This window comes from Vibrio sp. Y29_XK_CS5 (genome assembly GCF_024181835.1).
Taxonomy (GTDB): Bacteria; Pseudomonadota; Gammaproteobacteria; order Enterobacterales; family Vibrionaceae; genus Vibrio; species Vibrio harveyi.
This window is the reverse complement of sequence record NZ_JAMZAM010000008.1, coordinates 1-57,671: the sequence shown is the minus strand read 5'-3', so window position 1 is coordinate 57,671 and position 57,671 is coordinate 1. Positions and strand designations below refer to the sequence as shown.

Here is a 57,671-nt window from a genome sequence, read left to right as displayed (position 1 = left end):
CCGTCTAGGAAGCAGTGTAGGTAGATCTTTTCAGCGCCACGAGCTGCTGCCATTTCAACGGCTGCGTAGATGTGGTCTTCGTGAGAGTGAACACCACCTGGAGACATAAGACCCATGATGTGTACTGCTTTTTCAGCTTTTACTGCAGAATCGATAGCTTCTACTAGTGCCGCTGTCTCAGCAAATTCACCATCAGCGATAGACTTAGTGATGCGAGTTAGATCTTGGTATACAACTCGACCTGCACCGATGTTGGTGTGACCAACTTCTGAGTTACCCATTTGACCATCAGGTAGGCCAACGTCCATGCCTGAAGCAGAGATAAGAGTGTGTGGGTTATTCGCAATCAGTGCATCCATTACTGGTGTTTTAGCATTTGCAATTGCGTTACTTGCTGTGTCTTCACGGTAACCGTAACCGTCAAGGATAACTAGAGCCAATGGCTTCTTAGCAGACATAGTGATGACCTCATCAAATTTAAGTAACTTTCGGTGTAGAGCTTCGCTGCTCCATCTAACCTTGAAACAAAACTAGCGTAATTTTACTACACTTTTTAACCAAAACTGTAGGTTAAGATCAAATAATGTTTGCGATTTATTGTTGCTATCTTACAAGTTAGCAAGCAATCCGACCTAGTCAGCAAACGTGTTCCACAAGCATAGTCACTTTCAAGATGCTTTGTACGACCACCGAAATACTTTGTTGAAAAACTTTTTGTTGTAACCCATTGTGCGCTTTTTCGACCAGAAGTGAAGTCAATTACGCCGATTGAATTGATAGGAGGAAGTGATAATAAGATTGCATGAATGACTAGCTTCAACCAGTTTGCTGGGAGCGCTTAGATCTCAATTATTCGTTAGAAAATTTTAACCCTCTCGCCTAAGGCGGCTATCCCCGCTATACTCCTGCTTTATTTTTCCGCCAACAGTGTAAGAGCTCAGGACATGCAAGAGTACATTGATTTTTTCCAACAGAACATGATTCTATCTTTGGTTTGGGTAGGTCTTCTTGTCGCATTCATCATGAACATCGTGAAATCTGCGACGGCAGCATACAAAGAGATTAACGTGAACCAATTGACTCACCTTATGAACCGTGAAAACGGCGTTGTGGTGGATATCCGCTCTAAAGATGAGTTCAAACAAGGTCACATCACCGACGCACTTCACATTTTGCCGTCTGATATCAAAGCAGGTAACTTTGGTAGCCTTGAAAACCGTAAATCAGACCCAATCATTGTGGTATGCAAAACGGGTCAAACCGCTCAAGAAAGTGCAAACCTACTAGCGAAAGCAGGCTTCGAAAACGTAAGCCTACTGAAGAACGGTTTGATTGCATGGAACGAAGCGAACCTTCCACTAGTACGTGGTAAGAAATAAGGTCGCGGTAAAACAATTTTGCCAGCCTCGTTTATATAAACTGAGCAAATAGAAAGCAGTTGAAGCACTAAGTTGTGATGCTTTGCACGTAATACGCGCTTCATCTAGTCAAGGTAGATTTGCTCAGTTAGTCTCAGGACAAACCATATTTCTGGGTTTAGAAAACCCTAGACCCAACAAATGTTTATTAAGGATTTAAAAATGGCTGAAGCAGCACCACAAGACGCACAACAAAACTTTGCAATTCAACGCATCTTCCTAAAAGACGTTTCTTTCGAAGCGCCTAACTCTCCAGTAATCTTCCAAAAAGAGTGGAACCCAGACGTTAAACTAGACCTAGACACTCAAAGCCGTGAGCTTGGTGAAGGTGTTTACGAAGTTGTTCTACGTCTAACAGTTACTGTTAAGAACGAAGAAGAAACAGCGTTCCTATGTGAAGTTCAACAAGGTGGTATCTTCACAGCTGAGCAAATGGAAGCAGGTCAACTTGCACATTGCCTAGGCGCATTCTGCCCGAACATCCTATTCCCATACGCTCGTGAAACTATCTCTAGCCTAGTAGTTAAAGGTACGTTCCCTCAACTGAACCTAGCACCAGTTAACTTCGACGCGCTATTCATGAACTACCTACAACAGCAAGCTCAACAAGGCGAAGCTGAAGCGTAATTCACGTTTTGTAAGTGACGTGTTGCCCTTCCTAAGAACGAGCTCACGTCATATACCTGAAGAAAATGCACAAAGCGTCCTCTCTGCGATGCAATGTGCATTTTTTATTTCTGATAAAAGTTCCTAGTTCCTAACCCCTAGAGAGCGTAAACTCTGGCGATTATGAACTAGATTCTACTAGTAGAAAGGCAATTAGGCGGTAGCATGACACAAGCAAATACAAACAATGCTTACGGTAAAGACATCGCAATGACTGTGATTGGTGCAGGCTCATACGGCACTTCTTTGGCAATCTCCCTTGCTCGTAACGGCGCAAACGTCATCCTATGGGGTCACGAGCCAGAGCATATGGCACGCCTTGAAGCAGACCGTGCCAACCACGAATTCCTACCTGGTATTGATTTCCCAGAGAGCTTGATTATTGAATCGGATTTAGAAAAAGCCGTTCAAGCAAGCCGTGACTTGTTAGTTGTGGTTCCTAGCCACGTTTTTGGCATCGTACTGAACAGCTGTAAGCCTTTCTTACGTGAAGATTCTCGTATTTGTTGGGCAACCAAAGGTCTTGAGCCAGAAACGGGTCGTCTACTAAAAGAAGTAGCATTCGATATCATCGGTGACAGCTACTCGTTGGCAGTTTTATCCGGTCCTACATTTGCTAAAGAGCTTGCGATGGGAATGCCAACAGCAATTTCTGTAGCTTCTCCAGACGCGAACTTTGTTGCTGATCTGCAAGAGAAAATCCACTGCAGCAAAACCTTCCGTGTCTACGCAAACAACGACTTTATCGGCATGCAATTGGGCGGTGCGGTGAAAAACGTTATTGCCATTGGTGCAGGTATGTCTGATGGTATCGGTTTTGGTGCCAATGCCCGTACAGCACTGATTACACGTGGTTTGGCAGAAATGAGCCGTCTTGGTGCCGCACTAGGCGCACAACCAGAAACCTTTATGGGTATGGCTGGCTTGGGCGACCTCGTCTTAACTTGTACCGATAACCAATCACGTAACCGCCGTTTTGGTTTGGCACTAGGTCAAGGTAAAGACGTCGACACTGCGCAAGAAGAAATCGGTCAAGTCGTTGAAGGCTACCGCAACACCAAAGAAGTTTGGATGCTCTCTCAGCGCATGGGCGTAGAGATGCCAATTGTTGACCAAATTTATCAAGTATTGTATCAAGGAAAGGATGCACGCCTGGCAGCGCAAGATTTACTTGCTCGTGACAAAAAAGCCGAAGGAAAGTAGCAATCTACCGCCTTTTGCACCTCATCTGAGAAGAATAGAAGTTGTCGGGTCACGGAAGAACCACTCAGGATATTGAGAATGAAACACTGCGAAAAACAAAAAGTCTGGAACAAAATTGTTTCAGAAGCCCGTGAGATGTCAGAGCAAGAGCCTATGCTGGCGAGCTTTTATCATGCGACCATCATCAAGCATGAAAGTCTATGTGCCGCATTGAGCTACATTCTGGCCAACAAATTGAACACCGCTTCCATGCCAGCAATGGCAGTGCGTGAAGTGGTTGAAGAAGCCTTTGCCGCCGATCCAACCATCACCGACGGCGCGGCTTGTGACATTTGTGCCACGGTTAATCGCGACCCTGCTGTTTCAATGTACTCAATGCCATTGTTGTACCTGAAAGGCTACCATGCTCTGCAAGGGTACCGAGTGGCAAACTGGTTATGGAAGCAAGGTCGTCACGCTCTTGCGACTTACCTGCAAAATCAGATTTCTGTAGCATGTCAGGTCGATATTCACCCTGCAGCGCGTATTGGTAGTGGTATCATGCTAGACCATGCAACTGGCATCGTGATTGGTGAAACCGCCGTTGTCGAAAACGACGTATCTATTCTGCAAGATGTCACTCTAGGTGGTACCGGTAAAGAATGCGGTGACCGTCACCCGAAAATTCGCGAAGGTGTAATGATCGGAGCTGGTGCTAAAATTCTTGGCAATATCGAAGTGGGCGAAGGCGCAAAAATTGGCTCTTGCTCTGTGGTATTGCAAGCAGTGCCGCCACACACAACCGTGGCTGGTGTGCCTGCAAAAATTGTTGGTCGTCCGAAAACGGACAAACCTTCTCTCGATATGGATCAAGGCTTTAACGGTAAATCGCAAAGCTTTATCCATGGGGATGGTATTTAATCGTCATCTGATCCTTTGACAATAATGTGGTAGGTAACTCTCAAGTGCGAAAACAAAATCACCCAGTGCTACGCTCGGCTATTTTATTAACTTGTGCTTTATCTGCCACATATCCCCTCACCTCTTTCGCCGCAAGCCAACAAGAGCTCAAAGGCGTATCTAGCGAAATCAATCGCCAGAAAAAGTCGCTAACTTCTCAAGAAAAACAGCTCAACGATCTGCAAAAATCGCTGAAAAGCCAAGAACTCGGTATCTCCAAGTTAGAACGCGAGATCAAACAAACCAAAGCAGACTTGGCACAAGCGGATCAAAACATCAGTAAGTTGGAAGAGAAGATTGCGCTGCAAGAAGCTCAACGCCAAGCACAAGAAGAAGAGCTCAAACAACTGATTCAAACCTACTACGTCACGGAGCGTGCGAAAGCCAATGGGCATCTCCTTAACGAAGGCGTAGAAGAAGATCGCATCAGCCAATACTTTCAACATCTTGCCAAAGCACGCGCGGAAGTCATTGATGCGATCACCAAAACCACCCAAGAGTTGGCGCACAACAAAAACCAACTCGAACTGGAAAAAGACCAAATTGAAACCTTGCTTAAGCAGCAGTCGGAAAAGCGCTCGTCATTGGCAAGCACGCAGTCGAAACGTAAAGGTACGCTGAGCAAGATTCAAAAGAGCATCAAAGATGACAAACGTTACTTAGCAGAACTGCAACGTAACGAAACCCGTCTAAAGGCCGAGATAGCGAAAGCAGCAAAACGTAATGCAGTACCGATGGACGGTATTGCAAAACAACGTGGAAAACTACCGTGGCCGTTGAAAGGTCGCGTACTGCACAGCTTCGGTACCAAACAAACAGGACAGGTAAACTGGAAAGGCATGGTGTTGTCTGCCAGATACGGTCAGCAAGTCAAAGCCGTTTACCCAGGCACCGTGGTATTTGCTGAATACCTGCGAGGCTACGGCTTAGTCGTGCTGCTTGATCACGGGAAAGGCGACATGACGCTTTACGGTTACAACCAAGCTTTGACCAAGAAAGAAGGTGATAAGGTGACCGCAGGTGAAGTGATTGCACTTGCAGGTGATACCGGTGGTCAAGACAGACCTTCACTGTACTTCGAAATTCGCCGTAACAGTGAAGCGCAAAACCCGAAATCTTGGTTAAAGCGTTTATAACTGCCGTTTATCATCGCAGTTCTAAACAGCACTATCGCGACACAAAAACAAAGGAGCCACTCGGCTCCTTTGTCGTATTCGCATTCAGAAAAATGCTAGGCGTAGTAAGTCTCTACTGCGTCGATGAAAGCACTGACATCGTCTTTGCTTAGTGCATTGATGCCTGCTGCGGCTTCTCGCCCCCCACCTGTAGGGAACTGCCCACACACTGCCACCGCACCTTGCTTGTTATTCAGTGGCGCACGAAGAGAAACAGTGTAAGTGCCGTCAGCGTTTTCCGTTAACACCGCATGCGCAGAGTCTGGAGTTTGGTTTGCAAGCCAGTTGCCATAAACACCACTGATTCGGCGTGATGCCGCATTGTCTGGCAGTTCAAACAACTTGAGCTTAGTGCTTTCGTGAGTCGCAGGGACGGCGAGTGCTGCGTCCATATCTTGCTGATAAGCCGATTGTAATTGATAGTAAGGTGACGCTTTATCTGCTATCGCATCGAATGGTGAAGCGTATTGCTTTAATGCTTGATACAAGTCCGCAGGATGGAAATGAAGGTCGTCTACTTTCGAGCCATAACCGTTGTAATTAATCAACGTCCCGAGCTCTTTTAACTGCGCTTTTTGCGCTTCATTGAGTCCGGCTTTATCCGCCAACACATCCGCCTTAGCAATCAAGTTATCGCCATAAGCAGCAGTGATAGCCCAAGTATGGAAACGTCCTTCCAACAACTGATCGACAATCAAAGCAGTACACATATTAGCATCGAGGTCGATGTGCGCGTCCAAATTACCATGCTGAGGGATCTCACCCGCTTTGTGGTGATCGGCGTAGAAAACATGCGCGCCTTGAGCTAAAGCTTGCTCTAAACCTACCATGTTCTTTTCCATTGAAATGTCCAACACCGTCAGTTCATCACCCGCTTGCACATCCACTTTCTCCACCAGCTTGATGTCGCGCTTTACGCCCGTAACCAACTCAGCGTTGATAGGATCCGCTAAACGCAACTGCAGCAATGCGATGATGCCGTCGGCATCGCCATTAAAAATGTCGTAATTCATTGAACGATAGTTCCTTTATCGAGAGTCATACCCCAACGGATGCTTTTAGGGTGCATGAATCCTATTGTGCGAAATGAGCACAGCAAGTCAACTCAAGGAGGGAGTTGAAAATGAGAGCTGCGCTCTAAACTTTAAGCGTAGAACCATACTCTCATTTTCTAGATTTAATAAGGAGGGAAAATAGTATTAACTGTGCAGTCGGCTCACCGCTTCTTCAAGCAGTAGCAATTGCTCCATACCTTGCTCGGTTGCCACTGGTTTAACGACATTGAGCATTTGCAGCATACCTTGTTTTACCATTTGCTCGGTAATTTCGGTCTTTGGTGACATCGCTGACTGGTAAGCTAACCAACTACACGCGATAAGGTGCAGTGTACAAACCAATGATTTCAACTGCTCTTGATCAACATTCAATAGTTTCAAAGACACAAACTCTTGCATGATCGCGATCAGGTTGGCTTGCAGCTTCTCTTGAACATCAATGTATTCATCATGCAGTTGTTCGTCTCGAGAAAGGATTTCGGGAAGATTCGCGTAGAAAAAACGGTACTTCCACATCAAAGTGAAGATCGAGTCGAGGTAGCTTTTCAGCATGGTCAGGCTCTCTTGAGAACCTTGAATAGGGGTAAAGCGTTCTAGCAGTTCCGCAGAGTATAGCGCGAAGATCTCACGCACAATTTCCTGCTTATTACGGAAGTGGTAGTAAAGGTTGCCTGGGCTAATTTCAATATGGTCAGCAATGTGATTGGTTGTGATATTGCGCTCACCATGTTGGTTGAACAGCTCAAGTGCGGCATAGACGATTTTGTCGCGCGTTTTCATGGTTATCGTATTCCCTCTTCATTATCGAATCGAGTATAGCGACTTCACCAACCTAGGTCGATAGAGGCTCCAAATACGGTAACATAGCAGACCAGTTAGAATACCAATCGAGTTCGCAATCAAGTCGTGCCAAGACGTTTGGCGCCCCACATAACCTTGTAAAACTTCAATCACAGCACTGAATAACAGAATACTCAGTGCCACAATCCAACGCTGACGCCAATTTGCGACACAGAAGCCTCCCAAGAAACCAAAACCACTGTATGCCATCGCATGCTGCATTTTGTCCAAGTACGCGATGTCGCCCCAATCTTGCAGCTCTCCCGAGCTCAGAGACAAGTACGCAATCAAAGTCGCATAACTAAGCAGCACCAAACGTCCAGCAGTCAGGTTCATTATTTATCCTTAAGCAATAGGGAATGGAAAAGCGGTCACTTGGTCGATATGGTCACAACCCAGCGCCAACATGATCAGGCGATCAACGCCTAACGCCACACCTGCGCAATCCGGCAAACCTGCTTCTAATGCGCCAATCAAATGGTAATCAATCGGCTGTGGTTTCAAACCCATTTCCAGACGCTTAGCATTATCTTGTTCAAAACGCGCCAATTGCTCTTTCGGGTTATCCAGCTCGTGGAAACCGTTCGCCAGCTCAATGCCTTTGAAGTACACCTCGAAACGATCCGCCACTCGGTTGTCTTGCGGATTGATCTTTGCCAGCGCCGCTTGCGATGCAGGGAAGTCATACACAAATGCAGGCGCTTGTTGACCAATCTTAGCTTCGACACCAATACTGAAAAGTAGTTGCAGCAAGGTATCGCGATCCTCCTCTGGCTCAGCAATATCACTTAGCCCTAGCTTAGCCGCGACCACTTTTAGCTCTTGCATCGAGCCTTCTAAAGGGCACACGCCTAGCACATCAATAAAAGCTTGCTGGTAAGTCATACGTTCTGCCTCACCACACTTCAGCACCAGTTGAAGTAGGTCATCCATCTCATCCATCAACTTATGGTGATCAAAACCAATCCGGTACCACTCCAGCATGGTGAACTCGGGGTTGTGATGACGACCATTCTCTTCGTTACGAAACGCTTTGTTAATTTGGTAGATACAGCCGCTGCCCGCCGCCAACAAGCGCTTCATATGGAATTCAGGGCTGGTCATAAAGAACAGTTTGCTACCGTCGGCATAACCCGGTCCAACAAACTCTGTTTGGAAGGTATGCAAATGAATGTCCGTCACCGTGGCGTGACTCATGGCTGGCGTGTCAACTTCCATCACCTGTCGCTCGGCAAAGAATTGACGAATAGCGGTGATCAACGCAGCACGTTGACGAAGTTGTTCCATAGAAGCGGTAGGTTGCCAGGTCGTTTGCATAACAAGAGTCTCAATACATTGGTGAGCGAGGAAAATAGCAATTTTGGCACGCTTTGCCTAGTTCATCGATAGGGGATTCCTCTTAATTTCATCCGTCTAAATACGAATAAAACTCGATTAAAACTGAAGCAAGCATTTCACGTTCCACAGTACAAAAAACACTCACAATTAATCCTATTATCAATGAGGGTAATGTCGTGCAACACCTATGTAACATTGAGCGAGTTTACGTTTATCCCTCAACCGTTTCGTGCCGTGATAGCAGTCACATAACCTAGAATTTCTATGCTCTTGTGTGCATTACCGGAGAAAAAACCCAAATACATCAATTTTTCTGCCATAAGGCTCCCCTACACTAACCCTACTACTTTTGAGGGATTGCCTTAAAACCCTTCCCTCACACTCACAATAACAAGCGGATTTCCGCAATCACACACTGGAGGATAACTGTGCAAATTATCACCACAGATATCGCAGTCATCGGCGCAGGCGGCGCTGGTCTTCGTACTGCTATTGCAGCGGCTGAAGCAAACCCGGACTTAGAAGTAGCACTTATTTCTAAAGTTTACCCAATGCGCTCCCACACGGTTGCTGCAGAAGGTGGCTCAGCAGCAGTTATCAAGGATGAAGATAGCTTAGACAACCACTTCAACGACACTGTTGGCGGTGGTGACTGGCTATGTGAACAGGACGTTGTTGAATACTTTGTAGAGAACGCGACTCGCGAAATGATCCAAATGGAGCAATGGGGTTGCCCATGGAGTCGTAAAGAGAACGGTGAAGTCAACGTACGCCGCTTTGGTGGTATGAAGGTTGAACGTACTTGGTTCGCTGCAGATAAAACTGGCTTCCACATGCTTCACACGCTATTCCAGACGTCGATGAAGTACGACAACATCAAGCGCTTTGATGAGTACTTTGTTGTCGACTTGCTTGTTGATGAAGGTGAAGTACAAGGTCTGATTGCAATCCACATGTCTGAAGGTGAACTGGTTACGATTAAGGCGAAGTCTGTCGTACTAGCAACGGGTGGCGCAGGTCGCGTTTACCACTGTAACACCAACGGCGGTATCGTAACGGGCGACGGCATGGCGATGGCTTACCGTCACGGTGTTCCTCTACGTGATATGGAATTCGTTCAGTACCACCCAACAGGTCTTCCTGGCACTGGTATCCTGATGACTGAAGGTTGTCGTGGTGAAGGCGGTATCATCGTCAACAAAGACGGCTACCGTTACCTACAAGACTACGGTATGGGTCCTGAGACTCCAGTGGGTCAACCTAAGAACAAATACATGGAACTGGGTCCACGTGACAAAGTTTCTCAAGCTTTCTGGCACGAACAACAGAAAGGCAACACCATCAAACACCCTCTTGGTGATGTAGTGCATCTAGATCTTCGCCACCTAGGTGAAGAGTACCTACAAGAGCGTCTACCGTTCATCTGTGAACTAGCGAAAGCTTACGTGAACGTTGACCCTGCAAAAGAGCCAATTCCAATTCGTCCAACGGTTCACTACACCATGGGTGGTATTGAGACTAACGGCGAATGTGAAACTCGCATTAAAGGTCTATTCGCGGTTGGCGAATGTGCGTCTGTTGGTCTTCACGGTGCAAACCGTCTAGGTTCTAACTCGCTGGCTGAGTTCGTGGTATTTGGTCGCGTTGCGGGTGAACAAGCGGTGAAACGTGCTGCAGAATTTAAAGGCTGGAACGAAGAGTCTATCGCGACTCAGGTGAAAGCAGTTGAAGACCGCATTGCCGCTCTAATGAACCAAGAAGGTGATGAAAACTGGGCAGATATCCGTACTGAAATGGGTCACACCATGGAAGCAGGTTGTGGTATCTACCGCCAAGAAGACTTGATGCAAGCAACCATCGAGAAAATCACTGAGCTGAAAGAGCGTTACAAGAAAATCAGCATCAAAGACAAAGGCAAAGTGTTCAACACTGACCTTCTTTACGCTATTGAAGTGGGCTACGGTCTAGAAGTCGCAGAAGCGATGGTTCACTCTGCAATCCTGCGTAAAGAATCTCGTGGTGCGCACCAACGTCTAGACGATGGTTGTACAGAGCGTGATGACGTGAACTTCCTGAAACACTCGCTTGCTTTCTTCAAAGAAGATGCAGCACCAAGTATCGACTACAGCAACGTGACGATTACTAAGTCACAGCCTAAAGCGCGTCTATACGGTGAAGCAGCAGAGAAAGCAGCAGCAGCTGAAAAAGCCGCTGAAGCAGAAGCGAAGAAGGCAGAGGAGCAAGCATAATGTCATCAAACCGCATTCAAAAAGTCGACATTCTGCGTTACGACCCAGAGAAGGACGCAGAACCATATACTCAAACGTTCGAAGTACCTTTTGATGAAACCATGTCTGTGCTTGATGCGCTTGGTTACATCAAAGATCACCTAGACAAAGATCTGTCTTACCGCTGGTCTTGTCGAATGGCGATCTGTGGTTCTTGCGGCATCATGGTAAACAACGTGCCTAAGCTAGCTTGTAAGAGCTTCCTACGTGATTACCCGAATGGCGTGACTATCGAGCCACTAGCAAACTTCCCAATCGAGAAAGACTTGATCGTGGACATGACGCCGTTCATCGAGCGCTTAGAAGCTATCAAACCTTACATCATTGGTAACGACCGCAAACCAGAAGACGGCACAAACCTGCAAACGCCTGAGCAAATGGCGAAATACAAGCAGTTTGCTGGCTGTATCAACTGTGGTCTGTGCTACGCAGCATGTCCTCAGTTTGGTTTGAACCCTGAGTTCATCGGTCCTGCTGCTCTAACTCTGGCACACCGTTACAACCTAGACAGCCGTGACAACGGTAAAGATGAGCGCATGAAGCTGATCAACGGTGAAAACGGCGCTTGGGGTTGTACGTTCGTAGGTTACTGTTCTGAAGTTTGTCCGAAGAGCGTAGATCCTGCAGCGGCAGTAAACCAAGGCAAAGTAGAGTCTTCTATGGACTTCGTAATTGCTATGTTGAAACCTGATGGTTCACCGAAAAAAGTGGAGGCATAAGGATGAGCAACCGTAAACCTTACGTTCGTGAAGTAAAACGCACTTGGTGGAAGAACCATCCTTTCTACCGCTTCTACATGCTACGTGAAGCAACTGTGCTTCCTCTAATCCTGTTCACTATCTTCCTGACTTTCGGTCTAGGTTCTCTAGTGAAAGGTCCTGAAGCTTGGCAAGGTTGGTTGGAGTTCATGGCAAACCCTATCGTGGTAGCGATCAACATCGTTGCACTACTAGGTAGCCTGTTCCACGCACAAACTTTCTTCAGCATGATGCCACAGGTTATGCCAATTCGTCTGAAAGGCAAACCAGTGGATAAGAAAATCATCGTTCTGACTCAGTGGGCAGCAGTTGCGTTCATCTCACTGATCGTTCTCATCGTGATGTAAGGAGCTTGAGTAATGAAACCAAATTATAGTGTTAATACAGCACCGAAACGTTCTGATGAGCCAATCTGGTGGGGTCTATTTGGTGCCGGTGGTACTTGGTTCGCAATGATCACGCCAATCACGGTACTCGTACTCGGCATCCTAGTTCCACTAGGTGTGATTGATGCAGAAGCAATGAGCTACGAGCGCGTATCTGAATTCGCAACCAGCATCATTGGTGCACTGTTCATCATCGGTACGCTAGCACTGCCAATGTGGCATGCAATGCACCGTGTACACCACGGCATGCACGACCTTAAATTCCACACAGGGGTGGTAGGTAAGATCGCATGTTACGCGTTTGCAGGTCTTATCTCTGCACTGGCTGTTGTCTTTATCTTCATGATTTAAGACGCTGACGGAAAATGAAAAAAGCTGGCACCTCGCCAGCTTTTTTATTGCCTGTTATTTGGTTTATCGTCAGCGCTATTCGTTTCAGACACTATTCAATAAAGGTCGCGATTTCATCCAGTGACTTTTTGTGCATTGCATGTTCTGGAATGGTTGCGTTTTCTTCCGGATAACCGGTCACAATCAACATGTATGGACGGTCAACATCGTTGTCTCGGCCACAAATCTTACTCAAGAAACTCATCGGCTTTGGCGTGTGAGTCAAGGTACCCAAACCGGCGTTATGCAATGCTTGAAGCAAAAAGCCTGTGGCAATCCCTACTGACTCGTGTACGTAATAATTGGTTTGTTCCCCATCATTGCTCATGCCACCTTTCTTTTGCGAAAACACAGCGATCAGCCACGGCGCTTTTTCCAAATACGGCTTACTGGCATTCGTGCCGAGTGGTTTCAGTGCATCTAACCATTCTTGCCCAGCTCGACCTTCATAGAAAGAACGTTCTAATTCTTCAGCGGCTTGGCGGATCTGCCCTTTCACTTCTGCACGGTTAATCGCAACGAAATGCCAAGGTTGATGGTTTGCCCCACTAGGTGCCGTACCTGCCGCTCGAATACAGTGCTCAATCACTTCTTTCGCAACTGGGCGATCAGAGAAACTTCGAATGGAATGACGGCGCTGAAGTTGCTCAAGATTATGTACAGCTCTTGCTGCCATTTCTTGCGGAGGGTATTCCACATAATCATTGAGTGGATGGTGTTGCTCTTGAGTAGACATAGTGCTTCCTTGCGCTTGTTGGATGTTGATTCACTATAGCCACAAATTTCACCCTCGCCTTTTTATCTTCATAAAATCAATGTGATATTGAGATAAGGTGCAAATATTAAGCACTATTTTGCCAATAAAAAAGAGAGGCTGATAACTCGTATCAGCCTCTGCGTTACTCTGATTTGTACAGTTATCAGAGCTTTTAGTCACCTATGATCTTTTTGCTTTTTGAGCTTTTGACCACCCATGATCTTATTGCTGTGTGACCTTCTTAGTTTGGTCCATTAAGCCCAACGCGCCAAAGCCAGTAATCACATCAAGGTTGGTTTTCAGACCTGTTTCTTCACCACCACCAATGTAGTTTTGTGGCATCTGCACTTGGAAGTTTTGCAGGTTGTTGTACAGCGAGTTCGCCACGTCTCGATTCAACTCTGCCAAGTACACTTCTCTGTTTGCGCCCAATGCCGCATACTTCGCTTTCAAGACTTCCGCTTCTGCACGACCTTTTTCAAGAATCGCTTTTGCTTCAAATTCCGCAGACAAAGCATTGGCTTTTTGAATCGCTAGGTTAGCTTCCGCTACTGCTAGCTCTTTCTCTTTTTCCACCTCAGCCAGTCGCTTAGTTTTCTCTACTTCAACAATTTCACGCTCCGCAATTTGACGCGCAACTTCGACTTCTTTTTGCTGTGCGATGATCGCGAGCTCTTTGCTACGCTGAGCATCTTGTACTTCACGAGTACGTTGAATCTCTTTACGTAACTGCTCAGTCTCTGCCTGTGCTTTGGAGGTCTCTTGCTCCTGAATCGCACGAATACGGTCGGCAACTAGACGCTTCTTATCTGCCAACAACTGATCAAGCTGTTTCTCTGGCTGCGGGTCACCGATGGTCACCTGCGTCACTTGAATACCGTATTGCTGTAGCGGGTTATCCTGTCGGATTGGTTGCCCCGTTCCATCCACAACCGGAACCGTTTTCCACACCAATTGGTTAGTACGTTGCAGTTGGTTCGCGTTCGACTGATTCGCACCCACCGGAGCTAGGTCTAGCTCTTCCACTTCTACCTGACGACGCTCAGTCAGATAAATGCCTTCACGCAGTTGATCACCCAATTTGGATTTGAACTGGTTCAAACCACCTTGGAAGAACTCTTCCCCCGTGTACTGGGTCGCGGTAATCACTGTCACGTTACGTGCGTTCTTCACCAACAGAGCATCGATAAGGTTGCTGTTGTTGCGGAACTCTTTGTGCATCTTCTTAACCGCTTCAGGATCATTGCTGAGCTTAAAGCGGAATGTCACCGGAATTTGACCAATGTAGGTATCGGCAAAGCGAACCTGCACCGCATCAAGGCGTTGATAAAAATCCTCGCCCTTGCTGTTACCAAATGACACGGTGATCACTTGGTCATACTTGGTGATCTTAGACAGGAACGGCATACGAAAATGAATGCCCGGCTCCGTGAATACATCCAATTCACCGGTGATGTTGTTCTGATGCACATAGCTGTAACCCGCATCGGTCATTAGCACTGAGCTGTTAATCGTTAAGCCTATGGCCAGCAGCGGGATACCAAATACGGCTGCTTTCAATCCTTTATGTAGTAACTGACGTCTCTCTTCCACTTTTAAACCTCGTCCTAAGCCTCTGCTTTCCATTTTGTTCTCCTTTTTAGGTTGTCATTGAGTTAAATCGATAAAAATCAAATTGCTATACAACTCGCTGACAACGAGGACTAATGTATCAAATTGTGACATTAAGAAATAATCGAAAGATTCATGAAATAAATAAGATTTTTACGAATAATACAAAATCATTAAAAATTTGCGGAGGATATCGATGTTTTGCACAGAAGCATTAAAGGGAGGGGAATTGCAGACAATAAAAAAGGCCGCCGAAGCGACCTTTTTCATCAAATACGTTTGAGTGAATTACTTCACACGACCTACGTATTCAGCAGTACGAGTGTCAACTTTGATCACTTCACCGATTGCGATGAATAGTGGAACACGTACAACAGCGCCAGTTGATAGCGTAGCTGGTTTACCACCTGTGCCTTGAGTATCACCTTTCAGACCTGGATCTGTATCTGTAACTTCTAGCTCAACGAAGTTTGGTGGAGTAACAGTAATTGGGTTACCGTTCCAAAGCGTGATCATACAAGTGTTGTTTTCTACCAACCACTTAGCGTTGTCGCCAACTGCTTTCGCGTCTGCAGCGATCTGCTCGAAAGTTTCGTTGTTCATAAAGTGGTAGAATTCGCCGTCTGAATATAGATAATCTAGGTCGATATCCATTACGTCTGCCACTTCACAAGTGTCACCAGACTTGAATGTTTTCTCTAGCACTTTACCAGAAAGAAGTTTACGAATTTTAACGCGGTTGAACGCTTGGCCTTTACCTGGTTTAACGTATTCGTTTTCCAGAATTACACAAGGCTCGTTATCAAGCATTAACTTAAGGCCGCCTTTAAATTCATTGGTGCTAACTGTAGCCATTTTTTCCTCTTACATTCTTAGAGCTAAATTCAATGCCGCACATAATAACCCGAAAAGTCGAATCTGTTGAGCAAAACTGGCTCAAACAGTTAGCGAATGGGATCTCTGATCCTGCAAAATTGCTGGAAATGTTGGAAATTGATCCATCGCCATGGCTGGACGGGTTTGCTGCGCGCAAGCTGTTTGCACAGCGTGTACCGCAAAGTTTTGTCGATAGGATGGAAAAAGGCAATCCTTACGATCCACTTTTACGCCAAGTATTACCTTTGAGCGAAGAATTTGAGGTCCATGAAGGCTATTCCAATGATCCGCTAGAAGAGCAAGACAATGACATTCCGGGATTGCTGCACAAGTATCGCAACCGCGCCTTGATGATTGTGAAAGGCGGCTGTGCGGTGAATTGCCGTTACTGCTTCCGCCGCCACTTCCCTTATCAAGAAAACAAAAGCGGTAAGCAAGCATGGACTAAGTGCCTTGAGTACATGGCACAACAACCTGAGCTAAACGAAGTGATCTTCTCTGGTGGCGATCCTTTGATGGCAAAAGACGATGAGATCCACTGGCTATTGGAGCACATCGCACAAATTCCACATATCAAACGCCTGCGTATTCACAGCCGTTTGCCTGTCGTGATTCCTGCTCGTATTACTGATGAGCTATGTCACCTACTTCGCGCTTCTCGTCTGCAAATCATCTTGGTGACTCATATCAACCACGCCAACGAAATCAACGCTGAGTTTGCCGCTCAAATGGCGAAGTTGAAGCAGGCTGGCGTTACCTTGCTAAACCAGGGGGTACTGCTGAAAGACGTTAACAACAGCGTTGAAGCACAAGTTGCACTGAACGAAGCGTTATTTGATGCTGGCATTTTGCCTTACTACTTGCACGTTTTAGATAAAGTCCAAGGCGCGGCACACTACTTTGTTTCCGATGAAGAAGCGAAAGAGCTCATGCGTGGCGTAATCACGCGAGTGTCTGGATATTTAGTGCCTAAATTGACCCGTGAAATTGGTGGTCGACCAAGTAAAACACCACTGGATCTGCATCTAGAGTAAGTTGCTTGCCGTATAAAGATTGTCGTTACGAGTAAAAGCTTTTGTTCGCTCAGGCGGTCTTATCTATGCATACTCCGCAAATTTGGAGGTTAAGATGCAAGCAACTTTTGAACACTATTTCGATCTTGGCCCATTCAGTTGGGCGGCATTACTTTGCTGCGCAATCAATGGTTTGATGATTGGCATTGAGCGTCAAACTCGAGGTAAACCCGTTGGTATTCGTACTGCAATTCTCGTCATATCAGGTACTTACCTATTTATGTCAATGGCGGTTTCGCTCTCACCGAACACATTAGACCAAGCTCGTGTTCTTGGGCAGATCATTACTGGTGTTGGTTTTTTAGGTGCAGGTGTGATGATGACTCAAGACGGCAAAATCCATGGTGTGACTTCAGCAGCAGTAATTTGGGTATTGGCAGGCTTGGGCTTGATGATTGGCTTAGGTTACTTATCGCAGTCGATCATTATTACCGTGTTGGCACTGACCGTTTTGCTCGGTGTAGACCGGGCAGAAAACCGCGTCAAAGCTTTGCGCCGCGGTGTGCACCAGAAAATGCAGCAGCGAAAAACATCTACACGTTTGATCAAATAATCCATTCAATAAAAAAGACCCCGACGTCTCGCCGGGGTCTTTTTGTATCTGGCATTTATCGTGGAAGGTCGCGGAACTTATTTCGCAAAGTTCACGATAGGGAAACACTTGAAGAAACCGTTGTCCGCACAGTTTAGAAGACCAATTTGAACACCATCGATTTGGTCAGTCATGTTGAAGACACCAAGCTGGAAGTTAGATTTTTTAGAGATACTTGCCAGACCAATGTCTGCCATTGTGTAACCTTCAGAGTAGTTCACCGCACTCCAGTTCAAACCTTTCACATTGTTTGTTACGTTCACTGCACCCAAGTTAACACCATTCGTCTGACCTTGGTTCCAGTTAAATAGACCCAGAGAAGCACCTGTCATTTCTTGATTTACTTTTGATGCACCAAAGAAAAGACCGAAGTTCACACCGGTTGTACGATCTGTTTCAGACATACCAAGTAGAGAGAAATCGACACCTTTCACTTCGTTCACCTGACCGTGAAGAACAGCAAGACGCACACCACCAACAGAGGAGTTAGAAGGCGCGTTCGTGTTGTCGATTGTAGAGAACATAACTGGTGAGCTATCAGCAAGAGCAACAGGTGAAGCGATAACGGCTGCAACAGCCAGTGACGTCATTAGCTTTTTCATTTTCATCTCCATGGGGATTTGTCTTTTACAACATAGTGTAGTGTTCAGAGTTTGCGCTATTTTTAGTTGATGAATGTTAGCGCTAAGTCATATTTAACTGAGTGAATATTTAACCCAATAATTCACACACATTATTTATCCGCTTTTTTCCTAAACTCTGATGATTAGTAACCACTCAATTTCGAGTGTTTCCGTCAATGTTCTCAGCACTCAGCTCAACCCAATAACACCTTGCTCTGCTATGTCTAACGAAGAAGAATCAGAATTTCCCTACAACTCAATCTCACCAACAAACAGTCCCAATTCACAGACATAAAAAAGCCGAGGCATTCACCTCGGCTTCCTAGTTTGGTTTGGTCGGTTGTCTTTAAGCTATAACGTCTTAGAGCAAAGAGAAAGCGCGGAGTTTACGCACGTAAATGAGCACTTTCGATGCAGCTATAAGGCGTTAGAGCGACAAGACCAGCAGCAAATTACATCATGCCGCCCATACCACCCATACCGCCCATACCACCCATGTCAGGCATACCTGCGCCTTCTTTTTGTGGTAGGTCAGTAACCATCGCTTCAGTTGTGATCATTAGACCTGCAACTGATGCTGCAAATTGTAGAGCAGAACGCGTTACTTTAGTTGGGTCTAGGATACCCATCTCTAGCATGTCGCCGTACTCGCCTGTTGCTGCGTTGTAGCCGTAAGAACCTTCACCTGCTTTCACGTTGTTCGCTACTACTGACTCTTCATCACCCGCGTTCTTCGTGATTTGACGGATTGGCGCTTCCATTGCACGTAGTGCAACGCGGATACCAACGTTTTGCTCTTCATTGTCGCCTTCTAGGTCAACAATCTTAGATGCTGCACGGATGAGTGCTACACCACCACCAGCAACAACGCCTTCTTCAACCGCTGCGCGAGTTGCATGCAGTGCATCTTCTACGCGGTCTTTCTTCTCTTTCATCTCAACTTCAGTTGCTGCACCAACTTTGATTACTGCAACACCGCCTGCTAGCTTAGCAACGCGCTCTTGTAGTTTCTCTTTGTCGTAGTCTGAAGTTGCATCTTCGATTTGCTGACGGATTTGAGCAACACGACCTTGGATCATTGCTTCTTCACCCACGCCATCGATGATGGTTGTGTTTTCTTTTGTGATTGCAACGCGCTTCGCCTGACCTAGGTCTTCTAGTGCTACTTTTTCTAGCTCTAGACCAACTTCTTCAGAAATCACGATACCGCCAGTTAGGATAGCGATGTCTTGTAGCATTGCTTTACGACGGTCACCGAAACCAGGCGCTTTCACTGCTGCTACTTTCACGATGCCACGCATGTTGTTCACAACAAGTGTTGCTAGTGCTTCACCTTCTACGTCTTCAGCGATGATAAGTAGTGGGCGAGATGCTTTTGCTACTGCTTCTAGTGCTGGAAGAAGTTCACGGATGTTCGATACTTTCTTATCGATCAGAAGGATGAATGGGTTTTCTAGATCAACAGAACCTGCTTCTTGGTTGTTGATGAAGTAAGGAGATAGGTAACCGCGGTCGAACTGCATACCTTCAACTACATCTAGCTCATCTTGTAGTGCTTGACCTTCTTCAACAGTGATAACACCGTCGCGACCAACTTTTTCCATTGCTTCAGCAATGATGTTACCTACGCTTGAGTCAGAGTTCGCAGAGATGGTACCAACCTGTGCGATTGCTTTGGTGTCGTTACACTCAACAGATAGCTCTTTTAGTTGCTCAACTGCTGCGATAACTGCTTTGTCGATACCGCGCTTAAGGTCCATTGGGTTCATACCCGCTGCAACCGCTTTTAGACCTTCATTTACGATTGCTTGCGCTAGTACGGTTGCTGTTGTTGTACCGTCACCCGCTGCGTCGTTTGCTTTAGACGCAACTTCTTTAACCATTTGTGCGCCCATGTTCTGGAATTTATCTTCCAGTTCAATTTCACGCGCTACTGATACACCATCTTTAGTGATCGTTGGTGCACCAAAAGATTTGTCTAGAACTACGTTACGACCTTTAGGACCCAGTGTTACTTTTACTGCGTCCGCTAGAACGTTTACGCCTTCTAGCATTTTAACTCGTGCGTCATTACCAAATTTAACGTCTTTAGCAGCCATCTTTGATTTCCTTTCTAAATTCTGTTTTCGATTTCGTTTTTGAATCAGAGCAAAAAATTACTCAACGATTGCTATTAGTCGACAATAGCCATGATGTCGTTTTCAGACATTACTAGCACTTCTTTACCGTCGATTTTTTCAGTTTTAGTACCGTAACCTTCAGCGAAGATAACAGTATCACCAACTTTAACGTCCAGCGGTAGCACTGTGCCGTTCTCTAGGATGCGGCCTTTACCCACAGCTAGAACAACACCGCGAGTCGATTTTTCCGCAGCAGAACCAGTTAAAACGATGCCACCAGCTGACTTTGATTCAACTTCTTTACGTTCAACGATAACTCGGTCATGTAATGGACGAATGTTCATCGGTCGTCTCTCCTGAAAATTTCCATGTTTATTTGATAATTGCCCGCGCAGGGGCACGTGATCACTATATAAGGGGCAAAGCTAAGGATCCCAAGGGGTAGACGTGAATTTTTTGTGACTTAGTTAAAATAACCGGCAGCTAAGCAACGGTTTGCGCGCGAAATGCTCACTCGCCGAGGCAACGGCTTTCTTGTATCCTTGCCCTTCCCTCACCAGATAGATGTCAAAAATGCTGGAAAAGAATAAGCCGGACAATCAGACTCAAGACAAGCATGGTTTGTTGACCGCGCCCATTCCTGACACCTTACGCAAAATGACCGTCCCCATGACCATGGGCATGATCGCGATTTTGATGTTTAACTTGGTCGATACCTTTTTCATCTCGCTATTGGGTACCGAAGCGCTCGCGGCAATCAGTTATACCTTCCCAGTAACCTTTGCTGTGAACTGCATCACTATGGGCATTGGTATGGGTCTGTCGACCAATATCGGTCGCCTGTTGGGTCAAGGAGAGTCTTCTCAAGCAGCACGTTTTACTAGCCATGGTTTATTACTGGCAGTTGCTCTAGTTACGATTGCTTCAACGCTAGGTTTGTTTACCATCGAGCCATTATTCAGCTTCCTTGGCGCAAAAGAAGATTCCATTCCACTGATCAAGCAGTACATGCAAGTCTGGTATCTGACAATTCCCTTGTTGGTGATCCCAATGGCAGGCAATAGCGCTATTCGGGCGACTGGTGATACCAAGACTCCGGCGAAGATAATGATGCTCGCTGGATTGATTAACGGCATACTCGATCCATTACTCATCTTTGGCTACGGTCCTTTTCCTGAGCTCGGCATTCAAGGCGCTGCGATTGCTAGTGCATTCAGTTGGTTTGGTGCTTTGTGCGGTTCTTTCTATGTATTGATCAAACGCGAAAAGCTACTTGCGGCACCACAATGGCAGTGCATCAAACAAGATTGGCAACAAACGCTCAAGATCGGTACGCCCGCTGCTCTCTCGAATGCGATGACGCCGCTATCTGGTGCGATTCTGATGATGATTTTGTCTCACCATGGCACCGCAGCGGTTGCCGCTTATGGTGCTGCGCAGCGAATTGAGTCGATCTTGATTTTGGTGTTGATGTCACTGACTTCTGCACTCACCCCGTTTATGGCGCAAAACTTTGGGGCTAATAACCCTGCTCGTGCATTCGCTGGCTGGTTCCTGAGCATGCGCTTTGCGGTGGTGTTCCAAGGCTTTATCTTTTTGATGATGGTGCCCCTTAGCATTCCTCTCGCAGCACTCTTCTCCCAAGAAGCGGCAGTAAAAGACTTGCTGTGGCATTACCTCTTAGTCGTGCCGTTTAGCTATGGTTTCCAAGGTATTGTGATGATGCTGGTGAGTGGCTATAACGCGATGCACAAACCGCTGCGCGCTTTCCAATGGAGCTTTATGCGCTTGTTCGTCTTTACGCTGCCAGCGGCATGGATTGGCAGTCAGCTTTATAGCATCGAAGGTTTGTTCATTGGTATTGCTCTGGGTAACACACTAGGCGGTTTGTTAGGGTATCTCTTTGCCCTGCGCGAGCGTCGTATCACATTAGCAGAGCATGCGAGCTCTTAGTTCCACATAAAGCCAGTTTCAATCTCAGACGAACTTCAGCTTAGACAAGTTTCGGATAATAAAAAACCGCGGATAACCGCGGTTTTTTTAGATTTTGACTTTATCAAGCAGGCTTAGAATAGCTCTTCAGCAACTTGGTATAGGTCGTTGCGTACAGGACGCTTCATGTTCTCGATAGCATCAATGATGTCGTGGTGAACCAGTTGCTCTTTCACGATACCAACACAACGACCACCGTGGCCTTCCATTAGTAGGTGAACAGCATAGTTACCCATGCGAGACGCTAGAACGCGGTCAAATGCAGTTGGACGACCACCACGTTGGATGTGACCAAGAACCGTTGCACGAGTCTCACGACCTGTTGCCGCTTCGATCTCTTTCGCTAGTTCGTTTGCATCCATCATCAGCTCAGTTAGCGCGATGATTGCGTGCTTCTTACCTTTAGAGATACCGTCTTGGATGTTACCAATCAGCTTCTCTTTATCTAGACCAGTTTCTGGAGTAATGATGTACTCACAGCCACCTGCGATTGCAGACATCAGAGTTAGGTCACCACAGTGACGACCCATGATTTCTACGATAGAAATACGCTGGTGAGAAGAAGACGTGTCGCGTAGACGGTCGATTGCGTCGATAACTGTGTTTAGCGCTGTTAGGTAACCGATTGTGTAATCTGTACCTGCGATATCGTTATCGATTGTGCCTGGTAGACCGATACATGGGTAACCCATCTCAGTCAGTTTCTTAGCACCCATGTAAGAACCGTCACCACCGATAACAACTAGTGCATCGATACCGTGCTTTTTAAGGTTCTCAATCGCTTGTTCGCGTACTGCCACTTCCTTGAATTCAGGGAAACGTGCAGAACCTAGGAATGTACCACCCTTGTTGATCACATCAGAAACGCTAGAACGATCTAACCTTTCGATGCGGTCTTCGTAAAGACCTAGGTAGCCATCGTAAACACCGTAAACTTCCAATCCCTCAGATAGTGCTGTACGAACTACGCCGCGTACTGCAGCGTTCATACCAGGTGCGTCACCGCCACTTGTTAAAACACCGATCTTCTTAATCATGCTCACCCTCGATCTTTGGCAATCAATTATTTAATTTTCTTTTAGGCCCCTTGTTACCAAGCAACCTGCATAATCCAGAACTGTGCGTTATGTTACATTTCCTCTACAGGAATACCAATGAAAACACACTTTTTTATGTAACTTTTCTACTTATGTAAGAGTATTACAGTTTCTCTTTGCAACTTCGTTGATTCACATCAGGATCACGATTCTTAATAAGTAGTGATGGAAAGATAGTCAATAAGCGCCTATTTGTCGTCAGGCACAGCCCGATTTTTCGACTGTTACCAATCTTGCGCCTTCTGGCCTCTTTCTGGACCAAACACCACTGACAATGGATCTTGATGGATCAGCACATCCGCTTCCGGGAACAGCTCAAGTAGATTATCTTCTACTTTATCGGCAATGTGGTGGGCCTCGATCAAACGTAAGTTATCATCCAATTCTAAGTGCAGTTGGATAAAGCGCGTTGGACCAGACATACGTGTACGTAACTGATGCACACCCAATACCCCTTCCACTTTTAAGCACTCTTGACGAATCTGTCCCAACTCTTCATCTGGCAGCTTTCTATCCAACAAGGTCTGAATCGCCTCACTGACCATCTTGAATGCGCTGTATAAAATAAAGATACCAATACCCACCGCAAACACTGCATCGGCTTGGGTGACACCAAAGTAGCTCAAACCTAATGCCACCATAATGGCCCCATTCATATACAGGTCTGTTTGGTAATGCAGTGAGTCGGCGGCGATCGCCTGACTGCCCGTCACACGCACGACATGCTTTTGGAACATCACAAGTCCAAAAGTGACCACCATAGCAAATAGAGAAACGTAAACACCGAGCTCTGGAGCGTTTAATTCATGTGGGCGGAAGAAGCGCTCGACACCGTTCAGGATCAAGAACACCGCTGAACCAGAAATAAACATCGCTTGTGCCAGCGCCGCCAACGACTCGGCTTTACCGTGACCAAAAGTATGTTCTCTGTCGGCAGGTTGTAGGGAATAGCGCACCACAATGAGGTTCACCACCGAAGCGGCAATATCCAGCATGGAGTCAATTAAAGAGGCAAGTAAGCTGACTGACCCCGTCACCCACCAAGTGATGACTTTGACAATCAAAAGAAGCATCGCAACGATGGTTGCCGTCCAAGCTGCCATCGTCACTAAACGTGCGTATTGCTGTTTCATAATCAAATAGTTAACTCAAACCGTGCTTTGAGTATACCTTGAGAATGATTTAATGAGTATGAAATCGCCAAGATCAAAAAGAGGCAGCACTCTGGCTACCTCTCTTACGTTATCTTTCAGCGATTAGCTGTTGTGGTGCTTTTCCATGCGTTTTTGCATTTTTTCGCCACACTTTTGTTGACGCTCTTTTTGTAGCTCAACAAATTTTGTTTTTTGCTCAGGAGTCAGAACACTCAGCATTTGGTGCTTTTTCTCCATCATCTTAACGCGACGCTCAGTTTGCTTCTCAACCATCTCTTTTGCTAGGTCGTTTGCCGCTGCTGCATCGAAGTTATCAGCCAATAGCAGTGCTTGAACCTTTTCGTGGTGCGCTTGACGCTCAGCCATACGTGCTTCTTTACCATCCGCGAATTTTGCTTTCATTTCCGCTTTGTTCGCTTCACGCATTTCTTTTAGTTGGTCTTTTTGTGCATCAGTTAGGTCTAGTTGACGCATGATACCGCGGTCCATACCCATACCACACTCACCGCGATGACCTTTGTGGTCTTTACCGCCAAATGCGAATGCACTCGCTGTACCTAGAGTTAGAGGTAGAACAACAGCCGCTAGTACCAGTTTCTTTGCAGTTTTCATAATACGATTCCTTACACAGGTTAGTGATTCTTCTGAGCTGTTCTCACAGCGCTTGAGTGTAGAATACGACCTACTAGGTAAAGCGACGTATAGAGACCGTAAAGAATCGTAAAGAGTGATTTTTACACTCATTCTTCACCGTCATTACCATGTAATATTAAAACAACTACGAATGATAAATAGGTACTCATATGGCGAACATTCTTTTGATTGATGACGATACCGAGCTAACCAGCCTACTTAAGGAAGTGCTGAGCTTCGAAGGTTTTAACGTCAACGAAGCCAACGATGGAGAAGCTGGTCTCGCGGCAGTCACTGACGAAATCGACCTTATTTTGCTCGATGTCATGATGCCAAAACTCAATGGAATGGAAACCTTAAAGCGCCTGCGTGAAAACTGGGAAACGCCTGTTCTAATGCTGACAGCTAAAGGCGAAGAAATCGATCGCGTGATCGGTCTTGAACTGGGTGCGGATGATTACCTGCCAAAACCATTCAGCGACCGCGAACTACTGGCACGTATCCGAGCAATTTTACGCCGCACAAGCAGCACTCAAAAGAGCACTAAAAACGGTGACTGCATTGAGTATCAAGAAATCAAACTCTATCCAGGCAAACAGGAAGCCTATTGTGAAGAGGTTCTGCTGGATTTAACGACCACAGAGTTCGCCTTGTTGACTCACTTTGTACAAAATCCGGGGCAAGTCCTCACTAAAGAAACCCTGAGTCTTGACGTGCTTGGTAAGCGCCTTGCAGCCTTTGACCGCGCGATCGATATGCACGTGTCCAACCTACGGAAGAAACTGCCAGATCAGAGTAACGGTAAGCCACGCATTAAAACCCTACGAGGGCGCGGCTACATGTTGATTGAGGAGGATTAATGCGAGCACCACGCTTCAAACTACCGAAGATAAACAGCTTGTATGGACGCATCTTTGCCATCTTCTGGTTCACCATGTTTTTGGTTCTGATGGCTGTGCTGTCACTACCTCATCTTGATCCACGGAAAGCGCGCGACATTCCAAAAGAGCATTATCAACGTATGCTTGAAATACGTGACGGTATTGAGAAGAAGTATCGCAACCAAGATAACCTCGGCAAAATCTTATTTAGCCTTGAAGGACAACGACGCAGCAAGCATGACCCACGTCCAAGGATCTTCTTTTCCGATCACGAAGGGAATGTCTTAAGCACCTCGAGCCACAAAGACTTTAAGCTGCGTGCACTGCAAAATTTTGTCACCAGTATTGAAGATCAGTCACAGCCGAAACAAAAACTCTACGGTCGTTACATGATTGCAGGTCCAGTGCCAATCAATGTCGCTAATTCAGATCTACTGATGTACGTCGGCTTTAAGTGGAACGAGCCGCCACCAATCATGTTGCGCCTGTTTGACCACCCATTGCAGTTGCTGCTCGCCGTTATGCTGGTGAGTACACCGCTATTATTATGGTTAGCATGGGCATTGAGCCAACCAGCTCGACGATTGGAAACCGCAGCACAACGCGTTGCTAAAGGTGAGTTTGTCATCGATCCGAATCTAGAGAAAGGCACCACCGAGTTTCGCCAAGCAGGTACGAGCTTCAACCAAATGGTCGAGGCTGTGAATCAAATGATTTCTGGTCAGCAGCGTTTACTCTCAGACATCTCACACGAGCTGCGTTCCCCACTCACTCGCCTGCGTATGGCAAGTGCGTTGGCGACTCGTAAACAAGGTGAAAGCCCAGAGCTAACTCGTATTGATACCGAAGCGCAGCGCTTAGAGCAGATGATTGCCGAGCTGCTTGAACTGTCGCGCATGCAGGTAAACAGTCACATGACGCGCGAGACTCAGCCAATTGTCAGCTTATGGGAAGAGATCATCAAAGACGCGCAGTTTGAAGCCGAGCAAATGGGTAAAACCCTTAGCTATTCAACCTTACCGGATCGCAGTATCTCTGGTAATCCTAAATTGTTGATGAGCGCGGTAGAAAATATCATCCGCAACGCGATTTACTACGGCAAAGATGAAGTAAGAATCGACATTCAGGATTCATTCGATACCCTCAGCATCGTGGTTGACGACAATGGGGAAGGCGTACCTGACGAAGAATTGGAAGCAATTTTCCGCCCGTTTTACCGTGTATCTACAGCACGAGATCGCCATTCAGGTGGTACTGGCTTAGGATTAACCATCACCGACAGTGCGATTCGTCAGCACAGCGGTTCGATTGTTGCTAGCCGTAGCCCACTCGGCGGTTTGCGTGTCACCATCACCCTACCATTGATCAGCGCAGGCAAATAACCTTACAAAGATCAAAGTTGATAATGATTTTCATTAACATTAAAGTAAATCCTCCATAAAGGAGGATTTACAATGTCGCACATTTTCCCAGAGCTTCCATACGAATACGATGCGTTAGAGCCGTACATCGATGCGAAAACAATGGAAGTTCACTACAGCAAACACCATAAAACTTATTACGACAAATTCATGGCTGCCGCAAAAGGCAGCGCTCTCGAGACCCAAAGCCTCGATGACATCTTCGCTTGCATTTCTCAACACAGTCCAGCTATCCGCAACAACGGTGGCGGCTATTACAATCACATCATTTACTGGAACTGCATGTCACCAAACGGTGGCGGTGAACCTCAAGGTGCTCTAGCGCAAGCCATCAACGACAGATATGGCGACTTCGAAAAGTTTAAAGATGAGTTCGCACAAGCTGCTATCAATACTTTCGGCTCTGGCTTTGCTTGGCTGGTCGTAAAAGATGGCGATATTCACATTACGTCAACGAGTAACCAAGACAACCCTCTAATGGACGTTGCCGCGGTACAAGGTGAACCAGTCCTAGCATTGGATGTGTGGGAACACGCATACTACATCAGCTACCAAAACCGTCGTCCTGAATACATCGACGCATGGTGGAATGTGGTCAACTGGCGCGCAGTAGAAGAGAACTACGCTCGCGCTCTAAGTTAATCCCTCACAATTAGGGCAACACGCTGAGAGGTTACCCTCTTCTATACCCAGTCATTGTGTTGAATCTCGCTTCTCATGGTGACTTGGGTATATACTGCTCGCCTGTTTTGACCAATCTAATTCAATACCATGTTTGATATCGCTCTATACGAACCAGAAATCGCGCCGAACACCGGCAACATTATTCGCCTGTGTGCTAACTGTGGTGCGAATCTGCACCTGATTGAGCCACTGGGTTTCGATCTAGAAGAGAAGAAAGTCCGCCGCGCAGGTTTGGATTACCACGATTTGGCTCGCGTGACGCGTCATAAAAATTATCAAGCATTCTTGGAATACTTAGAGAAAGAGAAACAAGGCAACTACCGCCTGTTTGCATGTACGACCAAGACCACAGGTCATCACGTCGATGCAAAATACCAAGAAGGCGATGTTTTGATGTTTGGTCCGGAAACGCGTGGTCTGCCAGCAGACGTGATCGATAGCCTGCCAATGGAGCAACGTATCCGCATTCCAATGATGCCGGACGCACGCAGCCTAAACCTATCTAATGCCGTAGCTATCATTGCGTTTGAAGCGTGGCGCCAGATGGGCTTTGAAGGCGCGCTGTAAGCACAGCAAATGACAGATACTAAAAAGGGCGCTGAATGCGCCCTTTTGCTTTTCTTACTGACCGATTGAATCAGTTGAGCTTGTTACGATCATTGTCGTCTTTACGCTCGTATTCACCTTCGAAGGTGTTGCCGTTATCCGATTGAGAATCAAATGGGTCACGACGGAACGGGTCTTGCTCAAATGGACCTTGATTTGAGAAGCCACCTTGGAAGCCGCCACCGTTCATGGTCTTCACCACCATCTTACTCATTAGGTATTTGGCAATTGCCGCTCGCGGTGCTGGCAACAATACCAACATACCCAATGCATCGGTCATGAAACCTGGGGTTAACAACAGCACACCGGCAACCGCCAGCATCACACCTTCAAAAATCTGTTGCGCTGGAAGCTCACCTTGCTCTAAGCGCCCTTGCACCGACATTAGCGTCTGGATGCCTTGGCTACGTACCAAAGACGCACCAACAAATGCAGTAATCAACACCAAAGCAATCGTAGGCCAGAGACCTAAGAAGCCTCCCACCTGAATAAATAGACCGATTTCGATGATCGGGACGAAAATAAACGCCAATAATAAGATAGGAAACACATGCCCTCCTTTGTTGAATTCAGTGTAATGGCAAAAGCCTACTAAGCTCAAACGAATCGTTGTAAAAAAGCGTGTTCACCCTAGGGAGAATGCATTGTGCAAAAAGCGCTCTTTGAACAAAGGTGCATATACAAAAATTGATCGTTGAAAAGTGCTATTTTCGGACTCTTAAAACCCATGTTTGTCGAGGAAAAACATCTACCCATAAAGGGTTATTAATATCCCGTTCATACTTTGCAAATTATTGACGCATTAAAAGCGAAAAAGGTGATCCACTTACTATTTTTATGCGCTAGGTGCAGTATGATGTGCCACATAAGTCAGGACGGTTTTTCCAGCCAAAAACTCTGATGAATGGATTCTTGATTGCAGAAATGGCTAATAAATAACTTAAATATCAGAATTATTATCTAAGGATCCTGTTATGGCTACACTATCTGATGCTCCAAAGACAGCAAACCAAGCCACTCGTATTGAAGAAGATCTATTAGGCCAACGTCATGTCCCTGCCGATGCTTACTACGGCATCCACACGCTTCGCGCTATCGAAAACTTCAACATTTCAAGCACTACCATCTCTGACGTACCTGAATTTGTGCGTGGCATGGTAATGACTAAGAAAGCCGCTGCACTAGCAAACAAAGAGCTAGGTGCGATTCCAAAAGACGTTGCTAACTACATTCTAGAAGCGTGTGATTTGATCCTTGAAACAGGTAAGTGCATGGATCAGTTCCCTTCAGACGTATTCCAAGGTGGCGCAGGCACGTCAGTTAACATGAACACAAACGAAGTTATCGCGAACGTTGCACTTGAACTGATGGGCAAGGAAAAAGGCCAATATGAGTTCATCAACCCGAACGATCACGTTAACAAGAGCCAATCAACAAACTGTGCGTACCCAACGGGCTTCCGTATCGCGGTTTACAACAGTGTTCATCAGTTGATGGAAGCGATCGAATACCTAAAAGGCGCATTCGAGCTTAAAGCACAAGAATTCAAAGATGTGTTGAAGATGGGTCGTACTCAGCTTCAAGACGCGGTTCCTATGACTGTAGGTCAAGAGTTCCACGCATGGGCAGTAACACTAAACGAAGAAATTCGTGCCCTAGATTACACATCTAAACTACTACTAGAAATCAACCTAGGGGCAACGGCAATCGGTACTGGTCTAAACGCACCAACTGGTTACCAAGCACTAGCAGTGAAACACCTAGCGGAAGTCACTGGCGTTGAAGTGGTTGCAGCAGAAGACCTAATCGAAGCAACCTCTGACTGTGGTGCCTACGTGATGACGCACGGTGCGCTGAAACGTCTAGCAGTGAAACTATCGAAGATCTGTAACGACCTTCGTCTACTTTCTTCTGGTCCACGTGCAGGTCTGAACGAACTGAACCTACCAGAAATGCAAGCAGGCTCTTCAATCATGCCAGCTAAAGTAAACCCAGTTATCCCTGAAGTAGTAAACCAAGTTTGCTTCAAAGTTCTAGGTAACGACAACACGGTTTCTTTCGCAGCAGAAGGCGGGCAGCTACAGCTTAACGTAATGGAACCAGTTATCGCACAAAGCGTGTTCGAGTCTATCTCTCTACTACACAACGCGTGTGTGAACCTACGTGACAAATGTATCGATGGCATCACTGTGAACAAAGAAGTTTGTGAGAACTACGTTTACAACTCTATCGGTATCGTAACTTACCTAAACCCATACATCGGTCACCACGAGGGCGATATTGTGGGTAAGATCTGTGCTGAAACAGGTAAGAGCGTACGTGATGTGGTTCTAGAACGCGGTTTATTAACTGCAGAAGAGCTAGATGACATCTTATCGGTTGAAAACTTCATGCATCCGACTTATAAAGCGAAACGCTACGAGTAATCGTATATGTAAAGGGGTCCCTAACGGGGCCCTTTTTTAGGCTCTGATACGGTTAACCACATTTTTTATGCGCTTTTTATTGCCGTAAGCCGATCAGGTTCTGATTTTCTGAACACTTACTCCTGTTCCTGAGTGCTCAAAAAATCAGAATCATTAAAAAACTAAAAGAGGTATCAATATGGTAATGGTCGAACTCTTCGTGGTTCTGCTCTTCATCTATTTGGGGGCAAGAATCGGTGGTATCGGCATTGGTTTTGCCGGTGGTGCTGGGGTAATTGCATTGTCTTTAATCCTAGGCGTACCGACAAGCCAAGCTTACATCCCTGTCGACGTAATCCTGATCATCATGTCTGTAATTACCGCTATCGCAGCAATGCAAGTTGCGGGTGGTTTGGACTGGATGGTTCAAGTTGCAGAAGACTTTTTGCGTAAACATCCCGAACGCATCACTTTTTACGCGCCTATCGTGACATTCCTAATGACACTGATGGCAGGTACAGGTCATACCGCTTTCTCTACTCTACCTGTAATTGCAGAAGTAGCAAAAGGTCAAGGCGTTCGCCCTTCTCGTCCACTATCTATCGCGGTAGTTGCATCGCAAATCGCTATCACAGCATCGCCAATCTCAGCGGCAGTTGTAGCGTTCGCAGCAATGCTTCACCCATTCGGCGTTGACTACTTGACGCTACTAGCGATCTGTATCCCAACAACGTTCATCGCTTGTATGATCGGTGCATTCGTAGCGAACTTCATGGGTAGCGAGCTTAAAGACGATCCTGAATACCAAGACCGTCTAGCAAAAGGCTTGATCAAGCTAAACACAGAATCTAAGCGCGAAATCCTGCCAACAGCGAAGAAAGCAACTTTCATCTTCCTAGGCGCTATCGCATTCGTAGTGTGTTACGCAGCAGCAATCTCTGGCTCTGTTGGCCTTATCGAGAACCCTGCTCTAGGTCGTAACGAAGCTATCATGACGGTAATGCTTGCAGCTGCGGCAGCTATCGTAATGAGCTGTAAAATCGACGCTGGCAAAATCCCAGCAGCAGCAACATTCCGCTCTGGTATGACAGCGTGTGTGTGTGTTCTTGGCGTAGCATGGCTAGGTTCTACGTTCGTTAACGCGCACGTTGACGGCATCAAAGAAGTGGCTGGTGCGCTACTAGCAGACTACCCATGGATGCTAGCACTTGTTCTATTCTTTGCTTCAATGCTGCTTTACTCGCAAGGTGCAACTACCGTTGCGCTTATGCCAGCAGCACTAGCAATCGGTGTGGCACCACTTACCGCAGTTGCGTCTTTCGCAGCAGTAAGTGCGCTATTCGTACTGCCAACTTACCCAACGCTTCTAGCAGCGGTTGAGATGGACGACACGGGTTCAACTCGTATCGGTAAATACGTATTCAACCACCCATTCTTTGTACCTGGTGTGGTAACCATCGCTTCTGCGGTAGCACTTGGCTTCGCATTCGGTGGTCTGCTGATCTAGTAGAAACAGAGTCTTACTCGGGGAGCTTCGGCTCCCTTTTTTATTGCCTGTCGCATTGGAGAGCGCTTAACAAATCTTCACTTCCATGAAACTTATTGGCTAGTCAGCAGGTCTGATTGAGTTACACTAACGGCAATTATCTAAGATGAATTGAACCTTTTATGCGTGCATTACTCTCCGTCTTACTCTTAGGGCTTATTACCTTCTCTGCGCCTTCTTTTGCTTTGTTTGGCAATGATCAGTTAAACAACAGTCAAAGCAATGCTTTTGGCAGCAGCAACGATACCTTTGTACCTGTCGATCAGGCTTTCCCATTCAACTACTACCAGCAAGACGGCAAATTAATGTTGGATTGGCAGGTACGTGATGGTTACTACCTGTATCAAGAACGTTTGTCGGTAGCGGGCGAGAAGGTGTCGTTAGGCGAACTGCAAATGGAAGATGGAACGCCGCATAAAGATGAATTCTTTGGTGACGTACATATCTACACTCAGCCTCTGTTCGTTAACGTCCCAATGCACGACTGGCAAGACGGAGCACGCGTGGTAGTACAATACCAAGGTTGTGCGAAAGCAGGCTTCTGTTACCCACCAGAAACTCGCGTGATTCCTATCAGCGCGTTTACTTCATCGAACTCAGATTCAACAGCGGCGACGACTGCACCAAAAGCAGAACAAGCGCCAACAGCAACGCCACCAGCGGCGCAATCATCTAGTTCTAGCGGCACATCATCGGCTCCAGTAACACAGCAAGATAGCCTTGCCGCAAACCTAGCTGATAACTGGTGGACGCCACTTCTGTTTTTGGCGCTTGGCGTAGGTTTGGCATTTACACCATGTGTACTGCCGATGTACCCAATTCTGACTAGCATCGTGCTTGGCAGTGGCAAATTGAGCCAACGCCGCGCACTAGGCTTATCTTTTGTCTACGTGCAAGGCATGGCGCTGACTTACACCCTACTCGGTCTTGTGGTCGCATCTGCGGGCATGCAGTTCCAAGCAGCGATGCAACACCCTTACGTGTTGATTGGTTTGAGTGTGCTATTCGTGGTGCTCGCTCTGTCTATGTTTGGCGTTTATAACCTGCAACTGCCAAGTGGCGTACAAACTTGGTTAAACAACCTCAGCAACAAACAACAAGGTGGTAGCAGCGCAGGTGTATTCGCCATGGGTGCGATTTCTGGTTTGGTGTGCTCCCCATGCACCACAGCTCCTCTGTCTGGTGCGCTACTTTACGTTGCACAAAGCGGTGACTTACTGACAGGTGGTATCGCGCTCTATGCACTAGCAATGGGTATGGGTATTCCACTCATTCTTGTTGCAGTATTCGGCAACAAACTTCTGCCAAAAGCAGGAGGTTGGATGGATCGCGTTAAGACGCTGTTCGGCTTCATTCTACTGGCAGCTCCTATCTTCCTACTTGAGCGTATCTTGCCAGAAATGTGGGCTACGGCATTGTGGTCAGCACTGGGTATCGCGGCTTTTGGTTGGCTATACCACATCAAAAACAGCCTAGAATTTGGCGGTTGGAAGCAAAGCGCAGTAGGCATCATTGCTGTGCTTGGTTTGTTTGCTTCTGCTCAACCAGCATTGAACTATTGGTTTGGCGGCAACACCACTACACAAACTCAGCAAGCAACAGTGAGTTTTACTCGTATTACTAACGTGGCTGAGCTTGAGGCTGCACTTGCTCAGGCGAAACAAGTAGGTAAACCAGTGATGCTGGATTTCTACGCCGACTGGTGCGTAGCATGTAAAGAGTTCGAGAAGTACACCTTCCATGACCCAAGCGTCGAAGCCAAACTACAAGACTTCGTTCTTCTGCAAGCGGACGTAACTAAGAACCAAGTGCAAGACATCGAGCTGCTTAAACATATGAATGTACTGGGTTTACCAACGATTGAGTTCTGGGATGCCAATGGCGAACATGTTTCAAACGCTCGTTTGACGGGCTTTATGCAAGCCGAGCCTTTCTTAGAGCACATCAACCGATTCTGATGATGAATCATTCAAACGCCAGTGATTATTCACTGGCGTTTTTTGTTGTCTCAATAAAACTGAGAAAGTTGCGTTTATATGCAATTTTTCTAATAAAAGTCGATTTAGTTCAGACTTTTAGCGGATAAATATTGTCCACATTCTTAAAGGTGGACAATAATTCCATTAACGAAATAGTCAAAAGTGTTTAACGTCATGGATTCGACCTACACCATTATCATCGCTGATGATCACCCGCTGTTCCGCAATGCCTTGTTCCAATCGGTACACATGGCTGTGAGTGGTGCTAACCTTCTCGAAGCGGATACGCTGGATGCTCTACTCGCGTTGCTGGAAAAAGAAGAAGAGCCAGATTTGGTGTTGTTAGATCTCAAGATGCCAGGCGCAAATGGCATGTCGGGGTTGATTCACCTTCGTGCTGAATACCCAGATATCCCAGTGGTGGTGGTATCTGCCAGCGAAGAAGCAAGCGTGGTCACACAAGTGAAAAGCCACGGTGCGTTCGGCTTTATTCCAAAATCGAGCGACATGCGTGAGCTAGTCAATGCCCTTAACCAAGTCCTTAATGGCGACCCATACTTCCCAGAAGGCTTGATCACCAATAACGCAGCTTGTAATGACTTGGCAGAAAAAATTGCCGCACTTACCCCCCAGCAATACAAAGTGTTGGGCATGCTTTCCGATGGCTTACTCAACAAACAAATCGCTTACGAGCTCAATGTCTCAGAGGCCACCATCAAAGCCCACATGACCGCAATTTTCCGCAAACTGGGCGTGAAAAACCGAACTCAAGCCGTCATCCTACTGCAGCAAATGGAACCCGAGCAGTAATGTGTTAGTAAATATATCTAATTCACATTTATATGACGCAAAAAGAACAACAGACGTTAAAATGATAATGCCAATCACAGTGAGTCAGAGCTTATAAATAGCGTAGGAAAAAGGCTTCAGAACAAGGCGAAAATTTTCGATAAGTAGTTCTCCTACAATCGAAATTTTTAACGCCGTTATCGAGCGTTTTCACAAGCTAGAATAAGCAATTACTAGCTACGATTGGCATAGATTGCACCACGCAGCCTTTTTCATCCCTCTGTTAAACCGCTAACTCTGGGAGGTCATACTTTGCTAAGTATTCTCGTCACTCAATTCGTCGTACTCTGGGCCGTCATCGACCCGATTGGTTCAGTACCCGTTTATCTATCACAAACTCAACACCTCACGGCAAAACAGCGTCGCCTCGTCGCATTAAAAGCCATTGCCATTTCAATGGGTGTGTTGTTGTTCTTTCTTATTGCCGGTCAGTTGTTGCTGGAAGCAATGCAAATCCCATTGCCCGCCTTTCAAGCCGCTGGTGGCTTAGTGTTATTGCTGTTTGCATTGTCGATGATTTTTGGTGAGAGCAAGCCAGAACAAGAACAAAAACTGGGCGAAGAAGTCAGCCACTCCGATCTCGCTGACTTAGCCGTTTACCCTCTTGCGATCCCTTCGATTGCATCGCCGGGTGCAATGATGGCTATCGTGATGCTCACCGATAACAACCGCTACTCTTTCGTCGACCAAGCCATGACCGCAGGCGTCATGATTGCGGTACTTCTGGTTACCCTATTCTTGTTACTGGGTGCAAACACGATTCAAAAAGTGATTGGTAACGTAGGCGCAGCCATCATCAGCCGCGTAATGGGGCTTATCCTTGCTGCTGTTGCACTGAATAATTTGCTGCTTGGTATAAAAGATTTCTATGTTAATTGATAAAACTCTTAGACCTTTGGCTAATTTAACATCAAATTAACATCACACTTTTATTCTCACTTCTTCTCAAACGCCCTAAAAATGGGCGTTTTTGCTTTTTAGCATCCCGACTAAAGTTGAAAAGAGTTCTTGCCAGTGCCTTGCTAATGTACATGTTGAAACATTTTTTTAACAACAATACCAATCGTAAGGAGACGGCAATGGCATTTGAAAGCGAAGAAAGAGCCAAAGCCTACTGGGACAAGAACGTGAAGCTCATGATTACCCTGATGGTCATCTGGTTCGTAGTGTCTTTCGGCTGCGGCATTTTATTTGTCGACGTACTTAATCAATTTCAATTAGGTGGATACAAACTCGGGTTCTGGTTTGCTCAACAAGGTTCCATCTATGCCTTCCTAGGTATTATTTTCTACTACGCGTGGAAAATGCGCCAAATCGACCGTGAATTCGGCGTAGATGAGTAAGGAGTAACTCAGATGGATTTGAAAACTATTACCTATCTGGTGGTTGGCGCGACGTTCGTCCTCTACATCGGTATTGCGATTTGGGCTCGTGCGGGCTCAACCAAAGAATTCTATGTTGCAGGCGGCGGTGTAAACCCTATCGCTAACGGCATGGCAACCGCAGCAGACTGGATGTCAGCAGCATCATTCATCTCAATGGCAGGCTTGATTGCCTTCATGGGCTACGGCGGCTCGGTATTCCTGATGGGTTGGACAGGCGGTTACGTACTACTGGCACTTCTGCTTGCACCATACCTACGTAAGTTCGGTAAGTTTACTGTGCCAGAATTCGTAGGTGAGCGTTTCTACTCTAACGCAGCGCGTATCGTAGCGGTTGTGTGTCTTATCATCGCATCAGTAACTTACGTTATCGGTCAGATGAAAGGCGTGGGCGTGGCGTTCGGGCGTTTCCTAGAAGTGGATTACTCAACAGGTCTACTGATCGGTATGTGTATCGTATTCATGTACGCCGTAATGGGCGGCATGAAAGGCATTACCTACACGCAGATTGCTCAATATTGCGTACTCATTCTTGCTTACACTATTCCTGCAATCTTTATCTCTCTGCAACTAACAGGTAACCCACTACCACAGATCGGTCTAGGTAGTACCATCCAAGGCACCGATGTCTATCTACTCGATCGGCTCGACCAAGTGGTCACCGAACTCGGCTTCAGTGAATACACCACTCAAGTTCGTGGCGACACGCTAAACATGTTCGTGTACACCATGTCACTGATGATCGGTACGGCGGGTCTGCCACACGTAATCATCCGTTTCTTTACCGTGCCTAAGGTTCGTGATGCACGTACATCAGCAGGTTGGGCACTAGTTTTCATCGCTATCCTTTACACAACAGCACCTGCAGTATCTGCAATGGCACGTCTAAACTTAATGGATACCGTTAACCCAGCTCCGGGTCAGCACCTTGCTTATGATGAGCGTCCTGACTGGTTCAAGAACTGGGAGAAAACAGGTCTACTAGGCTTTGATGATAAGAACGGCGACGGTCTGATCGAGTACACGTCAAACCCAGCAACCAATGAGCTGAAAGTTGACCGTGACATCATGGTACTAGCAAACCCAGAGATTGCTAAGCTACCTAACTGGGTTATCGCACTTGTCGCAGCAGGTGGTCTGGCGGCAGCACTATCGACAGCTGCAGGTCTACTACTGGCGATTTCGTCCGCAATATCTCATGACTTAATCAAAGGTGTGATAAATCCGAACATATCCGAGAAGAAAGAGCTGCTCGCGAGCCGAATCTCCATGGCAGTCGCCATCGCAGTCGCCGGTTACTTAGGCTTGAATCCGCCAGGGTTTGCAGCCGGTACGGTAGCGCTCGCCTTCGGTCTGGCGGCATCCTCCATCTTCCCTGCGTTGATGATGGGTATCTTCAGTAAGAGCATCAACAAAGAAGGCGCAATCGCGGGTATGATTGCGGGTATCAGTATCACGCTATTCTACGTATTCCAGCACAAAGGCATCCTATTTGTTGCTGACTGGACTTACCTACAAAGCTGGGGTCAGAACTGGTTCCTAGGCATCGAACCAAACGCATTTGGTGCAATTGGTGCTGTGTTCAACTTCATCGTGGCATTCGCTGTATCGAAAGTAACGGCAGAAACACCACAAGAAGTAAAAGACCTAGTCGAGCACGTACGTGTACCAGCAGGCGCTGGCGGTGCGGTAGACCACTAAAATATAACGCAAACCACAAAAGCCCCGCTTGGGGCTTTTTTATTCACTTAACTTATTCTAATAATTAGAGATTCCCTGAACCGTAGCAAGGAAGCATACCAATGCCATTGATTATATGTTCAGGGGTTACGCGGAAAAAATCGCTTAGAACAAGGCAAAGATTGCTGCAAGCTAGTTGCTCTAACTTCAAAATCTTTAACGAAGTTATTAGCGATTTTAGCCAGTAAAAATGAACAGATAATTGATGGGATTAGTATTTTATGTTCAAAAACAAGCACTTTATTATCGCTCTGTTGATCGCCCCGATTCTGTCTTTGATCGCTTATTTCGGTACAGACATGGCTCTAAGTGAGAAACCTCATGCCGCTAAAGAAGGGGAAAGCTACAAACTGGCCAGCAAGTCGAATTGCCGTTATACCAGTGGCTTGTGTGATATGGAGAACGGCGACTTTAAAGTGAAGTTTCGCTCAGAAAAGCTGACTCAAGATAGCCTAGAGTTGTCTTTACATGCGGCTTACCCACTGGAAGGAGTGAAGCTTTCAGTCGTGGATAGCCAAGAACAAAACGCACAACCAATTGACATGAAGCCAGCGGATCAAGCCGGACAAAACTGGACCATCACTTTGCCTAAGCCTGCATCAGCCGAGAGTTGGCTACGTGTTGCGATTCAATCTGAAGGCACGCTCTACTACGGTGAAACGCAAACAGCGTTTGTGAAATACGAAACCCTGTTTACGGACAAATAACTTACTTGCTCCATAAGGCTTGAAGACGCATTTGAGCCAACCTTATCTCGCGAAAGAATACCGAGCTTAATTGTAGGGATTGAGCTCTCCCACTTCAGCCGATACTGAGTCCGAGTATCGGCTTTTTTTGTTGTGTTATTTCCTCAAAAAAGCTGTGGTTGCTAATCGACAATTAATTGATAATAATTATCATTATCTTAAGTATCGAGGTAACTATGGACAGCAGCCAAGCCATCTACAACGCCTTTTTTAAAGCGCAAGACCGATTCCTTCATGTGTATGCGCCAAGCGGCTTCGAACCCGATGTGATCCATGATTACATCCATTGGGGTATGGTGCTGTCGTCCATCTACGATCACGATGCAGAGCACGAAAACCTGTTGCTGTGCGAGCTGTATTTGCGCCAAGTCTACTTCCATCTACTTGATGCCATTCAGGACCCTGCGCGCAGCCGCATCTTCCGCCGAGTCTGCCTCGATTCTATTCACACTCCGCTACTTTGTCTCAAACGTTACTACTACCAATTTGAGGATGGCGATGTGAAATTTCTCTCATTACAACAACAATTACGTCTGATACAGACGCCACTCGATTAAACAAAAGGAACCTACCATGACCACGGAATTCCGTATCGAAGCGGACAGCATGGGCGAAGTCAAAGTCCCTGCCAACGCTTTGTATCAAGCCCAAACTCAACGCGCTGTCGATAACTTTGCTTTCAGCAAACACACCATGCCGACAGGGTTTATTCAAGCACTCGCTCACATCAAACAAACCGCAGCGCTTACCAATGCTCAACTTGGCTTGCTAGAAGGTGATATTGCCAATGCCATCGCTGATGCCGCGCAAGCCATCATTGATGGTAAACACATCGATCAATTCCCTATCGATGTATTCCAAACTGGCTCGGGCACGAGCTCAAACATGAATGCCAACGAAGTGATTGCAACATTGGCATCTGAGCATCTAGGCGGAACAGTCAATCCAAACGATCACGTCAATATGGGTCAAAGCAGTAACGACGTAGTGCCTACTGCGATTCAAGTCAGCTCTGCAATTGCAATTGAAAAACAGCTACTACCAGCACTGTCCCACCTAAGTGAAACACTAGAGACTAAGCAACAAGCCCTGAAAGATGTGGTGAAAACAGGTCGTACGCACCTAATGGATGCGATGCCTATTACCTTCGCCCAAGAGCTTGGTGGCTGGCAGTTCCAAATCGAACACGCTAAACAAGCTATTGAGCAAACACTGCCAGCTGTGAAAGCGTTAGCCCAAGGCGGAACAGCGGTGGGTACAGGGATCAACGCCGATCCACGCTTCGCCGATCTTTTTGCTGATAACCTAACGCAATCAACGCGCATAGAGTTTGCTTCAAGCAAAAACTTCTTCTTCAACCTCAGCAGCCAGGATGCGATCGTCGCCCTATCGGGACAGCTCAAAACAGCAGCAGTTGCGATCATGAAGATCGCAAACGATCTTCGTTGGATGAACTCAGGTCCACTAGCCGGCTTAGGTGAAATCGAACTGCAAGGCTTACAACCGGGCTCTTCTATCATGCCGGGCAAAGTGAACCCTGTGATTCCAGAAGCAGCAGCCATGGCGTCGGCACAAGTTATTGGTAACGACGCAACCATTACCGTTGCAGGTCAATCAGGTAACTTCCAACTTAACGTGATGCTGCCAGTGATAGCTCACAATGTACTAGAAAGCATTGAACTGCTGTCGAACAGCGCCGTTGCTTTGGCAGACAAAGCCATCGCGACGTTTGAAGTGCGCCAAGACAACCTTGATGTGGCACTGGCGAAGAACCCGATTCTGGTCACCGCACTTAACCCTGTGATTGGCTACCTAAAAGCAGCCGAAGTAGCGAAGAAAGCCTACAAACAAGGTCGCGCTATCATTGATGTCGCGGAAGAAGAAACGGACTTAGATCGCGCAACATTAGAAAGATTGCTCGATCCAGCCAAACTGACTCAAGGCGGCGTTGCAGAATAAGCCACCGACCGATCACCCCCTTAAAGCAAAAGACCTCCAATCGGAGGTCTTTTTTTCTAGGCGACTCGATTGAGAACCGAGCGCAGCTTCAAAGGCTTTACAGGTTTGGCGATAAAACTAAACCCATTGGCTTTAATGCCTTCCATCATGTCATCGGTTCGGTCGGCACTGATGATCACCCCCTCAAAGCGATTACCCAGACGCAAGCGACATTGCTGCAACACTTCTAATCCAGTTCGACCATTGTCTAAACGATAATCGGAGAAAATCACATCCGGCAGCCAATCGTCTTCGATCGCTTTCAAACTCTCAACGATGTCGGTCGCAATGCGAATATCACAGCCCCAGCGTGAGAGTAGATTCTCCATTCCAACTAGAATATCCGGCTCATTATCGACACACAGCACACGAATATGGCTCAAGTCAGATTGTGCACTCTTCACTGCTTTGACTGCCGGAATGTGCACCTTCTCTGCCTTATCTAAGGTAATCGAGAACACGCTGCCTTGACCAAACCAAGAACGCATCGAGATTTCATGCCCTAGCACTTGAGCAATACCTTTCGAAATAGCCAAACCTAACCCTAAACCTTGGTCAGAACGGACTTGAGTACCACGATTAAATTCTTCGAAGATCTCTTGTTGCTTCTCTTCTTCGATACCCATTCCGTTATCCCACACATCAATACGCACTCGCCCTTGAACACGACGAACACCGAGCGCCACTTTGCCATTCGGGCTATAGCGGAACGCATTGGTGAGGAAGTTCTGTACCACGCGGCGTAGCAATTTCGGATCGGATTTCACCATCAAGGACGATGGGATCATGGTGAACTCAATACCTTGTTGTTTCGCCAACGCGCTGAATTCAGCATTCAAGTTAGCTAGTACATCATTGACCGCAAAGCCATGCACATTGACGTCCAGCTTGCCCGATTCCAAACGTGAAATATCCAGCAAGTCACCAATCAAATCTTCCGCCGCCCCTAACGCACTCTCGATGTGGGTCGACAGCTTTTGGGTTTCACTGTCTTTAGCAACTTCCGACAACGAAGAAGCAAACAGGCGCGCGGCATTCAGCGGTTGCATCAAGTCATGACTTACCGCAGCTAAGAAGCGCGACTTGGACTGCGACTCATGCTCAGAGCGTTGGGTTGCTGCTACCAGTTGTTTGTTCAGTTGTTCCAACTCACGAGTACGAGCACGAACGCGCTCTTCTAGTGTCTCATTGGCGTCTTTCAGAGCTTGCTCTGCATCGCGGAACACGGTGATATCGGTAAAGCTCATCACGAAGCCGCCACCTGGCATTGGGTTGCCTTGCACTTCAATTACGCGACCATCTGGACGCACACGGGAAGAGGTATGTCTCGTGCCTTGTTCAAGATGATAAACACGGCGACGAACGTGATCTTCAGGGTCACCCGGACCACATAAACCTTGCTCAGCATTATGACGAATCACATCCGCAATCGGACGCCCGACCTGAATCAAACCCGGCGGGAAAACAAATAACTCCAGATAACGTTGGTTCCACGCCACCAGCCTTAGTTGCTTGTCCACCACTGCGATCCCTTGACCAATGTGTTCAATCGCACCTTGCAATAAGCCACGGCTGAAATCGTACAGCTCTGAGGCTTCATCAACGATGGTCGCCACTTCCTCAAGCTGCATATTTCTGCCTTGCAAGGCGGAAGTAAGTACTAACTTAGCTGAAGAAGCACCAAACACACCGGCAAGGACGCGCTCGGTATGTCGAATCAAGGTAGAGGGAGCTTGTTGGTTGGGAAGCAGCTCCTCGCGTTGCTGACTCCAATAGGTTTGGAAGGCGGATTTCACTCGCGTGCGTCCAACAAATCGAGAGGCTAGCATCTCCAGTTCACTGACCGTCACACGGCTCTGATACAAGCTGATGTTTTCACTTTCAGGCAACGGCGTACCAACGAATGACGCCGATTGTAAGCGTTCACTTATGCTTGGGCGTGTAGCTAGTGATACCGCAACAAAACACGCGGTATTCGCCACAACGCTGAGGATCATGCCCCAGTCGGAAACAGCAATACCAAAGCCTGCCAATAAATCAGGCGGAGTGATCAACCAAATCAGCAAGTTGTTGCTTGCGTCACCCGCCAGCATGTCGGTTTGGCTCATCAAAGTAATCAACCAAATGGTGAAACCCACCAGCAGACCGACATACACGCCTTTCTTGTTGCCCTGACGCCAATACATACCGCCAAGCAAAGACGGAGCGAACTGGGTAATCGCTGCAAACGAGAGAAAACCTATCGCAGAGAGTGAGTGGATACTATCTAAAGCCTGATAAAAGCCCCATGCACCAATCAAAAGAAGCAGAATAAGCCCGCGACGTATACGTAATAACAGCGTAGAGAAATGGTGATGATTACGTTTTGATAACTTCATCCGGCGCAAAATCAGCGGCATCACCAAATCGTTAGATACCATGATCGCTAAGGCAATGGTCGAGACGATGACCATGCCGCTTGCCGCAGAAGTACCGCCCAAAAATGCCAGCAAGGCGATGTCATTCGCGCCCACCGCCATCGGCACACTGATCACGTACGTATCGGCAGGGCTGCCACTCAACAGGCTTTGCCCTACCCATGCGATTGGCAGAACGAAAATGCCCATCAGAATCAGATACAACGGGAACAACCAACGCGCGACGTGTAAGTCTTGCGCGCGTTCATTCTCGACTACCATGGTGTGGAACTGACGTGGCAAACAGACAATCGCCAACATGGTCAGAATGGTATGAATCAGCAAGGTCGGAATGTTAGGGGACTCATAGGTTTCAGCGGCGATATCGGCGAGGTGGAAGCTCTCGGTATCCATCGCGAGCCAAACAATAAACACGCCCACCACTAAAAACGCCACCAACTTGAGTACTGATTCAAACGCAATTGCCATCATCATGCCGCGGTGATGTTCAGTGTTATCGATATGACGCGTACCGAACAACATGGTGAAGATAGCCATCGCCCCCACCACAAACCAAGACACACTGTAGTTTTGATAACTGAGATCAGATGCTAAATCTGGCGCGATGATCTCCAACCCCATGGTGATGCCGCGCAATTGCAAAGCGATATATGGAAGAATGCCTGCCACGGCGATTAAAGTGACAACCACCGCCAAGCCTTGCGATTTGCCATAGCGGGCGGCAATGAAATCGGCAATGGAGGTAATGTGCTCGCGCTTGGCAATCAAGATAAGCCGAGCGAGGACGCGCCAGCCGATGGTAAACACGATGATCGGCGCGATATAGATGGGTAGGAAGGACCAAGGATTGTTGCTCGCCTGCCCGACCGTGCCATAGAAGGTCCATGACGTACAATAGACCGCAATCGACAAACTGTAGATCCATGGTCGCCAACGCGCTAACCATCTCTTTTGTTTGTCACCGTACCAAGCGATTAAAAACAGGATTCCCAAATACGCCAAAGAAACGGGAATCACTAGCCATCCTTGCATCCGATATCCTTTCTTACTTTTCTTGCCTTTCTTGCTGTTATTAAAGCAAGGAATAAAAAAACCTCTCCATAAGGGAGAGGTTTCATTTAACACTGCTTTCACAACAGAGACAAAGGTTAGTTTTTAATCTCTGTCACAGAAGCTTAATTCTGTGCTTCGGGCGCATTGGCTGAGAGGTCAACCACATTACTTTCATCATTTTGAGGCTCAACTTTGATAAACAGTGCAATAAAGCCCATCGCCGCCATCAACCAGAAGATATTCGCACCCCAGTGCTCGTAGCCCCAACCACTGATCACCGTCATCAACGCGATAAACGCACCCAGTGGGATTGCGTTATATAGTGCCTGTAATGCCACCATCTTGTTCTCAGCTGAGTTCTGGATGTATTGAATCGCAGCAATGTGCGCCATGGCAAACGTCACGCCGTGAAGCATTTGCACTACCACCAACGCCAAAATAGAGGTCGTAGACGCTGTCATGCCCCAACGTAGCATCACACCACCAGCCGCAACCACAAACAAAGTACGCAAAGACCAGCCAGCGAACAAACGCTTACTCAGAGCAAACACAGCAACTTCAGCTGCCACGCCCAAGCTCCATAAGTAGCCAATCACATCTTCTGAGTGACCAGCCGCTTTCCAGTGAATCGCGCTAAAACCGTAGTACGCCGCATGGCTGCCTTGGATTAACGCCATTAATACAAGGAACTTCACGACCGGTTTATCCGTCAGTAACGCTGAGAGTTTTGGGCGCTCAGAATGTTGACCTTCGCGTGTCACTGGCATTGGGTTGATGTTACGCATTGCAAATAAGAGCGAGATAAACACACCGACCATCGCCGTGTACAAAATCATGTCAGAGCCAAACTCTGCCACCAAGTAACCCACCACAGTCGAGCCTGCAATAAAGGCAACCGAGCCCCACAAACGGGTACGACCGTAATCGAGCATTTTCAAACGCGCGTAGTAGTTCGCCATCGCATCAGACAGAGGCACGACAGGACCACAACACAAGTTGAACAAGACGGTGGCAAGCGCCATTAACCAGAAGTTGCCGCCAGTGAAAAAGTGGAAACCAACAAATATAAGGGCAGCAAAACTCAACCAGCGCAATGCAGGCATAAGGTGTTCCACTTTATGCAAACGTGGGGTAAGTACCATGTTCGCCACACAACGCGTCGCTAAACCTAGCCCCACTAACAGACCAATATCTGTTGGAGAAACGCCCTGCTCTTTAAACCACAACGACCAAAATGGCAGATACACGCCATACGCAAAAAAGAATCCGAGAAAGTACTGGGAAATCCAGCCATACGGAGAGGGTTTCAACATCACTGACATCCTAAAAAACGACAAAAACTAACGACTTCCGCCACGTAAACGTTTGGGACGCGGAATTATGGATCGCAATGTGTAATAGAAAAAGGGAAGAATCGGCAACTTACCGTTTCCTCAATGGCACAGGGTCTCGAAATGCAAAATTAGATTGTGACGATTTAGACCAAAGTCGTCTGGCTTCAGCAGGGAAATTTGTCAGACTTAGAATGTGTTCCCACCAAATTTAGGTGCTCTCATGCCTGACAAATTTAATATGCAATCTCCACCGTTCGACCGCCTGACTGACGCACAGCAAAATCGACTGCGCTCGTCTCTTGATGTGGCGTACTACCGAACGCGAGATGTCATTTTAGCTTGTGGGCAAGACAACCCTCACCTGCACGTGCTGATTAAAGGTGCCGTAGAAGAGCGTTCAAAAGATCAAGACGAAGTGTTTGCTCACTACGCTAACGACGACATGTTTGATGTGCGCTCTTTGTTTGAAGAAAGCGTGCGCCATCAGTATGTGGCACTGGAAGATACCCTCTCGTACTTGCTGCCTAAAGAAGTGTTTCTTGAGCTGTATAACGAGAACGGACAGTTCGCTGCCTACTTCGATAACAACTTATCCAAACGCCAAGCCCTCATTGAAGCGGCTCAACAGCAACAAAACCTCGCGGAATTCATTCTGACTAAAGTCGATAGCAGTATCTATCATCCACCGATGCTATTGGCGTCCGATATGCCAATTAATCAGGTCACTAAAACACTTAAAGACAATGGCATTGATGCCGCTTTGGTTCAGCTCAACCAAGATGACCCACGCCTAGAGCAATATCCATCGGCGCATCCCTACGCGATAGTGACGCGAACCAATATGCTCCACGCCGTGATGCTTGACGAGCACCCACTCGATACGCCAGTGAGTAAGATTGCGACCTTCCCTGTTTATCACGTGGATGATGGTGACTTCTTGTTTAACGCCATGATCACCATGACGCGCAACCGCATGAAGCGTCTAATGGTGTGCGAAGGCAATCAAGCGGTCGGTATGCTGGATATGACGCAAATCCTCAGTGCGTTTTCCACTCACTCACACGTACTGACACTCAGTATTGCACGAGCCAGCAGCGTGGAAGAGTTAGCCCTAGCTTCCAATCGACAGCGTCAGTTGGTGGATAGCTTGCTGACCAACGGCATCCGCACTCGCTTCATCATGGAGCTGATATCTGCCGTAAACGAACAAATCATCGAAAAAGCGTTTGAGCTTGTGGTGCCACCAGCACTGCACGATCACTGCTGTCTGATTGTGCTTGGCTCGGAAGGTCGTGGAGAGCAAATCCTCAAAACCGATCAAGATAACGCACTGATCATCCAAGATGGGCTGGAATGGGAACATTGCTCCGAAGTCATGCAAACCCTCACCCACACCTTGCAGCAACTGGGCTATCCACTCTGCCCAGGCAAAGTCATGGTTAACAATCCTAAGTGGGTTCGAACGCAGCAAGAATGGATTAAAACGCTCGATGGTTGGATTGCTAAAGCGCAGCCAGAACAAATCATGGATTTAGCCATCTTCAGTGACGCTCATGCGGTCGCGGGCAATCGAGAGTTGCTCACGCCAATCGCCGAGCACCTTAGAGACAGCATGAAAGATCGTATGTTGATTCTGTCCGATTTCACTCGCCCTGCACTGCAATTTTCCGTGCCTCTTACTCTGTTTGGCAACGTAAAAAGTGCTAAAGACGGGCTGGATATTAAGCGTGGTGGCATTTTCCCAATCGTGCATGGTATTCGCACCTTGGCATTGGAATACGCGATTGAAGAGAAGAACACCTTCGAGCGTATCGAAGCACTGAGAAACAAACGTATCTTAGAACCAGAAACCGCCGATAACCTCAATGAGGCGCTGAAGCTGTTTTTCAAGATCCGTTTGAACCAGCAATTGAGTAAGCAAGAAGCATTGAACAACATCGACATCAAACAGTTAGACAGGACAGAACGAGACCTGCTACGCCACAGCTTACACGTGGTGAAGAAGTTTAAGCAGTTCTTAGGCTTCCATTATCAAATCCGTGATTAGAGTCTTTTAGGCAAATAAGACGAGAGGTAACAGGGATGAATTGGCTACAAAGGAAATACTGGCATTACAAGCTGAAAGGCTCACCTTATCAGCCACTGTTTTGTTCGCCGCAAAAAGGCGAATTTGTCTCTCTCGATTGCGAAACCACCAGCTTGGACCCAAATAGAGCCGAGCTGGTCACCATCGCTGCGACCAAAATCATCGACAATCGCATCATCACCAGCAAACCGTTCGAAGTTCGACTTCGCGCCCCGCAATCACTCGATTCAGGCTCGGTAAAAATTCACCATATCCGCCATCAAGATTTGGTGGATGGCATCAGCGAAAAAGAAGCGCTCATTAAGCTGCTCGACTTTATCGGCAATCGTCCTTTAGTCGGCTACCACATTCGCTATGACAAAAAGATCCTCGACCTCGCTTGTCTGAGGCATTTAGGCTTTCCACTACCTAACCCGCTCATCGAAGTGAGCCAGATTTATCACGACAAGCTAGAACGTCATTTACCTAACGCCTACTTCGACTTAAGTCTTGATGCGATTTGTAAGCACCTCGAACTGCCGATTCAAGACAAACACGATGCCCTGCAAGACGCAAAATCCGCCGCTTTGGTGTATGTGCGTCTAACCAAAGGCGATTTACCAAACCTGAGCGTGCCTTATACCCAATAGCTTCAACACTCAGCTTTCGATCCACCTCCCACATTCGCTTTAAATTCAGCAATATCGCGGCGCATTCCTCACTCTCATCCTAAAGTCTAATTGTGGAAATACGCGCTGTGACTGACAGTTATATGCACAGCAACGTTCTTGATGAATCACAGACTAAAGAACGGAAACAGCCCTACAAAAGACGAAGGTCGAGAATTAAAGGCACAAGGAGAGAAGCCATGAGCGAAGCCCACGTTTATCCGGTAAAAGAAAATATTAAAAACCATACGCATGCGGATAATGACACTTACCTAGCCATGTATCAGCAGTCGGTAAGCGACCCTGAAGGCTTCTGGAGCGAACACGGTAAAGTTGTCGATTGGATTAAGCCATTCACTCAAGTTAAAAACACCTCTTTCGATACTGGTCACGTCGACATTCGTTGGTTCGAAGACGGCACGCTGAACGTATCTGCAAACTGTATTGACCGTCACCTTGCCGAGCGTGGCGATGAAGTCGCGATCATCTGGGAAGGCGATGATCCTGCCGACGACAAAACCCTCACATTCAATGAACTGCACAAAGAAGTGTGTAAGTTCTCTAACGCACTAAAAGAGCAAGGCGTACACAAAGGTGACGTGGTTTGTCTTTACATGCCAATGGTGCCAGAAGCGGCTATCGCAATGCTGGCATGTACGCGTATTGGTGCGGTTCATACCGTAGTATTTGGTGGTTTCTCACCAGAAGCCCTGTCCGGTCGTATCATCGACTCAGACGCAAAAATTGTTATCACCGCTGACGAAGGCGTTCGTGGTGGTCGCGCAGTACCACTGAAGAAAAACGTTGATGAAGCACTGACAAACCCAGAAGTAAAAACCATCGACAAAGTGGTCGTTCTAAAACGTACGGGTGGCGACATTGATTGGCACGAGCACCGTGACGTTTGGTGGCACGAAGCAACAGCTGTCGTTTCTGACGTATGTCCACCTGAGGAGATGAAAGCAGAAGACCCTCTGTTCATTCTTTACACTTCAGGCTCAACAGGTAAGCCAAAAGGCGTGCTGCACACCACAGGTGGTTACCTAGTGTACGCGACCATGACCTTCAAGTACGTGTTCGATTACCAAGAAGGTGAAACGTTCTGGTGTACGGCGGATGTCGGTTGGATTACTGGTCACACTTACTTAATTTACGGTCCACTGGCGAACGGTGCGAAAACCATTCTGTTCGAAGGTGTACCAAACTACCCAAGCACGGCTCGCATGAGTGAAGTGGTTGATAAGCATCAAGTAAACATTCTCTACACTGCACCAACAGCGATTCGAGCACTAATGGCAAAAGGTAACGAAGCGATAGCCGGAACATCTCGTTCAAGCTTGCGTGTAATGGGCTCTGTAGGTGAACCTATCAACCCAGAAGCATGGGAGTGGTACTACAAGACGATTGGTAATGAAAACTCACCTATCGTTGATACTTGGTGGCAAACAGAGACGGGCGGCATCTTGATTGCGCCACTACCAGGTGCAACAGACCTGAAACCAGGCTCAGCAACTCGCCCATTCTTCGGCGTACAACCTGCACTAGTAGATAACATGGGTAACATCATCGAAGAAACCGCCGCAGAAGGTAACTTGGTGATCCTTGATTCATGGCCAGGTCAGATGCGTACAGTTTACGGCGACCATGAGCGCTTTGAGCAAACCTATTTCTCTACCTTCAAAGGCATGTACTTCACCAGTGATGGTGCTCGTCGTGACGAAGACGGCTATTACTGGATTACGGGTCGTGTAGATGACGTATTGAACGTTTCAGGTCACCGTATGGGTACCGCAGAGATTGAGTCAGCACTGGTTGCACACGATAAAATTGCGGAAGCAGCGATTGTCGGTATCCCTCATGACATCAAAGGTCAGGCAATTTACGCATACGTCACGCTTAATGATGGTGAGTTCCCATCAGCTGAGCTGCACAAAGAGGTGAAAGACTGGGTACGTAAAGAGATTGGTCCAATCGCGACACCAGACGTGCTGCACTGGACAGACTCTCTACCAAAAACTCGCTCCGGTAAAATCATGCGCCGCATCCTACGTAAGATTGCAACGGGTGATACCAGCAACCTAGGTGATACTTCGACACTGGCAGATCCAAGTGTTGTAGACAAGCTAATTGCAGAGAAAGCAGAACTGGCATAACACCCAGCCCCTGTTTTAAACGCTAGCCCTAAAAGCCACCATTGCATATGGTGGCTTTTTTGTGCGTGGACGCAAAATAAACCACAGAAAACACATGGCAATTATGTTGTTTTTGTTAACTTGGTTACAGAAACGGCGGGGGTTATTGGGAGATTAGACCAGTAAATTGCTGCTAATTGCTGTGAATTAGCTATAATCTTGGTCGATTTTTTAAAATTTGCTCGGTTTTAACAAAAAAATCGTGCTGAATTATCGTATATTTGGGAATATAAACGTTCCACTCACGATAAAGGAAGATAGCAACATAATGTCTGCAAAGTCACGGATTCTAGTTCTAAACGGACCAAATCTTAATCTATTAGGTCTGCGTGAACCGACACATTACGGTAACAACACCCTAGCACAGATTGTTGACGCATTGACTGAACAAGCTCACAACTCTGGGGTGGAACTTGAACACCTGCAATCGAATCGTGAGTACGAACTGATTGAAGCTATCCACGCTGCATATGACAAAGTGGACTTCATTATCATCAACCCAGCGGCTTTCACTCATACCAGTGTCGCGCTGCGTGATGCATTACTTGGCGTAGCCATCCCATTTATCGAAGTGCACCTATCGAACGTTCACGCTCGTGAGCCGTTCCGTCATCACTCTTATCTGTCTGATAAAGCAGAAGGAGTGATTTGTGGCTTAGGTGCACAAGGTTATGAATTCGCTCTGTCTGCAGCAATCGCGAAATTGCAGGCAAAGTAAACCAAACACTCTGCAGCCCTTTGGGGTTGTCTTAATCACAAGATAAAAGAGAAAGAAAAGATGGATATTCGTAAAATCAAGAAGCTAATCGAGTTAGTTGAAGAATCTGGCATTGCTGAGCTAGAAATCTCTGAAGGTGAAGAGTCAGTACGCATCAGTCGTAGTGGCCCTGCAGCTGCTCCAGCACCAGTTCATTACGCAGCAGCTCCAGTAGCAGCACCTGCACCAGTGGCAGCAGCTCCAGTAGCAGACGCACCAGCAATGGCAGCAGAAGCGCCAGCAGCAGTTCCTGCAGGTCACCAAGTTCTTTCTCCAATGGTTGGTACTTTCTACCGCTCACCAAGTCCAGACGCGAAATCATTCGTTGAAGTTGGTCAGAGCGTAAATGCTGGCGACACACTATGTATCGTTGAAGCAATGAAAATGATGAACCAAATCGAAGCGGACAAATCAGGTGTTGTAACTGCAATCCTAGTTGAAGACGGCCAACCAGTTGAATTCGACCAACCACTAGTTGTAATCGAATAAGCGGGGCTTGCCTTATGCTAGATAAAGTAGTCATCGCGAACCGAGGTGAAATTGCACTTCGTATCCTTCGCGCTTGTAAAGAATTAGGCATTAAGACTGTGGCAGTTCACTCAACAGCTGACCGCGATCTTAAGCACGTACTACTCGCAGACGAAACAGTATGTATCGGTCCTGCTCGTGGTATCGACAGCTACCTAAACATCCCTCGTATCATTTCTGCAGCAGAAGTGACGGGTGCAATTGCGATTCACCCAGGTTACGGCTTCCTATCTGAGAACGCAGACTTTGCTGAACAAGTAGAGCGCAGCGGTTTCATCTTCGTTGGTCCTAAAGCAGACACCATCCGTATGATGGGTGACAAAGTGTCCGCAATCAACGCAATGAAAAAAGCAGGCGTTCCTTGTGTACCAGGCTCTGACGGTCCACTAGATAACGACGAAGACAAAAACAAAGCTCACGCTAAGCGTATCGGCTACCCAGTAATCATCAAAGCCTCTGGTGGCGGCGGTGGTCGTGGTATGCGTGTTGTACGTTCTGAAGCAGAACTTGTTCAAGCTATCGCTATGACGCGTGCAGAAGCAAAAGCGGCGTTCAACAACGACATGGTTTACATGGAGAAATTCCTAGAAAACCCTCGTCACGTTGAAGTACAAGTGATTGCTGATGGTCAAGGCGGTGCTATCCACCTAGGTGAACGTGACTGTTCTATGCAGCGTCGTCACCAGAAGGTTGTTGAAGAAGCTCCAGCACCAGGTATCACTGAAGAGATGCGTAAATACATCGGTGAACGTTGTACACGTGCATGTCTAGAAATCGGTTACCGCGGCGCAGGTACGTTCGAATTCCTATACGAGAACGGTGAGTTCTACTTCATCGAAATGAACACTCGTATTCAGGTTGAGCACCCAGTAACAGAAATGGTTACCGGTGTTGACCTAATTAAAGAACAGCTACGCGTAGCAGCAGGTCAACCACTGTCATTCACTCAGGATGACATCAAGATCCGCGGCCATGCGATTGAGTGTCGTATCAACGCAGAAGACCCTGAGCGCTTCCTACCTTCACCAGGTAAGATTGAACGCTTCCACGCACCAGGCGGTATGGGTGTTCGTTGGGAATCTCACATTTACACAGGCTACACAGTACCACCTCATTACGATTCAATGATTGGTAAACTGATCACTTACGGTGAGAACCGTGATGTAGCGATTGCACGTATGAAGAACGCACTAGGCGAGATGATCATTGAAGGCATCAAGACTAACGTTACTCTACAAGAATCAATCATGAATGATGAGAACTTCCAGCACGGTGGTGCAAACATTCACTACCTAGAGAAGAAGCTAGGCCTACAATAAGCCTTCGCTAACCTCATGATAAATGCCCACATCTGTGGGCATTTTTGTTTTGTATAAAGTCTATACTCAAACAAATCGTAGAGTTCTGGTAAACTCTGCGCCACTTCATTCACTTTAAGAGCAAAAACAAATGCCTTGGATTCAAATCAAACTCAACGCGACCAATGAAAACGCTGAGCAAATCGGCGACATGCTAATGGAAGAGACTGGTGCGCTGTCTGTAACATTCCTAGACGCGCAGGATACGCCTGTATTCGAACCTCTACCTGGCGAAACTCGCTTATGGGGCGATACTGACATTCTGGCACTGTACGATGCAGAAGCTGATACAAACTTCATCATCACTCAAATCAAAGCAAGCGGCATGCTTACTGACGATTTTGCTTACAAAGTAGAACAGCTAGAAGACAAAGACTGGGAACGCGAGTGGATGGAAAACTTCCACCCAATGAAGTTCGGCGAACGCCTATGGATTTGCCCAAGCTGGCGTGAAATTCCAGAGCCAGACGCAGTAAACGTAATGCTAGATCCGGGTCTTGCATTCGGTACAGGTACTCACCCAACTACGGCATTGTGTCTTGAGTGGCTAGAAGGTCTCGATCTATCAGGTAAGACGGTTATCGACTTCGGGTGTGGCTCAGGCATCTTAGCGATCGCAGCGATCAAACTAGGTGCAGAAAAAGTTATCGGGATCGACATTGATCCTCAAGCACTACAAGCATCTCGCGACAACGCTGAACGTAATGGCGTTGCCGATCAACTTGAAGTGTTCCTACCTCAAAACCAACCTGAAGGTCTAATTGCAGACGTTGTGGTTGCGAACATTCTTGCTGGTCCTCTACGTGAACTAGCACCAATAATTAAAGGTTTGGTGAAACCAAATGGTGACCTTGCGATGTCGGGTGTTTTAGACACTCAAGCAGAGGATGTAGCAAACCATTACCGTGACGAGCTTCACATTGACCCAATTGTAGAGCAAAGTGAATGGTGTCGTATCTCTGGTCGTAAGCAAGGCTAGACAAGGTTTTCAGGGCTAATTGTTTGAATTTCATACAAATTACAAAAACAATTTGTAAATGCTCAAATATTAGTCTTTTCACGCAGTAAAAAAATGCGTAAAATGCGCGCCCTTGCTGGTACAGAACTGTGATGACGTTTTGAAAATCGGAAACTATCAACTTAAGAACAATCTAATCGTAGCCCCTATGGCTGGTGTAACGGATAGACCGTTTCGCGAGTTGTGTCTTCGCTATGGTGCGGGAATGGCCGTCAGTGAAATGATGTCTGCTAACCCGAAACTATGGGGAACGTCAAAGTCGAAACAGCGCATGGTACATGAAGGCGAATCGGGCATTCGCTCTGTACAGATTGCCGGTTCCGATCCACAGCTTATGGCCGATGCGGCTCAATTCAGTGTTGAAAACGGTGCGCAAATCATCGACATCAACATGGGCTGCCCAGCAAAGAAAGTGAATAAGAAGCTGGCGGGTTCTGCACTGCTTCAATACCCAGACATCATCAAAGAGATTTTGACTGCGGTAGTGGACGCGGTAGACGTTCCTGTAACGTTAAAGACCCGTACTGGCTGGAACACAGAAAATAAAAACTGTGTTCACATCGCTAAATTAGCCGAAGACTGCGGCATACAGGCTCTTGCACTGCATGGCAGAACAAAAGCGTGTATGTACAAAGGTGAGGCCGAATATGACAGCATTAAAGCGGTTAAACACGCTATATCCATTCCGGTTATCGCAAACGGTGATATCGATAGCCCGGAGAAAGCGAAGTTTGTACTGGAGTACACCGGTGCAGACGCTTTAATGATTGGACGCCCTGCCCAAGGTCGTCCTTGGATTTTCCAGGAAATCCATCACTATTTGGAAAACGGCACCACAATGGATGAGCTTCCAAGTGAGGAAGTGAAAGCCATTATGCTTGGTCATGTTAACGCTCTGCATGATTTCTATGGAGAGTTCTTAGGTCCACGTATCGCGCGCAAGCACGTTGGGTGGTATCTAAAGGAACATGAACAAGCAAGTGAGTTTCGCCGTACCTTCAACGCTATCGACGCAGCTGAGCTGCAACTTGAGGCGTTAGAAGGTTATTTTGATAACGTTGCATCATAATTAAGAGAAGAGCTAGACCGAATATGTTCGAACAAAATCTGACTTCAGAAGCATTAACAGTAACTACAGTAACGTCACAAGACCAGATTACTCAAAAGCCTTTACGTGACTCTGTTAAAGCGTCTCTTAAAAACTACCTAGCTCAACTAAACGGCCAGGAAGTAACAGAACTATACGAATTAGTTCTAGCTGAAGTTGAACAGCCACTATTAGATACCATCATGCAGTACACTCGCGGTAACCAAACTCGCGCAGCAACTATGATGGGTATCAACCGCGGTACTCTTCGCAAAAAACTTAAAAAGTACGGCATGAACTAATAGGTTCATACAGTATTTTTGTAAAAAAGGCTTGGTCAGCAATGATTAAGCCTTTTTTATTTTTTGTTCCTCGCTATCCTGTATTTCATCCTCCCTTACCTTCTCTTACCAACCCTTTGTACAAACATTAGTCAAGCCTGATACATTGAACTGTGATCAGTATTGATTGTGAACTCAATATAAACAGATATAATCAAAGACTTACATTGGATAAAGGAACTAACCTCATGATTTACAAAGAAAGGGAAGATTGGCTTCACGCCATTCTGAATACTCTCCCTGATCATGTCTTTATCCTCAATGAAAACGGTCGCTATATTGAAAGCTTTGGTGGCACTTACCACTCAAAGAAATTCAATGCCGAAAGTTACACTAACCTCTCGTTAAACGATGTTTTGTCATCAAGTAAAGCTTCTGAATTAATAAGTTATATTGATGATGTAATTCGCTCTAATGAGCCAAAAGTCGTCAAATACAGCATCGCACTACAAGACCACCTACTAATGCCAATAGAAGAGCTAGAAGCGTTAGACAACCCAGAGGAAACCTGGTTTGAAGCGATCATCAAACCTGTTGAAAGCTTACAAGACGACGAAAGTTGGGTAATTTGGTCTGTTCGTGACGTAACGAAAACACACCTACTTGAAAAGCGCCTGAAAGAGCTCTCAGAGACTGATGAGCTAACTGGTGTAATGAATCGACGAGCATTCTTAACCAGCCTAGATAAAGCTCTGAACTCGCATTCTCGCCTATCTCAAACACTCTCCTGCGTCATGATCGATATTGACCACTTTAAAGAGATAAATGACCAAGTCGGTCACTTCTCCGGAGATCAGGTGATCAACCATGTAGCAAAGATATGCCAACGAGCAATCCGTGGCACTGACTTTATTGGTCGCTTAGGAGGAGAAGAGTTTGCAGTGATTTTAGTCAACACCAGCGCGATTCAAGCCTATGATGTAGCAGAAAGGATCAGAGGTGCGATTCAAAACGCCCCATGCCAAGTTGATGGTATCGAAATCAGCACAACCGTAAGTATTGGTGTCGCAGAATATGACGGACAAGTATCTAATGCTAAAGAGCTCATGATTAACGCTGATAAAGCCATGTATTACTCAAAGCACTCTGGACGCAACCAAGTAACACTTCATCACGACTGTATTCCTGATGTCAAAATACAGCACTCCTTAAACCTAAATATCCAAAAGGTTTCTTAGCCCTTCGCTCTTCATCCCCCTTACTTTACATCAACTTATCCACGCACTCTCCAAAACACTCGCACGCAGTTCTTTTGCCTAATCGAGTCATAGGACTAAACACAAGCTCGATGTGTTTTAATAGCGAGTTTGAGGCTGTTCTAAAGACAATGGGAAGTAGTGGCATTGTGAGAGGTTAGGTAATGCGTTAGCACTATCTCATGATCAAGTTAGTCACAGGAAAGATATACAGGGATTGGAAAGTGGTGCGACTTTATAAGAAGGGCTCTGGTGATCAGATTTACTTTGCTCCAAATGCAAAAAAAGCCCACTCTCTCGAGTGGGCTTCTTCAAATTTAAAGCCTGGCGATGTCCTACTCTCACATGGGGAAGCCCCACACTACCATCGGCGCTAATTCGTTTCACTTCTGAGTTCGGAATGGAAATCAGGTGGGTCCAAATCGCTATGGTCGCC

General features: G+C 46.8%; 53 protein-coding genes and 1 rRNA gene (1 of these 54 running past the window's edge). 36 read left to right on the top strand and 18 right to left on the bottom strand.

Annotated elements, in window-relative coordinates; genetic code table 11:
* A protein-coding gene (gene gpmM / locus NL647_RS24015) for a 2,3-bisphosphoglycerate-independent phosphoglycerate mutase (RefSeq protein ID WP_005448323.1) crosses the window boundary here: on the bottom strand, nt 1-458 show its start. It extends 1,075 nt beyond the left edge of the window; only the first 458 of its 1,533 coding nucleotides appear in the window; it begins with the start codon at nt 456-458; its stop codon lies beyond the left edge, outside the window.
* A gap of 486 nt (nt 459-944) precedes the next feature.
* On the opposite strand from gpmM, the gene NL647_RS24010 reads away from it, so the two are divergent.
* The 5 genes from NL647_RS24010 to NL647_RS23990 all read left to right on the top strand — a co-directional run bounded on the left by NL647_RS24010 (nt 945) and on the right by NL647_RS23990 (nt 5,362).
* Nucleotides 945-1,379, top strand: coding sequence for a rhodanese-like domain-containing protein (locus NL647_RS24010; RefSeq protein WP_005448321.1), 435 nt, complete (start codon nt 945-947; stop codon nt 1,377-1,379).
* Between the two features lie 201 nt (nt 1,380-1,580).
* Nucleotides 1,581-2,045, top strand: a complete 465-nt coding sequence (secB, locus tag NL647_RS24005) for a protein-export chaperone SecB (RefSeq protein ID WP_005386410.1) — start codon at nt 1,581-1,583, stop codon at nt 2,043-2,045.
* Nucleotides 2,046-2,249: 204 nt separating this feature from the next.
* On the top strand, nt 2,250-3,287 hold the full coding sequence (gpsA, locus tag NL647_RS24000) for an NAD(P)H-dependent glycerol-3-phosphate dehydrogenase (RefSeq protein ID WP_005448320.1): 1,038 nt from the start codon (nt 2,250-2,252) through the stop codon (nt 3,285-3,287).
* Between the two features lie 78 nt (nt 3,288-3,365).
* Entirely contained in the window at nt 3,366-4,187 is an 822-nt protein-coding gene (gene cysE, locus NL647_RS23995) for a serine O-acetyltransferase (protein ID WP_005381475.1), read from the top strand.
* 26 nt (nt 4,188-4,213) lie between these two features.
* Complete coding sequence (locus NL647_RS23990) at nt 4,214-5,362, top strand: murein hydrolase activator EnvC (protein WP_005448319.1); 1,149 nt, start codon at nt 4,214-4,216, stop codon at nt 5,360-5,362.
* A gap of 95 nt (nt 5,363-5,457) precedes the next feature.
* Here NL647_RS23990 and NL647_RS23985 read toward each other — a convergent pair whose 3' ends face one another.
* The 4 genes from NL647_RS23985 to epmA form a co-directional block, all read right to left on the bottom strand.
* Nucleotides 5,458-6,414: an acetyltransferase gene (locus NL647_RS23985; RefSeq protein WP_050907133.1), complete on the bottom strand. Its 957-nt coding sequence runs from the start codon at nt 6,412-6,414 to the stop codon at nt 5,458-5,460.
* Nucleotides 6,415-6,600: 186 nt separating this feature from the next.
* The gene (locus NL647_RS23980; protein ID WP_005448317.1) at nt 6,601-7,236 is read right to left on the bottom strand and encodes a TetR/AcrR family transcriptional regulator; all 636 of its coding nucleotides are present in this window, start codon (nt 7,234-7,236) and stop codon (nt 6,601-6,603) included.
* A 21-nt stretch (nt 7,237-7,257) separates the two neighbouring features.
* On the bottom strand, nt 7,258-7,632 hold the full coding sequence (locus NL647_RS23975) for a VanZ family protein (RefSeq protein WP_253650738.1): 375 nt from the start codon (nt 7,630-7,632) through the stop codon (nt 7,258-7,260).
* A gap of 9 nt (nt 7,633-7,641) precedes the next feature.
* Entirely contained in the window at nt 7,642-8,613 is a 972-nt protein-coding gene (gene epmA, locus NL647_RS23970) for an elongation factor P--(R)-beta-lysine ligase (RefSeq protein ID WP_253650737.1), read from the bottom strand.
* 449 nt (nt 8,614-9,062) lie between these two features.
* Between epmA and frdA the strand changes: the two genes are divergently transcribed.
* The 4 genes from frdA to frdD are packed head-to-tail and all read left to right on the top strand — an operon-like array spanning nt 9,063 to nt 12,417.
* Complete coding sequence (gene frdA, locus NL647_RS23965) at nt 9,063-10,883, top strand: fumarate reductase (quinol) flavoprotein subunit (protein ID WP_005448312.1); 1,821 nt, start codon at nt 9,063-9,065, stop codon at nt 10,881-10,883.
* The gene (locus tag NL647_RS23960) at nt 10,883-11,641 is read left to right on the top strand and encodes a succinate dehydrogenase/fumarate reductase iron-sulfur subunit (RefSeq protein ID WP_005425032.1); all 759 of its coding nucleotides are present in this window, start codon (nt 10,883-10,885) and stop codon (nt 11,639-11,641) included. Before frdA ends, NL647_RS23960 begins: the two co-directional genes overlap by 1 nt.
* A 2-nt stretch (nt 11,642-11,643) precedes the next feature.
* A complete protein-coding gene (gene frdC / locus NL647_RS23955) occupies nt 11,644-12,027 on the top strand; it encodes a fumarate reductase subunit FrdC (RefSeq protein ID WP_005425044.1) in 384 nt (127 codons plus the stop codon).
* Between the two features lie 12 nt (nt 12,028-12,039).
* Nucleotides 12,040-12,417, top strand: a complete 378-nt coding sequence (gene frdD, locus NL647_RS23950) for a fumarate reductase subunit FrdD (protein WP_005425034.1) — start codon at nt 12,040-12,042, stop codon at nt 12,415-12,417.
* 91 nt (nt 12,418-12,508) lie between these two features.
* Here frdD and NL647_RS23945 read toward each other — a convergent pair whose 3' ends face one another.
* The 3 genes from NL647_RS23945 to efp form a co-directional block, all read right to left on the bottom strand.
* Nucleotides 12,509-13,192, bottom strand: a complete 684-nt coding sequence (locus NL647_RS23945) for a nitroreductase family protein (RefSeq protein ID WP_005448309.1) — start codon at nt 13,190-13,192, stop codon at nt 12,509-12,511.
* 243 nt (nt 13,193-13,435) lie between these two features.
* The gene (locus NL647_RS23940; RefSeq protein ID WP_005425046.1) at nt 13,436-14,839 is read right to left on the bottom strand and encodes an SPFH domain-containing protein; all 1,404 of its coding nucleotides are present in this window, start codon (nt 14,837-14,839) and stop codon (nt 13,436-13,438) included.
* Nucleotides 14,840-15,112: 273 nt separating this feature from the next.
* Nucleotides 15,113-15,679 carry an elongation factor P gene (gene efp, locus NL647_RS23935; RefSeq protein ID WP_005425036.1) on the bottom strand — a complete coding sequence of 189 codons (567 nt, stop codon included), beginning with the start codon at nt 15,677-15,679 and terminating at the stop codon, nt 15,113-15,115.
* Nucleotides 15,680-15,711: 32 nt separating this feature from the next.
* Between efp and epmB the strand changes: the two genes are divergently transcribed.
* Together epmB and NL647_RS23925 are read left to right on the top strand one after the other, a co-directional pair.
* On the top strand, nt 15,712-16,734 hold the full coding sequence (gene epmB, locus NL647_RS23930) for an EF-P beta-lysylation protein EpmB (RefSeq protein WP_009698894.1): 1,023 nt from the start codon (nt 15,712-15,714) through the stop codon (nt 16,732-16,734).
* Between the two features lie 94 nt (nt 16,735-16,828).
* Nucleotides 16,829-17,326, top strand: coding sequence for an MgtC/SapB family protein (locus NL647_RS23925; protein WP_005425045.1), 498 nt, complete (start codon nt 16,829-16,831; stop codon nt 17,324-17,326).
* A 77-nt stretch (nt 17,327-17,403) separates the two neighbouring features.
* On the opposite strand, the gene NL647_RS23920 is transcribed toward NL647_RS23925, so the two are convergent.
* From NL647_RS23920 to NL647_RS23910, 3 genes are all read right to left on the bottom strand, one after another.
* Nucleotides 17,404-17,967, bottom strand: coding sequence for a hypothetical protein (locus tag NL647_RS23920; RefSeq protein ID WP_005448292.1), 564 nt, complete (start codon nt 17,965-17,967; stop codon nt 17,404-17,406).
* A gap of 473 nt (nt 17,968-18,440) precedes the next feature.
* Nucleotides 18,441-20,087 (bottom strand): chaperonin GroEL, encoded by a 1,647-nt coding sequence (groL, locus tag NL647_RS23915; protein WP_009698895.1) that lies wholly within the window; start codon nt 20,085-20,087, stop codon nt 18,441-18,443.
* A 74-nt stretch (nt 20,088-20,161) separates the two neighbouring features.
* Nucleotides 20,162-20,452 carry a co-chaperone GroES gene (locus NL647_RS23910; protein WP_005448290.1) on the bottom strand — a complete coding sequence of 97 codons (291 nt, stop codon included), beginning with the start codon at nt 20,450-20,452 and terminating at the stop codon, nt 20,162-20,164.
* Nucleotides 20,453-20,681: 229 nt separating this feature from the next.
* Here NL647_RS23910 and NL647_RS23905 point away from each other — a divergent pair, with 229 nt between their 5' ends.
* Complete coding sequence (locus tag NL647_RS23905) at nt 20,682-22,061, top strand: MATE family efflux transporter (RefSeq protein ID WP_005448289.1); 1,380 nt, start codon at nt 20,682-20,684, stop codon at nt 22,059-22,061.
* 113 nt (nt 22,062-22,174) lie between these two features.
* Here the strand turns inward: NL647_RS23905 and pfkA are convergent, their stop codons facing one another.
* From pfkA to NL647_RS23890, 3 genes are all read right to left on the bottom strand, one after another.
* Nucleotides 22,175-23,137 carry a 6-phosphofructokinase gene (gene pfkA, locus NL647_RS23900; protein WP_005448288.1) on the bottom strand — a complete coding sequence of 321 codons (963 nt, stop codon included), beginning with the start codon at nt 23,135-23,137 and terminating at the stop codon, nt 22,175-22,177.
* 284 nt (nt 23,138-23,421) lie between these two features.
* The gene (gene fieF / locus NL647_RS23895) at nt 23,422-24,330 is read right to left on the bottom strand and encodes a CDF family cation-efflux transporter FieF (RefSeq protein ID WP_253650736.1); all 909 of its coding nucleotides are present in this window, start codon (nt 24,328-24,330) and stop codon (nt 23,422-23,424) included.
* A 123-nt stretch (nt 24,331-24,453) separates the two neighbouring features.
* A complete protein-coding gene (locus NL647_RS23890) occupies nt 24,454-24,963 on the bottom strand; it encodes a CpxP family protein (RefSeq protein ID WP_005448285.1) in 510 nt (169 codons plus the stop codon).
* A gap of 191 nt (nt 24,964-25,154) precedes the next feature.
* Between NL647_RS23890 and NL647_RS23885 the strand changes: the two genes are divergently transcribed.
* The 4 genes from NL647_RS23885 (at nt 25,155) to trmL (ending at nt 28,537) form a co-directional block, all read left to right on the top strand.
* Nucleotides 25,155-25,844 (top strand): response regulator, encoded by a 690-nt coding sequence (locus NL647_RS23885; RefSeq protein WP_005448283.1) that lies wholly within the window; start codon nt 25,155-25,157, stop codon nt 25,842-25,844.
* Nucleotides 25,844-27,247: an envelope stress sensor histidine kinase CpxA gene (gene cpxA, locus NL647_RS23880; RefSeq protein WP_009700534.1), complete on the top strand. Its 1,404-nt coding sequence runs from the start codon at nt 25,844-25,846 to the stop codon at nt 27,245-27,247. The genes NL647_RS23885 and cpxA overlap by 1 nt, the downstream gene beginning before the upstream one ends.
* Before the next feature lie 72 nt (nt 27,248-27,319).
* Nucleotides 27,320-27,928, top strand: a complete 609-nt coding sequence (locus tag NL647_RS23875; RefSeq protein WP_005448279.1) for a superoxide dismutase — start codon at nt 27,320-27,322, stop codon at nt 27,926-27,928.
* 129 nt (nt 27,929-28,057) lie between these two features.
* Complete coding sequence (gene trmL / locus NL647_RS23870) at nt 28,058-28,537, top strand: tRNA (uridine(34)/cytosine(34)/5-carboxymethylaminomethyluridine(34)-2'-O)-methyltransferase TrmL (RefSeq protein WP_009698900.1); 480 nt, start codon at nt 28,058-28,060, stop codon at nt 28,535-28,537.
* A 70-nt stretch (nt 28,538-28,607) separates the two neighbouring features.
* On the opposite strand, the gene NL647_RS23865 is transcribed toward trmL, so the two are convergent.
* On the bottom strand, nt 28,608-29,126 hold the full coding sequence (locus NL647_RS23865; protein WP_005448278.1) for an FxsA family protein: 519 nt from the start codon (nt 29,124-29,126) through the stop codon (nt 28,608-28,610).
* A 424-nt stretch (nt 29,127-29,550) separates the two neighbouring features.
* Here NL647_RS23865 and aspA point away from each other — a divergent pair, with 424 nt between their 5' ends.
* The 10 genes from aspA (at nt 29,551) to NL647_RS23815 (ending at nt 41,182) form a co-directional block, all read left to right on the top strand.
* Nucleotides 29,551-31,002 (top strand): aspartate ammonia-lyase, encoded by a 1,452-nt coding sequence (gene aspA / locus NL647_RS23860; protein ID WP_005428778.1) that lies wholly within the window; start codon nt 29,551-29,553, stop codon nt 31,000-31,002.
* A 178-nt stretch (nt 31,003-31,180) separates the two neighbouring features.
* The gene (locus NL647_RS23855; RefSeq protein WP_017190954.1) at nt 31,181-32,488 is read left to right on the top strand and encodes an anaerobic C4-dicarboxylate transporter; all 1,308 of its coding nucleotides are present in this window, start codon (nt 31,181-31,183) and stop codon (nt 32,486-32,488) included.
* A 161-nt stretch (nt 32,489-32,649) separates the two neighbouring features.
* Nucleotides 32,650-34,485: a protein-disulfide reductase DsbD gene (locus NL647_RS23850; RefSeq protein WP_253650735.1), complete on the top strand. Its 1,836-nt coding sequence runs from the start codon at nt 32,650-32,652 to the stop codon at nt 34,483-34,485.
* Between the two features lie 195 nt (nt 34,486-34,680).
* Nucleotides 34,681-35,316 carry a response regulator transcription factor gene (locus NL647_RS23845; RefSeq protein ID WP_005448275.1) on the top strand — a complete coding sequence of 212 codons (636 nt, stop codon included), beginning with the start codon at nt 34,681-34,683 and terminating at the stop codon, nt 35,314-35,316.
* Nucleotides 35,317-35,607: 291 nt separating this feature from the next.
* Complete coding sequence (locus tag NL647_RS23840; protein ID WP_005448274.1) at nt 35,608-36,234, top strand: MarC family protein; 627 nt, start codon at nt 35,608-35,610, stop codon at nt 36,232-36,234.
* 200 nt (nt 36,235-36,434) lie between these two features.
* Entirely contained in the window at nt 36,435-36,698 is a 264-nt protein-coding gene (locus NL647_RS23835) for a DUF4212 domain-containing protein (protein WP_005448273.1), read from the top strand.
* Between the two features lie 12 nt (nt 36,699-36,710).
* A complete protein-coding gene (locus NL647_RS23830; RefSeq protein WP_005448271.1) occupies nt 36,711-38,438 on the top strand; it encodes a sodium:solute symporter family protein in 1,728 nt (575 codons plus the stop codon).
* A gap of 260 nt (nt 38,439-38,698) precedes the next feature.
* Entirely contained in the window at nt 38,699-39,184 is a 486-nt protein-coding gene (locus tag NL647_RS23825; RefSeq protein ID WP_005448269.1) for a hypothetical protein, read from the top strand.
* A gap of 215 nt (nt 39,185-39,399) precedes the next feature.
* Nucleotides 39,400-39,780 carry a hypothetical protein gene (locus tag NL647_RS23820; protein ID WP_017190957.1) on the top strand — a complete coding sequence of 127 codons (381 nt, stop codon included), beginning with the start codon at nt 39,400-39,402 and terminating at the stop codon, nt 39,778-39,780.
* Between the two features lie 16 nt (nt 39,781-39,796).
* Nucleotides 39,797-41,182, top strand: coding sequence for a lyase family protein (locus NL647_RS23815; protein ID WP_017190958.1), 1,386 nt, complete (start codon nt 39,797-39,799; stop codon nt 41,180-41,182).
* Between the two features lie 56 nt (nt 41,183-41,238).
* Here the strand turns inward: NL647_RS23815 and NL647_RS23810 are convergent, their stop codons facing one another.
* Together NL647_RS23810 and NL647_RS23805 are read right to left on the bottom strand one after the other, a co-directional pair.
* Nucleotides 41,239-44,670, bottom strand: a complete 3,432-nt coding sequence (locus tag NL647_RS23810) for a PAS domain-containing hybrid sensor histidine kinase/response regulator (protein WP_009698905.1) — start codon at nt 44,668-44,670, stop codon at nt 41,239-41,241.
* Nucleotides 44,671-44,813: 143 nt separating this feature from the next.
* Nucleotides 44,814-46,004, bottom strand: coding sequence for a 3-phenylpropionate MFS transporter (locus NL647_RS23805; protein ID WP_253650734.1), 1,191 nt, complete (start codon nt 46,002-46,004; stop codon nt 44,814-44,816).
* A 241-nt stretch (nt 46,005-46,245) separates the two neighbouring features.
* Here NL647_RS23805 and NL647_RS23800 point away from each other — a divergent pair, with 241 nt between their 5' ends.
* The 10 genes from NL647_RS23800 to NL647_RS23755 all read left to right on the top strand — a co-directional run bounded on the left by NL647_RS23800 (nt 46,246) and on the right by NL647_RS23755 (nt 57,217).
* Complete coding sequence (locus NL647_RS23800; protein ID WP_253650733.1) at nt 46,246-48,072, top strand: DUF294 nucleotidyltransferase-like domain-containing protein; 1,827 nt, start codon at nt 46,246-46,248, stop codon at nt 48,070-48,072.
* A gap of 35 nt (nt 48,073-48,107) precedes the next feature.
* Nucleotides 48,108-48,740 carry a 3'-5' exonuclease gene (locus tag NL647_RS23795; RefSeq protein WP_005440406.1) on the top strand — a complete coding sequence of 211 codons (633 nt, stop codon included), beginning with the start codon at nt 48,108-48,110 and terminating at the stop codon, nt 48,738-48,740.
* A gap of 218 nt (nt 48,741-48,958) precedes the next feature.
* Entirely contained in the window at nt 48,959-50,911 is a 1,953-nt protein-coding gene (gene acs, locus NL647_RS23790) for an acetate--CoA ligase (RefSeq protein ID WP_253650732.1), read from the top strand.
* A 307-nt stretch (nt 50,912-51,218) separates the two neighbouring features.
* A complete protein-coding gene (gene aroQ, locus NL647_RS23785; protein WP_005448261.1) occupies nt 51,219-51,668 on the top strand; it encodes a type II 3-dehydroquinate dehydratase in 450 nt (149 codons plus the stop codon).
* A gap of 60 nt (nt 51,669-51,728) precedes the next feature.
* The gene (gene accB / locus NL647_RS23780; RefSeq protein WP_009698908.1) at nt 51,729-52,196 is read left to right on the top strand and encodes an acetyl-CoA carboxylase biotin carboxyl carrier protein; all 468 of its coding nucleotides are present in this window, start codon (nt 51,729-51,731) and stop codon (nt 52,194-52,196) included.
* A 14-nt stretch (nt 52,197-52,210) separates the two neighbouring features.
* A complete protein-coding gene (accC, locus tag NL647_RS23775) occupies nt 52,211-53,554 on the top strand; it encodes an acetyl-CoA carboxylase biotin carboxylase subunit (RefSeq protein WP_005440401.1) in 1,344 nt (447 codons plus the stop codon).
* A 130-nt stretch (nt 53,555-53,684) separates the two neighbouring features.
* Nucleotides 53,685-54,572: a 50S ribosomal protein L11 methyltransferase gene (gene prmA / locus NL647_RS23770; protein WP_009698909.1), complete on the top strand. Its 888-nt coding sequence runs from the start codon at nt 53,685-53,687 to the stop codon at nt 54,570-54,572.
* Between the two features lie 139 nt (nt 54,573-54,711).
* Entirely contained in the window at nt 54,712-55,680 is a 969-nt protein-coding gene (dusB, locus tag NL647_RS23765; protein ID WP_005448258.1) for a tRNA dihydrouridine synthase DusB, read from the top strand.
* A gap of 23 nt (nt 55,681-55,703) precedes the next feature.
* Complete coding sequence (gene fis, locus NL647_RS23760; RefSeq protein ID WP_000462885.1) at nt 55,704-56,000, top strand: DNA-binding transcriptional regulator Fis; 297 nt, start codon at nt 55,704-55,706, stop codon at nt 55,998-56,000.
* Nucleotides 56,001-56,227: 227 nt separating this feature from the next.
* Entirely contained in the window at nt 56,228-57,217 is a 990-nt protein-coding gene (locus NL647_RS23755) for a sensor domain-containing diguanylate cyclase (protein WP_009698911.1), read from the top strand.
* Nucleotides 57,218-57,557: 340 nt separating this feature from the next.
* On the opposite strand, the gene rrf is transcribed toward NL647_RS23755, so the two are convergent.
* Nucleotides 57,558-57,671, bottom strand: a 5S ribosomal RNA gene (gene rrf, locus NL647_RS23750); the annotation flags it as partial.

Excerpts from the sequence above, each read along its gene's own strand:
- NL647_RS24010 (WP_005448321.1), top strand. The coding sequence starts at position 945 with ATGCAAGAGTACATTGATTTTTTCCAACAGAACATGATTCTATCTTTG.
- secB (WP_005386410.1), top strand. The coding sequence starts at position 1,581 with ATGGCTGAAGCAGCACCACAAGACGCACAACAAAACTTTGCAATTCAA.
- gpsA (WP_005448320.1), top strand. The coding sequence starts at position 2,250 with ATGACACAAGCAAATACAAACAATGCTTACGGTAAAGACATCGCAATG.
- cysE (WP_005381475.1), top strand. The coding sequence starts at position 3,366 with ATGAAACACTGCGAAAAACAAAAAGTCTGGAACAAAATTGTTTCAGAA.
- NL647_RS23985 (WP_050907133.1), bottom strand. The coding sequence starts at position 6,414 with ATGAATTACGACATTTTTAATGGCGATGCCGACGGCATCATCGCATTG.
- NL647_RS23980 (WP_005448317.1), bottom strand. The coding sequence starts at position 7,236 with ATGAAAACGCGCGACAAAATCGTCTATGCCGCACTTGAGCTGTTCAAC.
- NL647_RS23975 (WP_253650738.1), bottom strand. The coding sequence starts at position 7,632 with ATGAACCTGACTGCTGGACGTTTGGTGCTGCTTAGTTATGCGACTTTG.
- epmA (WP_253650737.1), bottom strand. The coding sequence starts at position 8,613 with ATGCAAACGACCTGGCAACCTACCGCTTCTATGGAACAACTTCGTCAA.
- NL647_RS23960 (WP_005425032.1), top strand. The coding sequence starts at position 10,883 with ATGTCATCAAACCGCATTCAAAAAGTCGACATTCTGCGTTACGACCCA.
- frdC (WP_005425044.1), top strand. The coding sequence starts at position 11,644 with ATGAGCAACCGTAAACCTTACGTTCGTGAAGTAAAACGCACTTGGTGG.
- frdD (WP_005425034.1), top strand. The coding sequence starts at position 12,040 with ATGAAACCAAATTATAGTGTTAATACAGCACCGAAACGTTCTGATGAG.
- NL647_RS23945 (WP_005448309.1), bottom strand. The coding sequence starts at position 13,192 with ATGTCTACTCAAGAGCAACACCATCCACTCAATGATTATGTGGAATAC.
- NL647_RS23940 (WP_005425046.1), bottom strand. The coding sequence starts at position 14,839 with ATGGAAAGCAGAGGCTTAGGACGAGGTTTAAAAGTGGAAGAGAGACGT.
- efp (WP_005425036.1), bottom strand. The coding sequence starts at position 15,679 with ATGGCTACAGTTAGCACCAATGAATTTAAAGGCGGCCTTAAGTTAATG.
- epmB (WP_009698894.1), top strand. The coding sequence starts at position 15,712 with ATGCCGCACATAATAACCCGAAAAGTCGAATCTGTTGAGCAAAACTGG.
- NL647_RS23925 (WP_005425045.1), top strand. The coding sequence starts at position 16,829 with ATGCAAGCAACTTTTGAACACTATTTCGATCTTGGCCCATTCAGTTGG.
- NL647_RS23920 (WP_005448292.1), bottom strand. The coding sequence starts at position 17,967 with ATGAAAAAGCTAATGACGTCACTGGCTGTTGCAGCCGTTATCGCTTCA.
- groL (WP_009698895.1), bottom strand. The coding sequence starts at position 20,087 with ATGGCTGCTAAAGACGTTAAATTTGGTAATGACGCACGAGTTAAAATG.
- NL647_RS23910 (WP_005448290.1), bottom strand. The coding sequence starts at position 20,452 with ATGAACATTCGTCCATTACATGACCGAGTTATCGTTGAACGTAAAGAA.
- NL647_RS23905 (WP_005448289.1), top strand. The coding sequence starts at position 20,682 with ATGCTGGAAAAGAATAAGCCGGACAATCAGACTCAAGACAAGCATGGT.
- pfkA (WP_005448288.1), bottom strand. The coding sequence starts at position 23,137 with ATGATTAAGAAGATCGGTGTTTTAACAAGTGGCGGTGACGCACCTGGT.
- fieF (WP_253650736.1), bottom strand. The coding sequence starts at position 24,330 with ATGAAACAGCAATACGCACGTTTAGTGACGATGGCAGCTTGGACGGCA.
- NL647_RS23890 (WP_005448285.1), bottom strand. The coding sequence starts at position 24,963 with ATGAAAACTGCAAAGAAACTGGTACTAGCGGCTGTTGTTCTACCTCTA.
- NL647_RS23885 (WP_005448283.1), top strand. The coding sequence starts at position 25,155 with ATGGCGAACATTCTTTTGATTGATGACGATACCGAGCTAACCAGCCTA.
- cpxA (WP_009700534.1), top strand. The coding sequence starts at position 25,844 with ATGCGAGCACCACGCTTCAAACTACCGAAGATAAACAGCTTGTATGGA.
- NL647_RS23875 (WP_005448279.1), top strand. The coding sequence starts at position 27,320 with ATGTCGCACATTTTCCCAGAGCTTCCATACGAATACGATGCGTTAGAG.
- trmL (WP_009698900.1), top strand. The coding sequence starts at position 28,058 with ATGTTTGATATCGCTCTATACGAACCAGAAATCGCGCCGAACACCGGC.
- aspA (WP_005428778.1), top strand. The coding sequence starts at position 29,551 with ATGGCTACACTATCTGATGCTCCAAAGACAGCAAACCAAGCCACTCGT.
- NL647_RS23855 (WP_017190954.1), top strand. The coding sequence starts at position 31,181 with ATGGTAATGGTCGAACTCTTCGTGGTTCTGCTCTTCATCTATTTGGGG.
- NL647_RS23850 (WP_253650735.1), top strand. The coding sequence starts at position 32,650 with ATGCGTGCATTACTCTCCGTCTTACTCTTAGGGCTTATTACCTTCTCT.
- NL647_RS23845 (WP_005448275.1), top strand. The coding sequence starts at position 34,681 with ATGGATTCGACCTACACCATTATCATCGCTGATGATCACCCGCTGTTC.
- NL647_RS23835 (WP_005448273.1), top strand. The coding sequence starts at position 36,435 with ATGGCATTTGAAAGCGAAGAAAGAGCCAAAGCCTACTGGGACAAGAAC.
- NL647_RS23830 (WP_005448271.1), top strand. The coding sequence starts at position 36,711 with ATGGATTTGAAAACTATTACCTATCTGGTGGTTGGCGCGACGTTCGTC.
- NL647_RS23825 (WP_005448269.1), top strand. The coding sequence starts at position 38,699 with ATGTTCAAAAACAAGCACTTTATTATCGCTCTGTTGATCGCCCCGATT.
- NL647_RS23820 (WP_017190957.1), top strand. The coding sequence starts at position 39,400 with ATGGACAGCAGCCAAGCCATCTACAACGCCTTTTTTAAAGCGCAAGAC.
- NL647_RS23815 (WP_017190958.1), top strand. The coding sequence starts at position 39,797 with ATGACCACGGAATTCCGTATCGAAGCGGACAGCATGGGCGAAGTCAAA.
- NL647_RS23810 (WP_009698905.1), bottom strand. The coding sequence starts at position 44,670 with ATGCAAGGATGGCTAGTGATTCCCGTTTCTTTGGCGTATTTGGGAATC.
- NL647_RS23805 (WP_253650734.1), bottom strand. The coding sequence starts at position 46,004 with ATGTTGAAACCCTCTCCGTATGGCTGGATTTCCCAGTACTTTCTCGGA.
- NL647_RS23800 (WP_253650733.1), top strand. The coding sequence starts at position 46,246 with ATGCCTGACAAATTTAATATGCAATCTCCACCGTTCGACCGCCTGACT.
- NL647_RS23795 (WP_005440406.1), top strand. The coding sequence starts at position 48,108 with ATGAATTGGCTACAAAGGAAATACTGGCATTACAAGCTGAAAGGCTCA.
- acs (WP_253650732.1), top strand. The coding sequence starts at position 48,959 with ATGAGCGAAGCCCACGTTTATCCGGTAAAAGAAAATATTAAAAACCAT.
- aroQ (WP_005448261.1), top strand. The coding sequence starts at position 51,219 with ATGTCTGCAAAGTCACGGATTCTAGTTCTAAACGGACCAAATCTTAAT.
- accB (WP_009698908.1), top strand. The coding sequence starts at position 51,729 with ATGGATATTCGTAAAATCAAGAAGCTAATCGAGTTAGTTGAAGAATCT.
- accC (WP_005440401.1), top strand. The coding sequence starts at position 52,211 with ATGCTAGATAAAGTAGTCATCGCGAACCGAGGTGAAATTGCACTTCGT.
- prmA (WP_009698909.1), top strand. The coding sequence starts at position 53,685 with ATGCCTTGGATTCAAATCAAACTCAACGCGACCAATGAAAACGCTGAG.
- fis (WP_000462885.1), top strand. The coding sequence starts at position 55,704 with ATGTTCGAACAAAATCTGACTTCAGAAGCATTAACAGTAACTACAGTA.
- NL647_RS23755 (WP_009698911.1), top strand. The coding sequence starts at position 56,228 with ATGATTTACAAAGAAAGGGAAGATTGGCTTCACGCCATTCTGAATACT.